This window comes from Sporosarcina sp. G11-34, from assembly GCF_026931025.1.
In genome coordinates this window covers 173,014-218,907 of sequence record NZ_JAHNZW010000008.1, presented here as the reverse complement: position 1 = coordinate 218,907, position 45,894 = coordinate 173,014, and the positions used below count along the sequence as shown (strand labels likewise).

General features: G+C 39.9%; 50 protein-coding genes and 2 pseudogenes (1 of these 52 only partly in view). 44 read left to right on the top strand and 8 right to left on the bottom strand.

Annotation, left to right across the window (positions count from 1 at the left end; all coding sequences use genetic code 11):
* The 4 genes from KSU66_RS13820 to KSU66_RS13805 form a co-directional block, all read left to right on the top strand.
* Nucleotides 1-645: IS3 family transposase (locus tag KSU66_RS13820; protein ID WP_269052044.1), on the top strand; the 645-nt coding region annotated here is incomplete at its 5' end.
* Nucleotides 646-905: 260 nt separating this feature from the next.
* Nucleotides 906-1,571, top strand: a complete 666-nt coding sequence (locus KSU66_RS13815; RefSeq protein ID WP_269052043.1) for a hypothetical protein — start codon at nucleotides 906-908, stop codon at nucleotides 1,569-1,571.
* A gap of 256 nt (nucleotides 1,572-1,827) precedes the next feature.
* On the top strand, nucleotides 1,828-2,280 hold the full coding sequence (gene sirA, locus KSU66_RS13810; RefSeq protein WP_269052042.1) for a sporulation inhibitor of replication protein SirA: 453 nt from the start codon (nucleotides 1,828-1,830) through the stop codon (nucleotides 2,278-2,280).
* 84 nt (nucleotides 2,281-2,364) lie between these two features.
* Complete coding sequence (locus KSU66_RS13805; protein WP_269052041.1) at nucleotides 2,365-2,616, top strand: YneF family protein; 252 nt, start codon at nucleotides 2,365-2,367, stop codon at nucleotides 2,614-2,616.
* A gap of 41 nt (nucleotides 2,617-2,657) precedes the next feature.
* Here KSU66_RS13805 and KSU66_RS13800 read toward each other — a convergent pair whose 3' ends face one another.
* Nucleotides 2,658-3,584 carry an alpha/beta hydrolase gene (locus KSU66_RS13800; protein WP_269052040.1) on the bottom strand — a complete coding sequence of 309 codons (927 nt, stop codon included), beginning with the start codon at nucleotides 3,582-3,584 and terminating at the stop codon, nucleotides 2,658-2,660.
* Between the two features lie 70 nt (nucleotides 3,585-3,654).
* Nucleotides 3,655-4,557, bottom strand: coding sequence for a hydroxymethylglutaryl-CoA lyase (locus KSU66_RS13795; RefSeq protein WP_269052039.1), 903 nt, complete (start codon nucleotides 4,555-4,557; stop codon nucleotides 3,655-3,657).
* 78 nt (nucleotides 4,558-4,635) lie between these two features.
* Between KSU66_RS13795 and KSU66_RS13790 the strand changes: the two genes are divergently transcribed.
* The 4 genes from KSU66_RS13790 (at nucleotide 4,636) to KSU66_RS13775 (ending at nucleotide 7,831) form a co-directional block, all read left to right on the top strand.
* A complete protein-coding gene (locus tag KSU66_RS13790) occupies nucleotides 4,636-5,820 on the top strand; it encodes an acetyl-CoA C-acetyltransferase (protein ID WP_269052038.1) in 1,185 nt (394 codons plus the stop codon).
* Nucleotides 5,821-5,839: 19 nt separating this feature from the next.
* Complete coding sequence (locus KSU66_RS13785; protein ID WP_329958821.1) at nucleotides 5,840-6,082, top strand: YqkE family protein; 243 nt, start codon at nucleotides 5,840-5,842, stop codon at nucleotides 6,080-6,082.
* Between the two features lie 109 nt (nucleotides 6,083-6,191).
* Nucleotides 6,192-7,022, top strand: coding sequence for a bifunctional hydroxymethylpyrimidine kinase/phosphomethylpyrimidine kinase (thiD, locus tag KSU66_RS13780; protein ID WP_269052054.1), 831 nt, complete (start codon nucleotides 6,192-6,194; stop codon nucleotides 7,020-7,022).
* Between the two features lie 35 nt (nucleotides 7,023-7,057).
* Nucleotides 7,058-7,831: an exodeoxyribonuclease III gene (locus KSU66_RS13775; protein WP_269052036.1), complete on the top strand. Its 774-nt coding sequence runs from the start codon at nucleotides 7,058-7,060 to the stop codon at nucleotides 7,829-7,831.
* Here the strand turns inward: KSU66_RS13775 and KSU66_RS13770 are convergent.
* Nucleotides 7,815-8,576: an NRDE family protein gene (locus tag KSU66_RS13770; RefSeq protein ID WP_269052035.1), complete on the bottom strand. Its 762-nt coding sequence runs from the start codon at nucleotides 8,574-8,576 to the stop codon at nucleotides 7,815-7,817. The two genes, KSU66_RS13775 and KSU66_RS13770, sit on opposite strands and share 17 nt — an antisense overlap.
* Nucleotides 8,577-8,716: 140 nt before the next feature.
* Between KSU66_RS13770 and KSU66_RS13765 the strand changes: the two are divergent.
* The 24 genes and pseudogenes from KSU66_RS13765 to gnd form a co-directional block, all read left to right on the top strand.
* Nucleotides 8,717-9,358, top strand: a pseudogene (locus KSU66_RS13765) (VOC family protein); the annotation flags it as partial.
* 326 nt (nucleotides 9,359-9,684) lie between these two features.
* A complete protein-coding gene (locus tag KSU66_RS13760) occupies nucleotides 9,685-10,800 on the top strand; it encodes an NAD(P)/FAD-dependent oxidoreductase (RefSeq protein WP_269052034.1) in 1,116 nt (371 codons plus the stop codon).
* A 225-nt stretch (nucleotides 10,801-11,025) separates the two neighbouring features.
* Nucleotides 11,026-11,514 (top strand): SRPBCC domain-containing protein, encoded by a 489-nt coding sequence (locus KSU66_RS13755; protein ID WP_269052033.1) that lies wholly within the window; start codon nucleotides 11,026-11,028, stop codon nucleotides 11,512-11,514.
* A gap of 44 nt (nucleotides 11,515-11,558) precedes the next feature.
* Entirely contained in the window at nucleotides 11,559-12,038 is a 480-nt protein-coding gene (locus KSU66_RS13750; protein ID WP_269052032.1) for a metal-dependent hydrolase, read from the top strand.
* A gap of 478 nt (nucleotides 12,039-12,516) precedes the next feature.
* The gene (locus tag KSU66_RS13745; protein ID WP_269052031.1) at nucleotides 12,517-12,969 is read left to right on the top strand and encodes a GNAT family N-acetyltransferase; all 453 of its coding nucleotides are present in this window, start codon (nucleotides 12,517-12,519) and stop codon (nucleotides 12,967-12,969) included.
* Nucleotides 12,970-13,134: 165 nt separating this feature from the next.
* Nucleotides 13,135-13,575, top strand: a complete 441-nt coding sequence (locus KSU66_RS13740) for a YusW family protein (protein ID WP_269052030.1) — start codon at nucleotides 13,135-13,137, stop codon at nucleotides 13,573-13,575.
* Nucleotides 13,576-13,765: 190 nt separating this feature from the next.
* Nucleotides 13,766-14,971, top strand: a complete 1,206-nt coding sequence (locus tag KSU66_RS13735) for a YbfB/YjiJ family MFS transporter (protein ID WP_269052029.1) — start codon at nucleotides 13,766-13,768, stop codon at nucleotides 14,969-14,971.
* 307 nt (nucleotides 14,972-15,278) lie between these two features.
* The gene (locus tag KSU66_RS13730; protein WP_269052028.1) at nucleotides 15,279-16,235 is read left to right on the top strand and encodes a sugar kinase; all 957 of its coding nucleotides are present in this window, start codon (nucleotides 15,279-15,281) and stop codon (nucleotides 16,233-16,235) included.
* Between the two features lie 10 nt (nucleotides 16,236-16,245).
* Nucleotides 16,246-17,265: a zinc-binding alcohol dehydrogenase family protein gene (locus KSU66_RS13725; RefSeq protein WP_269052027.1), complete on the top strand. Its 1,020-nt coding sequence runs from the start codon at nucleotides 16,246-16,248 to the stop codon at nucleotides 17,263-17,265.
* Between the two features lie 14 nt (nucleotides 17,266-17,279).
* Entirely contained in the window at nucleotides 17,280-17,900 is a 621-nt protein-coding gene (locus tag KSU66_RS13720; protein WP_269052026.1) for a bifunctional 2-keto-4-hydroxyglutarate aldolase/2-keto-3-deoxy-6-phosphogluconate aldolase, read from the top strand.
* 13 nt (nucleotides 17,901-17,913) lie between these two features.
* Nucleotides 17,914-18,981, top strand: a complete 1,068-nt coding sequence (gene uxuA / locus KSU66_RS13715) for a mannonate dehydratase (protein ID WP_269052025.1) — start codon at nucleotides 17,914-17,916, stop codon at nucleotides 18,979-18,981.
* 5 nt (nucleotides 18,982-18,986) lie between these two features.
* Entirely contained in the window at nucleotides 18,987-19,823 is an 837-nt protein-coding gene (locus KSU66_RS13710; protein WP_269052024.1) for an SDR family oxidoreductase, read from the top strand.
* A 95-nt stretch (nucleotides 19,824-19,918) separates the two neighbouring features.
* On the top strand, nucleotides 19,919-20,932 hold the full coding sequence (locus KSU66_RS13705; protein ID WP_269052023.1) for a LacI family DNA-binding transcriptional regulator: 1,014 nt from the start codon (nucleotides 19,919-19,921) through the stop codon (nucleotides 20,930-20,932).
* Nucleotides 20,933-20,956: 24 nt separating this feature from the next.
* Nucleotides 20,957-22,309 (top strand): gluconate:H+ symporter, encoded by a 1,353-nt coding sequence (locus KSU66_RS13700; RefSeq protein WP_269052022.1) that lies wholly within the window; start codon nucleotides 20,957-20,959, stop codon nucleotides 22,307-22,309.
* A 205-nt stretch (nucleotides 22,310-22,514) separates the two neighbouring features.
* A complete protein-coding gene (locus KSU66_RS13695; RefSeq protein ID WP_269052021.1) occupies nucleotides 22,515-23,027 on the top strand; it encodes a GNAT family N-acetyltransferase in 513 nt (170 codons plus the stop codon).
* Nucleotides 23,028-24,014: an alpha/beta fold hydrolase gene (locus KSU66_RS13690; protein ID WP_269052020.1), complete on the top strand. Its 987-nt coding sequence runs from the start codon at nucleotides 23,028-23,030 to the stop codon at nucleotides 24,012-24,014.
* 109 nt (nucleotides 24,015-24,123) lie between these two features.
* Nucleotides 24,124-24,774: an SIMPL domain-containing protein gene (locus tag KSU66_RS13685; protein ID WP_269052019.1), complete on the top strand. Its 651-nt coding sequence runs from the start codon at nucleotides 24,124-24,126 to the stop codon at nucleotides 24,772-24,774.
* A 251-nt stretch (nucleotides 24,775-25,025) separates the two neighbouring features.
* Entirely contained in the window at nucleotides 25,026-26,021 is a 996-nt protein-coding gene (locus KSU66_RS13680; RefSeq protein WP_269052018.1) for an ABC transporter substrate-binding protein, read from the top strand.
* A 17-nt stretch (nucleotides 26,022-26,038) separates the two neighbouring features.
* Entirely contained in the window at nucleotides 26,039-27,082 is a 1,044-nt protein-coding gene (locus KSU66_RS13675) for an ABC transporter permease (RefSeq protein ID WP_269052017.1), read from the top strand.
* Complete coding sequence (locus KSU66_RS13670; RefSeq protein WP_269052016.1) at nucleotides 27,066-27,863, top strand: ABC transporter ATP-binding protein; 798 nt, start codon at nucleotides 27,066-27,068, stop codon at nucleotides 27,861-27,863. Before KSU66_RS13675 ends, KSU66_RS13670 begins: the two co-directional genes overlap by 17 nt.
* Nucleotides 27,864-27,970: 107 nt before the next feature.
* On the top strand, nucleotides 27,971-28,693 hold the full coding sequence (locus tag KSU66_RS13665; protein WP_269052015.1) for a DUF2161 domain-containing phosphodiesterase: 723 nt from the start codon (nucleotides 27,971-27,973) through the stop codon (nucleotides 28,691-28,693).
* Nucleotides 28,694-28,808: 115 nt separating this feature from the next.
* A complete protein-coding gene (locus tag KSU66_RS13660; RefSeq protein ID WP_269052014.1) occupies nucleotides 28,809-29,528 on the top strand; it encodes a GntR family transcriptional regulator in 720 nt (239 codons plus the stop codon).
* 5 nt (nucleotides 29,529-29,533) lie between these two features.
* Nucleotides 29,534-31,084, top strand: a complete 1,551-nt coding sequence (gene gntK, locus KSU66_RS13655; RefSeq protein ID WP_269052013.1) for a gluconokinase — start codon at nucleotides 29,534-29,536, stop codon at nucleotides 31,082-31,084.
* 235 nt (nucleotides 31,085-31,319) lie between these two features.
* The gene (gene gnd, locus KSU66_RS13650) at nucleotides 31,320-32,723 is read left to right on the top strand and encodes a decarboxylating NADP(+)-dependent phosphogluconate dehydrogenase (RefSeq protein ID WP_269052012.1); all 1,404 of its coding nucleotides are present in this window, start codon (nucleotides 31,320-31,322) and stop codon (nucleotides 32,721-32,723) included.
* A gap of 71 nt (nucleotides 32,724-32,794) precedes the next feature.
* Here the strand turns inward: gnd and KSU66_RS13645 are convergent, their stop codons facing one another.
* Complete coding sequence (locus tag KSU66_RS13645; RefSeq protein ID WP_269052011.1) at nucleotides 32,795-33,361, bottom strand: hypothetical protein; 567 nt, start codon at nucleotides 33,359-33,361, stop codon at nucleotides 32,795-32,797.
* A gap of 116 nt (nucleotides 33,362-33,477) precedes the next feature.
* Here KSU66_RS13645 and KSU66_RS13640 point away from each other — a divergent pair, with 116 nt between their 5' ends.
* A complete protein-coding gene (locus KSU66_RS13640; protein ID WP_269052010.1) occupies nucleotides 33,478-34,776 on the top strand; it encodes a PQQ-dependent sugar dehydrogenase in 1,299 nt (432 codons plus the stop codon).
* Nucleotides 34,777-34,835: 59 nt separating this feature from the next.
* Here the strand turns inward: KSU66_RS13640 and chrA are convergent, their stop codons facing one another.
* On the bottom strand, nucleotides 34,836-36,029 hold the full coding sequence (chrA, locus tag KSU66_RS13635; RefSeq protein WP_269052009.1) for a chromate efflux transporter: 1,194 nt from the start codon (nucleotides 36,027-36,029) through the stop codon (nucleotides 34,836-34,838).
* Nucleotides 36,030-36,420: 391 nt separating this feature from the next.
* Here chrA and KSU66_RS13630 point away from each other — a divergent pair, with 391 nt between their 5' ends.
* The 7 genes from KSU66_RS13630 to KSU66_RS13600 all read left to right on the top strand — a co-directional run bounded on the left by KSU66_RS13630 (nucleotide 36,421) and on the right by KSU66_RS13600 (nucleotide 40,529).
* Nucleotides 36,421-36,684: a metal-sensitive transcriptional regulator gene (locus KSU66_RS13630; protein ID WP_269052008.1), complete on the top strand. Its 264-nt coding sequence runs from the start codon at nucleotides 36,421-36,423 to the stop codon at nucleotides 36,682-36,684.
* A gap of 65 nt (nucleotides 36,685-36,749) precedes the next feature.
* Nucleotides 36,750-37,229 carry a DsrE/DsrF/DrsH-like family protein gene (locus KSU66_RS13625; protein ID WP_269052007.1) on the top strand — a complete coding sequence of 160 codons (480 nt, stop codon included), beginning with the start codon at nucleotides 36,750-36,752 and terminating at the stop codon, nucleotides 37,227-37,229.
* Between the two features lie 25 nt (nucleotides 37,230-37,254).
* Complete coding sequence (locus KSU66_RS13620; protein WP_269052006.1) at nucleotides 37,255-37,551, top strand: rhodanese-like domain-containing protein; 297 nt, start codon at nucleotides 37,255-37,257, stop codon at nucleotides 37,549-37,551.
* A 55-nt stretch (nucleotides 37,552-37,606) separates the two neighbouring features.
* On the top strand, nucleotides 37,607-38,173 hold the full coding sequence (locus tag KSU66_RS13615) for a sulfurtransferase TusA family protein (protein WP_269052005.1): 567 nt from the start codon (nucleotides 37,607-37,609) through the stop codon (nucleotides 38,171-38,173).
* Between the two features lie 11 nt (nucleotides 38,174-38,184).
* Nucleotides 38,185-39,312, top strand: coding sequence for an MBL fold metallo-hydrolase (locus tag KSU66_RS13610; protein ID WP_269052004.1), 1,128 nt, complete (start codon nucleotides 38,185-38,187; stop codon nucleotides 39,310-39,312).
* A gap of 158 nt (nucleotides 39,313-39,470) precedes the next feature.
* Nucleotides 39,471-39,698, top strand: a complete 228-nt coding sequence (locus KSU66_RS13605) for a sulfurtransferase TusA family protein (RefSeq protein ID WP_269052003.1) — start codon at nucleotides 39,471-39,473, stop codon at nucleotides 39,696-39,698.
* A 48-nt stretch (nucleotides 39,699-39,746) separates the two neighbouring features.
* Complete coding sequence (locus KSU66_RS13600; protein WP_269052002.1) at nucleotides 39,747-40,529, top strand: sulfite exporter TauE/SafE family protein; 783 nt, start codon at nucleotides 39,747-39,749, stop codon at nucleotides 40,527-40,529.
* A gap of 103 nt (nucleotides 40,530-40,632) precedes the next feature.
* Here KSU66_RS13600 and KSU66_RS13595 read toward each other — a convergent pair whose 3' ends face one another.
* Nucleotides 40,633-41,166: an ECF transporter S component gene (locus KSU66_RS13595; protein WP_269052001.1), complete on the bottom strand. Its 534-nt coding sequence runs from the start codon at nucleotides 41,164-41,166 to the stop codon at nucleotides 40,633-40,635.
* Nucleotides 41,167-41,440: 274 nt separating this feature from the next.
* Nucleotides 41,441-42,028 carry a GNAT family N-acetyltransferase gene (locus tag KSU66_RS13590; RefSeq protein ID WP_269052000.1) on the bottom strand — a complete coding sequence of 196 codons (588 nt, stop codon included), beginning with the start codon at nucleotides 42,026-42,028 and terminating at the stop codon, nucleotides 41,441-41,443.
* 119 nt (nucleotides 42,029-42,147) lie between these two features.
* Between KSU66_RS13590 and KSU66_RS13585 the strand changes: the two genes are divergently transcribed.
* The 3 genes and pseudogenes from KSU66_RS13585 (at nucleotide 42,148) to KSU66_RS13575 (ending at nucleotide 44,190) form a co-directional block, all read left to right on the top strand.
* Nucleotides 42,148-42,597, top strand: a complete 450-nt coding sequence (locus KSU66_RS13585; RefSeq protein ID WP_269051999.1) for a DMP19 family protein — start codon at nucleotides 42,148-42,150, stop codon at nucleotides 42,595-42,597.
* Nucleotides 42,598-42,801: 204 nt separating this feature from the next.
* Nucleotides 42,802-42,972, top strand: a pseudogene (locus KSU66_RS13580) (VOC family protein); the annotation flags it as partial.
* A gap of 276 nt (nucleotides 42,973-43,248) precedes the next feature.
* The gene (locus KSU66_RS13575) at nucleotides 43,249-44,190 is read left to right on the top strand and encodes an MBL fold metallo-hydrolase (RefSeq protein ID WP_269051998.1); all 942 of its coding nucleotides are present in this window, start codon (nucleotides 43,249-43,251) and stop codon (nucleotides 44,188-44,190) included.
* A gap of 519 nt (nucleotides 44,191-44,709) precedes the next feature.
* Here KSU66_RS13575 and KSU66_RS13570 read toward each other — a convergent pair.
* Nucleotides 44,710-45,612 (bottom strand): aldo/keto reductase, encoded by a 903-nt coding sequence (locus KSU66_RS13570; RefSeq protein WP_269051997.1) that lies wholly within the window; start codon nucleotides 45,610-45,612, stop codon nucleotides 44,710-44,712.
* Nucleotides 45,613-45,682: 70 nt separating this feature from the next.
* On the opposite strand from KSU66_RS13570, the gene KSU66_RS13565 reads away from it, so the two are divergent.
* A protein-coding gene (locus KSU66_RS13565) for an NUDIX domain-containing protein (RefSeq protein ID WP_269051996.1) crosses the window boundary here: on the top strand, nucleotides 45,683-45,894 show its beginning. It continues 334 nt past the right edge of the window; only the first 212 of its 546 coding nucleotides appear in the window; it begins with the start codon at nucleotides 45,683-45,685; the stop codon falls past the right edge of the window.

Here is a 45,894-nt window from a genome sequence, read left to right as displayed (position 1 = left end):
AACCACAAAAAAGTACAACGAATCATGCACAAGCTCGGATTGAAGGGGACAAAGTTTACTCGGAAATCACGTCGCTATAGTTCCTACAATGGTACCGTAGGTACAGTGGCAAAGAACCTGGTGAACCGTCGCTTTAACACACCTATCCCGTACCAAAAACTAACAACGGACATAACGGAGTTTAAATGTTTAGATGAACGTAAACTTTATCTCAGTCCGATGATGGATATGTATAATGGAGAGATTCTCTCCCACGGTATGAATATGCATCCTACTCTTGATTTTGTGATGAAGCCTTTAGAAGAAGCACTCGACATCGTAAGAAACGCAAAATATCGCACCACAATCCATTCAGATCAAGGTTGGCATTATCAACACAACGAATGGTCGCTTACGCTCAAAGAACACAACGTGTTCCAAAGTATGTCGCGTAAAGGAAACTGTTTAGACAACTCTCCTATGGAGAACTTCTTTGGATTATTGAAGCAGGAGATGTATTATGGCGTACCACTTCGCACTTATGAGGAACTAAAAAGTGATATCGAATTGTATATTCATTACTATAATAACAAACGAATCAAACAGAAATTGGCGGGCATGAGTCCGGTACAATACCGTCTTCACACCAGCCAACAAGCTGCTTAATATAAAACTCTAACTTTAAGGGGTCACATCAATTTTGATTGACGGAACAGCTTTTTTATTTATTTCATCGCAAAAAAAGTATCAATTGATTTATTGAAAAATTAGGATTAGAGACATGAACGAAAGGAATCTAAAAGAATGTAAACCAGGATTAGAACCTTTCCGTTGAAAATTGAAGAGATCGATATAAGCGTGATCTGCCGATTGCATAATAAAATGCAGTAAACAATTAGAAAAAGATTATATTGAGGTGAAAAAATATGTGCAATAGTAAAAAGTCACTAAATGGCTATAAGATTTTAGAAGGAAAAAACGAATACAGTCATTTCTTTGGAGGGAAAGCCTTCAAAACTCCGCTGTGCCCTAATTGTAAACAACCAATGCAACTCATCATGAGGTTTGATACATCTGATCCTGCTCTCCAATCGGTTCACTCTATTTTGGGAGTATTGCCTCTAGTTGGCTGTCTAAACTGCTCTGGATGTTGGGAAACACAGTTCTTCGGAATAGAGCAGGGAGAAGTTCATCTTCTTTCACAAAATGATGAAGAATGTTGGATAGCTGAAGAAGAAGACCAACTACCGTCTCCTCTTCCAGAGGTTCCGCTACAGCTTATCCCATTACTTGAAGAAGAAATCATGAAAGATAACTTATCTGATGAAGAGATAGACTTCATTTTCGATCAATTTGGCACAAACTACATCGGGCGGCTCTTCAACGAGCTGATGGAGAGTGAGGAAGATAAGAAGGAATACGAGTGTTGCTATTGTGGCAATCCAATGATGTACCTAGCTTCCATAACGGAAGATATGTCGGAAAACAGTGACTTGATAAGCGCTATTTCTTTTCAATTTGGAGAAATAATACTGAATTTCTTTTTATGTACGGAATGCAACGTTATGCGAACAGAAAACTTAAGTTCCTAAAATAGAGATGAAAATAACAGAGGAATTTTAACTTTCCCAAGATGAACCAGTTTTCAATTGTTTTGTTGCGGCTTCGTAGATATATATATATAGTTAGTTTCTACTTTTTCAAAATCCAGACGCAATCACGCTAAGGTTTAACTGGTCCGATTTTTCAGAAATACGCTGAATGTGACAATAATAGTGATGTTTTACTCCGTAATGTGACAGCCTTTTCAAACAGAAAGGTGTAAGATTTCATCAGGGGGTGGCAATATTGAGATCATATGGAATATATAAAGTGAAAAAAATGTACCAGCCATTCGTAATTGGTCGGGAACAGTTGTTATACAATCTTTTGACGAAGAACTTGGAACAAGGTGAGGATTTGAAAGAAATTCATTATCTATGCGATATTATTGAAAAACAAACAGTTCACGATGTAATCGCTTTAAAGCTTAGAAAGTTATTCACGACAATGGAATATGAAAATGGAAAGTATACGTTAACACATCCAGTCAAAGGTTCCATTTACATAACGCTGTCTGATTATTCAATGAACGTCTACTGTGATGGTTCTCGTATGTTGGATTTAGATCTTTTTGTCGCTTTATCAGAATCGGGTAATCGTTTTTTTGCGGTAATGGACGGACACGAAGAGTGGGGATGGTTAAAACCAATAAAATACATGCAACAAGCTACCGAAAAAGAAGAATTAATGTTTCGCTAAAAGGTAGTATAATAAACAAATCTGCTGTATAATCCTTCATGGTGACATGATACTTGTATTACTGAAGTGAAGGAGGTATAGCGGATGAGCTTGACATTGGGAATTATATTAATCGTCGTCGCGCTATTAGCTGGTGTGGCTCTCGGATTTTTCATTGCACGTCAATATATGATGAAATATTTAAAAGATAACCCGCCGATTAATGAAGATATGTTACGAATGATGATGATGCAAATGGGACAAAAACCATCACAAAAGAAAATAAATCAAATGATGAGTCAGATGAATAAAGCGAGTAATGAACAGGGCAAAAAACCAAAAAAAGCTAAAAAGTAATTATAAAAAAAACCCATTAGGAAAATTCCTTTTGGGTGTTTTTATTGAGTGAAAACGAAACGATTTAAAAATTCCCTTACCGTCTGTTCATATTCTTGTGGATTTTCATTGAAAGACTTTGCATGGGCACCTTTGTTAAATAATTTTAACATTTTATCGCCTTTTTTTGCTTCGTACAACTCTTTTGTCATATGTGGAAGGATTAGCTCGTCTTCCAGGCTATGGATAAAAAGCATAGGCGTTGCGATGTTTTTTATAACTTCTCTAGGTGAAATCAGTTTGAGTGTGTAGCCATCTCGCAATTTTAAAAATAAGTTTGCAATTCGAAGTGTCATCGTACTTCGCAAAGGTGTTTCACTTCGAAGTATATGAAGAACTTGCTCGGTAAAATCGGAAAAAGGGCAATCGACTACATAAAAATCAGCTTCCTCTTTAAAAGTGCCCGCATAGAGAATCGTAGTCGCTGCACCCATCGATTCGCCGTGGATACCGAGCAGTGCCTCCTTGCCAATTTTTTCGCGAATAAAGGAAACGATGGCTTTTAAATCTGTTTTCTCATAAAAACCAAAGCTTGTTGTTTTACCGCCCGAATCGCCATGCCGCCGATGATCATAGATTACAGAGTTAAAACCAAGTTGTTCAAATAGGCGTGCATATTTAATAGAGTTGATTTTATTTTCAGTTACTCCATGGCAAATAATGACCGTATTTTGTGTCTGTAATGGTTTGAGAAAAATGGCCTTCAATAAATAGTCATTTGGTGAATCAATCCACAGTTCTTTTTTTTGAACAATTTCGTACCATTTTTCATCAAACCTTTTGGCCAACGTTTCTCGTTGCAAAATGACTTCGGTGTCTTTCAGTTTTAAATACATTAGTTTATTTGATGCGACGAATCCGAAAATAGTTAGAAGTGCAGTGAAAATACTTGAAAGAACGCCAGTTATAAATAGCAAGCGACGTTTCAAACTGCCACTCTCCTTTTTTACTGTCTGTCTAAATTGAAATAAAGTATCCGACTAAGCCCGCTAGATGCTCTTAAAGCTGTCCGTTTACAAAAAGTCGGTACATGCCTGTCTCGATAGGACGTGAGACGTGTGGAGCGATGAGGGCTACTGCCTCACAAACCTTTTTCACATCGACTCCAGTTTCAATCCCTAGCGTATCAAGCATGTTGACAACGTCTTCCGTCGCTACGTTGCCTGTAGCGCCCGGTGCAAATGGACAACCCCCGAGACCACCAGCAGATGTGTCAAATCTGTCAATCCCAGCTTGAAGCGCTGCAAACGTATTTGCTAGTGCCATTTTACGCGTGTCATGGAAATGAGCAGTTAGTAAAATCCCTGGAATTTCTTCTTTCAGCTTTTTAAACAGCTCATAGCTTTCTTGCGGATTTGCTCTGCCAATTGTGTCCGCAACACTTAATTCATCAGCACCCATTGCTACAAATCGTTTACAAAGTGCAACGACGGCGTCGGGATCCATTTTCCCTTCATAAGGACAATAAAAAGCTGTTGAAATACACGCACGGACAAAGATGCCTTTATCTTTTAATGTTGAAATAACTGGATCCAGTGCTTCCAAGCTTTCTTGGGTCGTTCGGTTAATATTTTTTTGGTTAAATGTATTGCTGACCCCCACAAATACGGCAATACTTTGTGCACCAGCTTCAAGTGCTAGTTCTGCACCTTTCGCATTTGGTGCAAGAACAAATTGACGTCCTATATGCTTTGCCTTTTTCACGATTGTTGGAGCATCTGCCATTTGCGGTACCCATTTAGGGGATACAAATGAAGTCAACTCCATTTCGGAAATCCCGGCATTTTGTAAAGCTTCGATGAACGCAAGTTTGTCATCTTCTTGGACATGCCTACTTTCGTTTTGTAATCCATCCCGAGGTCCAACCTCGATTATCTTAATTTTTTCTGGTAAAATGAACATACAATCCCTCCTTAAGTATATTGTAATGAAGGGATGCCTATACAAGCAAATTTAATTAGGGGAAAAGGGGGAATAAAAATGTGCAAAGAAGTAGTTATTGTTAGTGCGGTTCGGTCTCCAATCGGATCTTTCCTTGGTTCATTGAAAGATATCGCGGCGACAGATTTAGGGTCGATAGTAGTTAAAGAGGCATTAAAGCGTGCTGGGGTAGCACCTGAACAAGTTGACGAAGTGATTTTGGGGAATGTTTTACAAGCGGGACTTGGTCAAAACCCAGCAAGGCAAGCAGCCATAAAAGCGGGCTTACCCGAAACAGTTCCAGCGATGACGATAAATAAAGTATGTGGTTCAGGATTGAAAACGGTTCAACTTGCACGTCAAGCAATACTTTCGGGAGATGCCGATATCGTTGTAGCCGGTGGAATGGAAAACATGAGCCAGGCGCCTTACATATTGAATGATGGTCGTGAAGGATTTAAAATGGGCGATAAGAAAATTGTCGACAGTATGATTAAAGATGGATTATGGTGTGCATTTAACGATTATCATATGGGGATTACAGCGGAAAACTTATGCGAGCGTTATTCAATTACTCGTGAAGAGCAAGATGCATTTGCAGCGAAATCTCAAGAGAAAGCATCTGCGGCAATAACAGCAGGTAAATTTGCGGATGAGATTGTTGCAATTGAAATCCCGCAGCGCAAAGGGGAGCCAATCATCTTTGATACAGATGAGTATGTCAAAGCGAGCTCGACAGCTGAAAAGCTTGGAAAACTACGACCAGCGTTTAAAAAAGATGGCAGTGTAACTGCTGGAAACGCTTCAGGCATTAACGACGGTGCAGCGGCACTCGTTATTATGTCGAAAGAAAAAGCGGATGAACTTGGTTTGACGCCGCTAGCAACGATTGTAGCGAATTCAAATGCAGGTGTTGACCCATCTGTTATGGGAATCGGGCCAGTACAAGCAGTGAAAAATGTGCTTTCTAGGGCAGATATGAATCTTTCTGATATTGATCTAATCGAAGCGAATGAAGCATTTGCGGCACAAGCAATTGCAGTTGACAAAGAGCTTGGATTCGATGCCGATAAACTAAATGTTAACGGCGGGGCGATTGCACTTGGTCACCCGATAGGGGCAAGCGGAGCACGAATTCTCGTAACACTTCTTCATGAAATGCAGCGACGCGATGCGAAAACGGGACTCGCAACGCTTTGTATTGGCGGAGGTCAAGGTGTCGCAACGATTGTGAAACGCGCATAATTTAAGGCAGGTGTATATGATGAAAAAGAAAAAAAGAAATAGCGTTCAACCAAAAAAGAAAGAAAATGAGAACTTAACGATATCGGACTCAATTGGGGATGATATTCTTGAAAAGCTGAAAGCGGCTAAAAAAGAGTTAACGGCTAAAGAGCGTGAAAAAGAAGAGAAGCGCCAAGAGCAACTTCGTTTAGAACGAAAAGAACAAGAAAAAAACAAAAGCTTCGCGGAACTTTTAGCAGAGCACGACAAGCAAAATTCTTAAACTTAATTGCTAGGGCACCGGCTGAAATTTGGCTGGTGCTTTTTCTTTTATAGAACTGGTATGATGGAAGAATAAAATATGCACATACCTAAAAGAAAGGAAATGAATGATTATGATGTATCGAGCTTTATCGATTGCGGGTTCTGCGGCAAGGGGAGGGGCAGGAATCCAAGCAGATTTGAAGACGTTTCAAGAGTTGGATGTATTCGGCATGACCGCGGTAACAGCAATTGTTGCCGATAACCCAAGGACGGGTCAAGGGATTTTCCCACAGTCGATTGATGCAATCGAGGCGCAAGTGTACACTTCATTACGTGACATCGGGGCAGATGCAATTAAAACAGGTATGCTATTTACAGAAGAGATCATTACGAAGACCGCCGAGTGGATTCAACAATCAGATGTCACAAATATCGTTGTCGATCCCGTCATGATTGGAAAAATGGGATCAGCCTTATTGAAAACAGACGCTATGGAAGCGATGAAAAACAAGCTGTTGCCACTTGCGACAATCATTACTCCGAATATGCCCGAAGCCGCGCAGTTATTGGAAGTAGATGCATTGGAAACAGTTGAAGATCTTAAAAAAGCAGCAGTTGAATTGCGTCTTCTAGGACCTAAATACGTTCTCATTAAAGGTGGACGGTTAGAGGGGCCTGCGATTGACGTATTGTATGACGGTTGCCAGTTCTATCTTTTTGAGGCACCTAGAATCGAAACCATTCATACGAACGGTGCGGGATGTACATATTCGGCGGCGATTGCGGCTGAATTAGCTAAAGGACAATCCGTTCCGGATGCTGTGGAAAAAGCGAAGAAGTTTATTACAGCGGGTATTCGTCATTCCTTGGAATTTAAACATGGTGTTGGTCCGACCAATCATTTCGCTTTTGGCAAATATGACGAAACCGGTTGTACGGTGATTATAGAGACTATGTGAATTAGAGTGCAAAAGATATGGAGTGTTATTTGGATATGAAGTTAGTTTCATGGAATGTAAATGGATTGAGGGCATGCGTTAAAAAGGGATTTCTTGATTATTTCAATGAAGTAGATGCGGATGTTTTCTCGGTGCAGGAAATCAAGCTACAAGAAGGACAGATTGATTTACAGTTAGATGGTTATTATCAGTTTTGGAATTACGCAGTTAAGAAAGGATACTCTGGAACGGCCGTATTCACAAAAGAAAAACCGTTGTCCGTGACATACGGTGTAGGGGACAAGGAGAAAGAAGATGAAGGTCGGATTCTTACGTTAGAATTTGAGCATTTTTATTTGGTTAATGTGTATTCTCCTAACGCGCAAAGAGATTTAGCGCGATTACCTTTTCGTTTAGAATGGGAAGACGAAATGCGCACACACTTAAAAGGGTTGGATAAAAAGAAGCCGGTTATTTTATGTGGAGATTTAAACGTGGCCCATGAAGAAATAGATATAAAGAATGTGAAACCGAATATTGGTAATTCTGGTTTTACAGTTGAAGAACGGGGCAAGATGACCGCCCTTTTGGCAGAAGGTTTTGTAGATACATATCGCTTTTTTCATCCCGAACGAGAAGGCGCCTACACATGGTGGTCATACATGAGTAAAGTAAGAGAGCGTAACATTGGATGGCGCATTGATTACTTTATTGCTTCGAAAAAACTCGAAGCATACTTAACAGATGCTGCCATCCATTCGCACGTACTTGGTAGTGATCATTGCCCAATTGTTTTGGAAATGGACTTGGATATCACGCTTGAAACGTAAAGTGATTTTCTTTTGTTAATTCACCGTGCTCATATGTACGTTCAACAAAAGTGAAATGATTGTTAGTGTCGACAAGTAAAACAGAGGACGAACGAGTGCCGTAATCAGGTGTTTTGATAAAAAGTGGAGATAGTTTTCGCTCTAGGTCTAAACCGACACCTGTTTGCGGCAACTCGGTGTCTTGGGCTATTTCTTCGTCAGCAAGAATCGTAAACAACGCATCCACATTAACTTTTTCTTGTCCCGTAACATACGTTTTTAAGTTATGTTTCCCTTTTGTTACTTTAGGCCACGGTGTATCGAGTAAATGATTACTAAGTCCATGTGTCCCCGCAGAAACTTCGATTATATCCCCTTGTATATTACTATAATAAAACAATTCATCAGGATTTCCGACAAGTAGATTGAAGCCTGTATAGTTGTTTTTTTCCCCGTGTAGCGATTCGAGAAAAGTATTTGAAGAAGTGTCCCCAGCCAAATAATTTCGAACAATCTCCCCACGAGAAACTTTCCCAGTACCCATTTGTGATGGGTCACGAAAGTTTGTCAATGCGGCAAAACGTCCCTGCTTTGTTACACCAAGCCAAGTCCCAAATTGCAATAAATCACGTCCTGCAAGAACTTCGGGTTCATCTTCCCAAAAATGTGCTGGAGCAGTAGGTCGACCGTAGAATTCATCTCTATTCGCTGCAACAATTAATTTATAATTTGGATGTTCATGAAATTGAAAATTGATTAAACACATATATACTCCTCCTCCTTTTATGATTAGTATACATCAAACCGAACTGTTAACAGGAAAAGTTCTATGAACTATAGTTACCTCGAATTCAAGACACTTTGCAATTGAGGAGGATGTATATAAATGAACGTAAAATGAAATATGCGGGCAGAAATGCGATTTTCTTTGAAGATCCAGAAGGGCAGCAACTTACCTTAGTTTCAGATGAAACGAATATAGGCGTTGAAGCGGGAGCACCTTGGGATAAAAGCCCGGTACCTGTTGAATTTGGAATTACGGCATTAGGCCCGGTAAAACTTACAGTACGTATGCCGGAACAGGCTTTAGCAGTCCTTCGAATTCTAGGGTTTACAGAGAAAAATCGTATTCCGGCACTCGTTAAAGGTCAAGATGACATCATTGTTATGCAAGTTGGGGAAGGCGGATCCGGGGCTGAAGTACAAGTAGAACCTCGCAATGATTTACCTGCGGAAATTCAAGGGAAAGGCGGAGTCCACCATGTCGCTTTTCGTGTGGATAATGTGGAAGAATTACACGCTTGGATTGATGTTTTGAACAAAGCGGGTTTACCAAACTCCGGTTTTGTGGAAAGATTTTATTTCCGTTCGTTATATTTCCGCGAACCAAATGGCATTCTGTTTGAATTGGCAACAGATGGCCCTGGTTTCGCTACGGATGAACCGCTTGAAACATTAGGAGAATCACTTGCTTTGCCACCATTTTTGGAAGGTAAACGTGAAGCGATTGAAGCGAATATCAAACCATTAAATACGAAACGGTCATAAGATAAACTTGGTCAAGAACGAGTGAACTCTTTCAGTTTTGAGTTTTAAAATAAAAATAGACATCCAATTGATTAACTGGATGTCTGTTTTTATTCGTAATTAAAGAACAATAAAACTTAAAACCCCATTATCATTGGTATTCTAAGTTAAAATAGGGAATTATGAAATCGACTCCATTATATTCAAGTTTATCATAAGTGGTTTCCACCACAAAGCATCAAACTGGAATCGATTGAATTTATTTCCTCTCGTGCAAGCCTGTTTGAGTGTCACCACAAAGTCATGTAAAATGAAGCAATAAAAACTACTTGGAAAAAGGTGTTAGGATGAAACAATATATTGTAATTGGTGCAGGAATTTTAGGCGCTTCGACAGCTTACCATTTAGCGAAAACGGGAGCTAATGTAAGAGTTATAGACCGTCAGGATCCGGGGCAGGCTACGGATGCCGCAGCGGGGATTATTTGTCCATGGTTGTCCCAGCGGAGGAACAAGGCGTGGTATGCGCTTGCAAAAGGTGGAGCGGCGTATTATGAAAAACTTATTAAGCAACTTAAAGATGATGGAGAAACGGATACAGGTTATCAAAAAGTAGGTTCGATTAGTTTACACACAGACGAAGAAAAACTAAACCAAATGGAGAAACGTGCAATCACGAGACGTGAAGAGGCCCCCGAAATTGGAGATATTCAACAAGTCGATTCAGCCGGAACATCCGCATTGTTTCCTCCTATCTCATTAGATTATAAATCTGTACATGTCAGTGGAGCTGCACGTGTCAATGGACGTGCTTTACGGCAAGCGCTCGTAAATGCGGCGGAAAAGTATGGCGCTACATTTGTCGGTGGTTCAGCTGAACTCATACATTCAGGCAACGAAGTGACAGGTGTGCAAGTTGAAAATAAGCAATATGCAGCGGATGCTGTTTTAGTAACCGCGGGTGCATGGGCGGATGAGCTACTAAAGCCTTTAGGAATAAACCTTCAACTAACTTCGCAAAAAGCGCAAATTGTACATTTACAGCTTGAAAATAAAATGACGAATACATGGCCTGTCGTTATGCCGCCACATGACCAATACATTGTTCCATTTGAAGACGGGCGCATCGTTATCGGGGCAACACATGAAAATGACGTAGGGTTTAACCAGCGTGTAACAGCTGGAGGTTTACATGAAGTTCTTAGCAAAGCGATAGCTGTCGCACCTGGGTTAGCGGATAGTCACTTCATCGAAGCGCGTGTTGGGTTTCGTCCTTTCACACCGGGATTTCTTCCGATTATTGGCGGCGTACCAACTATCAAAGGGCTTTTTCTTGCCAATGGACTTGGTGCTTCAGGATTAACTGTTGGACCATTCTTAGGGCAACAACTCGCAAAACTGGCACTTGGCGATGCTGTTGAAATAGACCTTGAGTTATATGATGTGGCGGGGGCTATTTTGTAAAATGAACTGAAGTTTATTCAACAAAAAGCAGGAGTCAAACGATAGCGGTTTGCAGCTCCTGCTTTTCGTTCTCTTAATAAAGGGTTCGTGTACCGAGAGCTTTTACACTTTCTGGAAGTTGAAGATTAATTCGGTCAGACGTCGTCAAGAAGTTTGCATATTTGAAACATATGTTCCATAATGGAGTTGTAAATCTCGAATTTTCAAGGCGGAAAGGATGTTTATATGATCGCCGAAATCAAGCAAATTGAAAAAGGCTTGCTCGCACATATAGAGCGCGAGTTAAATCACCCCATTGAAAATGTTTGGGCAATGCTGACGGATAATAGGCTGTTAAAAAAGTGGTTTGAAGAGCTACGTGTCGGAAAACTACAAAAGGGCGGATTTATGAATTTCTACATTCAAGATGTAATGGATGAGGAACTTAAGATTACCGAACTTAAAATGTTTTCCGTCTTGGCGTTTGATTGGTTCGGTGATGAAGTTCGTTTCGAATTCCATTCAAAACCGAATGGATGTGTATTGGTATTTGAAGAGAAAATCAATACGCTGACTGAACAAACCAAAAAAGATATTACGGGATGGCATGTTTGTTTGGATGTTATTCAAGCGTTGCTCGACGGGAAGCCAATTAACAGAAGAACAGAATGGGAAAAGTGGTACGAGAAGTACACACAGGTAATTGACGGGTTGACCGGTTCCGGCGATAAGTAATCGAAGTAAAACAAGAAAGTTTTTAGTAAATGAGGAGAAAAGGCATGACAGGGAAAACACACATCGTAGGCGGTATTGCGGCAAGTCTTGCTTATGCACAAATTGGTAATCACGATCCCCTTATTATGTTGGGTGCGGGAATAATTGGTGCCTTGCTTCCGGATATTTGTCACGGGGGCAGTAAAATTGGGAGGAAGCTTCCCCTATTATCGAAATTAATTAATATGCTATTTGGTCATCGTACCTTGACACATAGTTTGTTATTTTTAGTAATCGTTGCGTGGTTACTAAATTCATTTATTCCAAATGAGGCAGTAAAAGCAGGGATTTTGGCAGGAATGGTAAGTCATTATTTACTCGACATGGCAACAAAAAACGGCATCAAACTACTTTTTCCAATTCAAATGACGGTTCGCTTCCCACTGACAACAAAGACTGGAAGCAAAGTAGAAAGTATCGTATTTAGTCTTTTAACACTTGTATCGTTTTATTATGGTTTTGAATCACTTGGTTACTATTTATAACAAAGGGGTATCCCGCCCGGCTTATCGTGAGAGGCACCTCCAATGCGCTGTAGCGGATTCAATTAAGTTCTTTATTTCAACATATATATGAGTCGATTTCATAATTCCCTATTTTAGCTTAAAATACGAATGATAATGGGTTTTAAGTTTTATTGTCCATTAATATAGAAGGCGTTTCGTTGATTGGAGCGGAGGGCGGCGACTCCAGTGGGAACAGCGCGAGCTGAAAGCCCCGCAGGAACGCAGTGACGAGGAGATTGAAGCCGTGCCCACGGAAAGCGTCCGCCCGAAGCGGAAATCAACTTTGTTCGTATTTCAAGACTAAATCTTCTATTATGAAATTTACTCATATAAGTATTCGCTGCGCAGTTCATGCAAGCGGATACTTTTTTGGATAAATAAATAAAGGTTTTTTCGATGTCGATGTTGAAGTAAGCAGTATATTGGAAATCATTTGAATTGATAGGGGGAAATTGGGATGGGATCGAAAATAGAAAGAGTTGACGATTTAAAGGCGATTAAGATTGCACATTTAATACAAGAAAGTGAAGCGGAAGGCTATCGGTTTTTAACAAGGCTGGCTACTGATTACGCGGATGGAACAAATAGATTCAATAAGCCCGGTGAGGCCCTTTTTTCGATACGCGATGAAAATGGGAATGTTGTTGCAATCGGCGGCGTGAACCAATCTCCTTTTTCCGAAGATACACAAGTTGCACGTCTACAAAGATTTTATGTTTTAGACGAAGCTAGACGAAAAGGAGTCGGATCCCTTTTACTGAAAGAAATTGTGAATCATTCCCGTGATGCGTTCAAAAAACTGACTGTACGAACGGAATCGTCAAAAGCGGATGCTTTTTATAGAGCAAATGGATTCGAATTGGACGATTCAACATCAGAAACGACGCATGTGCTGAATTTAAGTAAATAATAGATCAGTGAAATCGTTTCTACGACCGTTGTAGAAGCGATTTTTATATTTCAATTGCAATAAGCTAGCCGTAGTAAACATTAATATAATTTGTATAACCCTTCTTCTCATCGGTTAGATTAATGGTAACCGATTTTTTGTCGAATTGAAGAGAGGATGAGTGAATTGAAAAAGAGAAGTGCTATGTTACTAGTCCTACTGATGACATCTATATTGTTCATTTGCGCTTGTACAAATAAAAATATTGTGAAAGAAGAACCGAAAGAAGCGGATGAATCTCCCGGCAGCACATATGGTTTCACATCCTTTGGTTTGGAAATTGATACACAAGAAATGAAGCAAGCACTTAAAGCGAATTACGATGAAAAACCAGACAAGACAGAGGCAATATATGAAAATAAAACAGAAGATCTATACTTGCATGGTGATAAAGCGATGGAGAAACTTGAACCTATCTTTGAAGAACTTGCACTTAACCCCGATATGGATGACGAAGACATGATAAAAAAGGCGTCGGAAACATTCGAAATTATAGATTACAAAACTTTGAAGTTAAAAGTGAAATTTAAGGGCCATGATATAAAAGAACTAACGATGACGAAGTAAAAATACAAAATTGTATAAGACTACAAACACCAAAATCTCTTACTGAAGTGACGCCATAATCGAACTTATAATATAGACAACCGCAATACTAATTGTTTACAATTCCGACTATTCCGCTACTTCATGTGGTAAAATAGCCATAGAATAATAAGCAGTATTTATCACGAAGTTGTCTGGGGGGGATGGGCGGATGAATCAGGAACAACCTATTTGGAAGTATGCGTTAGCAAGCATGTTGGTGACGATCAGTTCGCTTGGTTTTGGAAGGATGTCATATGGGATATTAATGCCCTTTATGAAAGAGAGCTTGTCCCTGACATATGGACAGGCGGGAATGCTGGCAACGACAAATTCGATTGGCTATTTGGGAATGGTTCTTTTTGCGGGTATACTTGCTGTAAAATGGGGGGCTAAAAAATTAGTTGTTTCTGGTACGTTTCTTGTCGCTTTTGGTTTAATGTATTTGGCAACAGTTCAAAGTTTCACTGCTTGTCTTGTAGCGATGATTGTTCTTGGAATTGGAACTGCTTTCACTTATACGCCGCTTATTAATATTGTAGTTGGCTGGTTCCCGGAGAAACGGGGAATGATGATAGGTTTTCTCGTTAGTGGACTTGGTTTAGGAACACTTATTTCCAGTCTGCTCATTCCATTTTTCACAACGACCTTTTCGATTGAAGGATGGCGCTATCTTTGGTTTCTTTATGGGCTATTATCACTTTTGTGTGCACTTTCCGCACTTTTAATTTTACGGGATCCACCCGTACCTTTATTGAATAAGGAACAAAAGAAACAGTCGTTATGGAAGGAAGTATATCTTCATAAAGGAATTGTTCTTGTCGCTGTTATTTATGGGCTCATTGGTTTTGCTTACTTAATTCCACAAAGTTTTTTGTTTAGTTTTATTTTGGAGTCGGGAATTGAAAGTTATACTGCGGGTCAAATTATGGCTTTCGGTGGGCTAATGTCCATTTTCAGCGGTCCACTATGGGGGGCGATTTCTGATAAAATCGGGCGAAGGAAGTCATTGATTATTACACTTACTTTAGGCGCCTCTTCCATGCTTCTTCCAGTTTTCTTCCCTGTATTCATCGGATTTGTAATTAGTCAGTTTGTTTGGGGAATCACAGTTGTTGGGATGCTTTCGCTTATTCAAGCGTTGTCAACGGAACAGATTCATCCTTCCTATGCTTCGGTTGCAGTGGGGTATGTCACTGTCTATTTCGCATCGGGGCAGCTACTTGGTCCGGGACTTGGCGGCTGGATGATTGATCATGTCGGTGGAATCTCTTCTTCTTTGATTCTTTGCTGTGGATTGCTCGTGCTAGCGTTTATCTTGTCTTTAAGACTTAAGAAAAAGGTAGTGAAAGAAGTGAGTCAAGTACCGGTGTATTAATGTTAACTATAGCTGAATAAAGTTGCAATCTTCGGCAGATTGAACTTACATTAAAAGATCAACTTTATAAAACTGTGGACGTTTGGATGAGGGAAAACACCTAATTATAGGTGTTTTTTCTTTTTGTATTCAATCGAAATGAGCAAAGGGAATGTGAAAAGAATAGAGTGTTTAGATTAAATAATATAACGCTTGATTGTGTAAGCCTTTTCATTGTATACTTTACTAAACCGATTTACTAAACCGATTTATTAAAGGTTTTATACAAGTAAATCATAGGCTTATGTTATTAAAGAGGAGGAATTATGTGACTTCAAATTTTAGTGTTCTAACACTTGGTGACGGTTTGATTACAATGAATCCAGCAGAGACTGGCCCTTTACGGTTCGTCACAAATTTCGCCCGTAAAGTGGGCGGTGCGGAGTTAAACTTTGCAATTGGATGTGCACGTCTTGGCCTTAAGTCAAAATGGGTGAGCCGTTTAGGAAAAGACGAGTTTGGGCGTGTCATTTATAATTTCGCGCGTGGCGAAGGAATCGATGTGTCGGATGTCAAGCTTATGGAAGGTTATCCTACTTCGTTGAACTTTAAAGAAATACAAGAGGATGGTTCAGGAAAGACATTTTATTATCGCCATCAGTCGCCCATACTTACGATGAAACCAGAAGATATTACAAAAGAAATGTTTGAAGGAATCGATGTGATCCATCTATCAGGTGTGTACTTATCCATTGACTCCGAAAATTTAAAAATCGTAATGCAAGTGCTTGAAATGGCCAAACAAAAAGGAATACCAGTGTCATTCGATCCGAATCTTCGTTTGAAAATGTGGAGTATTGAAGAAGCGAGAGAAACGTTCATGAAAGTATTCCCATACGTCGATATTCTACTAACAGGGCTTGATGAAATCGAACTAATTCTTGGAGAATCTTCAGACGAAGCACTTATAGACTGTGCCAATCGTTTTCAAATTAACCAATTTGTTATAAAAGACGGAGCAAACGGTTCAAGAATTTTTACAGAGGGTATATGGTATGAAAAAGAAGCATTTAAAGTCACACCTGTAGACACGGTTGGCGCAGGTGATGGGTTCGATGCAGGTTATATATATGCTTATTTGAATGGATATTCTCCGGAAGAACGCTTGGAATTGGCCAATGGGGTCGGAGCACTTGTGACGACAGTATCCGGAGATAATGAAGGGCTTCCTTATTTGGAAGAATTGCTACCTTTCATCCGAAAAGAAAATATTATTGAAAGGTAAGGTGGATCATATGAAAGCTGTACAAGTACGAAAAGCGCATGACCTTGTCATCAATGAAGTGGAACAACCACAAATCGTTTCTGCAACGGATGTACTAGTGAAAACAAAGCGTGTTGGTATATGTGGATCGGATATGCATATTTATCACGGAACGAACCCGCTTGCGACATTGCCGCGTGTAGTGGGGCATGAAGTGACAGGTGAAGTGGTGGAAACTGGATCAGGTGTTACATCACTTAAAGTTGGAGACCATGTCGTTGTAGAACCAATTAGTTATTGCCGCGAATGTTATGCATGTCGAAAAGGACGTCCGAACGTATGTGAAAAGCTATCCGTATTCGGTGTGCATGAAGACGGTGGGATGAGAGAATTTTTTGTGCTTCCTGAAAATCAGCTTCATGCAGTTGATTCAGCGCTTGATTGGAACGAAGCTGTCATGGCGGAGCCTTACACAATCGGAGCACAGGCAACTTGGAGAGGTCAGGTAGGGCAAGGCGATACCGTCCTTATTCAAGGTGCAGGCCCAATCGGTATATGTATTTTGAAATTTGCCAAATTACTTGGTGCGTCTGTTATGATGACCGATTTGAGCGCAGAACGTCTAGCATTCGCACGGGAAAATGGTGCAGATGTAACCGTTCAAGTCAATAAAGAAAATGTCAAAGAACGCGTGGCAGAGTGGACGGAAGGCGAAGGCGTAAACGTCGTTATCGATGCCGTTTGTTTACCGATGACATTCGAATTGGGCATTGAAGTTGTTTCACCTGCAGGAACGGTCGTCGTGCTTGGTTTCGATGAAAGACCCGCACAAATCCCACAGTTATTAATAACAAAAAAAGAAATAACAATCGTTGGGTCAAGGCTACAAACGAACCAATTTCCAAAAGTTGTTGACTTATTAAATTCAGGGAAAATTAAACATGACGGGTTAATTACACACACATTTGCACTTAAAGATGTGCAAGAAGCGTTTACGTTTGTTGAAAATAACCCAGATAAAGTTCGAAAAGCAGTTATCGTATTTGACTAAAGGAGGCTACAACCATGTCCAAGTTTGAGACTCATGCACAAATAGCAGCGTCTAAAGTTGTTGCGGTTATTCGTGGAAGTAATGCAGAAGAAGCTATTCAGTTGTCAAAAGCAGCGGCCGAAGGTGGTATTCGAGCGATTGAACTTACGTATACAACCCCACAAGTTCAACAGGTGTTCGAAGGATTACAACATGTAGATCTTCTTTTAGGAGCGGGAACAGTTCTGGACCCAGAAACGGCACGTCACGCAATTTTGGCCGGGGCGAAGTTCGTTGTAAGTCCTCAGTTCAATAAAGAAGTAGCAGTCATTTGTAACCGCTACGGCATTCCCTATTTCCCGGGTTGCATGACGATTCGTGAAATGGTGGAAGCGCTTGAATTGGGTTGCGACGTATTAAAACTATTCCCAGCGAACGGCTTCGATCCATCATTTATTAAGTCGGTGAATGGCCCGTTACCGCAAGTGAAAATTATGCCAACGGGCGGCATCAATCTGGATAATATGAATGATTGGCTCGATGCCGGTGCGGTCGCCGTCGGAATTGGCAGTGATTTAAACAAAGCATACAAATCAGGCGGTTACGACGCTGTAGTGGAACTTAGTAAACAATATATCAACAAAATTAAAAAATAAAAGGAGTGGCATCATGAATATTACATTTCGTTGGTATGGAAGAGATAATGACACAGTCACACTTGAACAAATCAAACAGATTCCAGGAACAAAGGGAATCGTTTGGGCATTGCACCAAATCCCTGCCGGAGAAGTTTGGGAAAAAGAAGATATCAAAGACGAGGTCGAATATATTCGTTCATTTGGCTTCCATACAGACGTTGTCGAAAGTGTAAACGTACACGAATCGATTAAATTAGGAAACGAAGACCGCTATAAATACATCGAAAATTATAAAGAGACAATCCGTAATCTTTCTGAGTTCGGCGTAAAAGTAATTTGCTATAATTTCATGCCTATTTTCGACTGGACTCGTACCGAAATGTTCCACCCGTTGGAAGATGGATCGACAGCATTATTTTATGAAAAAGCAAAAGTAGATGGTCTGGATCCGAAAGAATTAGTCCGTACGGTAAGTGAAGCGTCAGATTTAACACTTCCTGGATGGGAACCGGAGAAAATGGACAAGATTACGGAACTTTTTGATGCGTATAAAGAAGTGGATGAAGCGCAACTATGGGCAAATCTGGAGATTTTCTTGAAAGAAATTTTACCTGTTGCGGAAGCATGCGGCATTAAAATGGCCATTCACCCGGATGATCCGCCTTGGTCTATTTTCGGGCTTCCACGCATTATAACTAGTGAGGAAAGTTACGAGAAACTAATCGCTATTTCTGATTCGGAATCGAATGGCTTTACGATGTGTACGGGATCCATGGGGGCAAGTCCATCGAATGATATGGTTCAAATCGCGAAAAAATACGCTTCACGCGCACCATTTTCACATATTCGTAACGTGAAAATCTATGATAACGGGGATTTTGTTGAAACGTCTCATTATACACAAGACGGTTCGATTGACGTGAAAGGTGTCGTAGAAGAGCTAAACAAACAAAACTACGATGGATATGTAAGACCAGACCATGGTCGTCATCTGTGGGGAGAAGTTTGTCGCCCGGGATACGGTCTGTATGACCGTGCGCTAGGCATTATGTATCTGCTCGGTCTATGGGATGCGTATGAGGCTAAAAAAGAAGGATGAGTATAATGATTCCAATTCATGAAAACTTAAAAGACCGTGTCGCCGTCATAACAGGAGGAAGCGGTGTCCTTTGCTCAGAAATGGCGCGTGAACTAGCGCGCCAAGGTGTTAAAGTGGCGATTTTGAATCGGAATGCCGAAAAAGGTCAAGGAATCGTTGACAGCATTCGAGAAGCTGGCGGCACAGCTATTGCAGTAGTAGCAGATGTGCTAGATAGAGCCTCATTAGAGCAGGCAAGGGCGGAGATTGTTGAACAATTCGGCCGTGTGGACATGCTCATAAACGGGGCGGGTGGCAATCATCCGGATGCAGTAACCGATCCGGAAGTTTACGATGAAAGTGGGGAAGGTCAATCTTTCTTCGATTTGGATGAAAGTGGTTTCTCTAATGTGTTTTCTACAAATTTCACTGGTACTTTTTTAGCGACACAAGTATTCGGAAAAGAATTATTGAAATCGGAAGCACCTTCAATACTCAATCTTTCATCAATGAGTTCGTACACTCCGTTGACGAAAGTACCAGCTTACAGCGCAGCAAAAGCATCCATTAATAATTTTACGATGTGGCTCGCTGTCCACTTTGCTGAAACAGGGCTACGAGTAAATGCGATTGCACCCGGTTTTTTCCTAACAACACAAAATCGTAACTTACTACTTGACGAGGCCGGTAACTATACCCCACGTTCCAATAAAATCATTACAGCGACACCGATGAAACGATTCGGAAAACCTGAAGAATTGCTCGGTGCGATGCTGTTTCTTGTCGATGAATCCTGTTCCGGTTTTGTGACAGGAACGACAATTCAAGTAGATGGAGGCTTTATGGCCTACTCCGGCGTATAATCATCTTGCATATGACTGTTTCATAAGCCCTTGTCGGATGATGAAGCAGTCTTGTATGCTTGATGGAATGAAGTTAAAAAATGGAGTTGGATCATTTGAAGAGAATTACAATAGCTGATGTAGCAGCGCAAGCGAATGTATCTAAAAGTACGGTTTCTCAGTTTTTAAATAAACGCTATGAATACATGAGTGAAAGTACACGTGAGCGTATTAAGTTGGCGATTGAAGAACTGGATTACCGTCCGAACACAGTAGCTCGAAGTTTAACGCAGAAATCTACATTTACAGTCGGAGTCATTGTCGCTAATATTCTGCACTCATTTTCTACCCATATCATCCGGGCAATTGAAAATAAGTTTTATGAAACAGGTTTTCATATTATTGTTTGCAATGCGGATGATGAACCAGAAAAGGAAAAAGAATATATTGAAATGCTTTTGGCAAAACAAGTGGATGGAATTATTATATTTCCAACAGGCGGAAACGTCGATTTATACAAAAAAATGAAACAGTCTCGTTTTCCACTCGTTTTTATGGACAGGACACTCGCTGATCTTGGGATTGATACCGTTCTTTTAGATAACGATAAAGCGGCAGAATTGGCGGTGACCAAATTCGTTGAAAACGGTTACAATCGTATCGCTATTGTCACAACATCAATCATTAGAAATATTAGTCCCCGAATTGAACGAATTCAAGGTTATAAAAATACGCTTAAGAAACATCGATTGACTGTAAACTTGGATTACGTGAAAACAGCTAATGCAGACGCAATCCCTTCAGCTCTTGAAGAATTATTTAAGCTTGAGGAACGACCCGATGCGATTTTGGCGGGAAACGATATCGTGCTTATGGAAATATTAAAATATATAAAAAAATATGATCTAAAAATACCAGAAGATGTTGCAGTTATTGGTATAGACGATGTTCCATTTGCAAGTTTTTACACACCTTCTATTACAACGATTTCTCAACCGATGATTGAAATGGCCAATTTGGCTGTTAAATTACTCATGAAGCAAATCAATAAAAAAGAACGAAACGTACCAGAGATTTATCGGTTACAACCAAAGTTAATTGAAAGAGAATCTACCAATCCATTACAATAATGTAGTTAACAGGGAGAGAAAGTTATGCCATTACTAATTGTTGCTTTAGGAATTATAGTTTTACTCATAATGATTATGAAGTTTAATATAAATACATTTATTTCGTTAGTTGTTGTTTCATTCCTAATAGCTCTAGCTTTGGGTATGCCGATAAATGAAATTGTTAAATCAGTTGAAAGTGGTATGGGTGGAACGTTGGGTAGTATTGCATTGGTCTTTGGACTAGGAGCAATCCTTGGTAAACTAATCGCCGATTCAGGCGGTGCTCAACGTATTGCAATGACATTAATAGAAAAATTTGGAATGAAGTATATTCAATGGGCTGTTGTTACTGCTTCATTCATTCTTGGTATTGCACTGTTTTTTGAAGTAGGTCTTGTACTACTTATTCCGATTGTTTATCAAATTTCAAAACAAATCAAAGTGCCATTTTTATATTTAGGTCTTCCGATGTCGGCGGCATTATCCGCAACACATGCATTTTTACCGCCACATCCAGGTCCAACGGTTATTGCAAATGAATTTGGAGCAAACGTTGGATTAGTCTTGCTTTACGGTTTTATAATTGCGATTCCTATCGTCATTATTGCGGGTCCTATATTTACAGTTTTCGCTAAGAAGTTTGTACCTAAAGCATTTGATAAAGATAGCACAAGTGGTAGTATTGCTTCGATTGGTGAAACAAAACAATTTAAATTAGAAGATACACCGAGTTTTGGAATTAGTGCATTCACGGCGTTATTCCCAGTTATTTTAATGGCTTTTTCAACAATTATTAAGTTGTTGCAAGGTAGCGATGGACCGGGTAATGTATTTTTTGATTTAGTTACAATGATTGGATCTCCAACGACAGTTATGTTACTTTCTGTATTGCTTGCGATCTATACGATGGGTGTCAAGCAAAATATTCCTATGAAACAACTTATGGAATCTGCAGAAACTGCTATTAAAGCAATCGGTATGATGTTATTAATTCTTGGTGCGGGTGGAGCACTTAAACAAGTTCTAATCAATGGCGGCGTTGGTGATTATGTTGCTGTCCTTTTTGAAGGAAGTACAATATCACCGCTAATCCTAGCTTGGCTTATTGCTGCCGTTATAAGAGTCGCACAAGGGTCGGCAACGGTTGCTGCACTCACAACAGCCGGATTGGTCATCCCAATGATGGCAGGTACAGATGTGAACTTTGAATTGATGGTATTAGCAACTGGTGCGGGTAGTATCATTGCCTCACACGTTAACGATACGGGTTTCTGGATTGTTAAAGAATCATTTGGTTTAACGATGAAAGAGACATTCGCAACATGGACAGTATTAGAAACGGTTATTTCCGTGTTTGGTCTAGGGTTTGTTTTACTTCTAAGCATGTTTGTATAAGATCGTATTTGTTCCTTTCTCCATAAAACATGAAAAAAGCATGATTCCAAGTGGATCATGCTTTTTTTGTGTCCCTACCATAGTTCAATATATATTGAACTATGGTGGGGAAGGAAAATCACCCGTTTTTTTAGTATTCCGGATAAATCTAGAGTAGTTATAATACTGTGATAACATACATATAAGCATAAAAGGGGGAATTGAATTGTTAATTCGAAGAGCGGATATAGAGGATGCCCTGGGAATTGCGAAGGTGCATGTAGACAGTTGGAGGACGACATACAAAGGGATTGTTCCAGAAACCTTTTTGGAAAGTCTTTCCTACGACGAGAAGGAGCAGATGTGGAAAAAAGGCACGACTGTGAATTATGTACACATAGCAGAAAATGAGAATGGGCAAGTCATTGGATTCTCCGCGGGAGGAAAAGAACGTACAGGAAAATATGAAATGTATACGGGAGAATTATATGCGATATATCTTTTGGAAGGGTATCAGGGAAAGGGGATTGGTCGATTACTCGTCCAGCCCGTCGTTGATGATTTAAAGTACAAGAAATTAGATTCGATGCTCATTTGGGCTTTGGAAGATAATCCAGCTTGCCGTTTTTATGAGGCATTGGGAGGCAAGAAGATCGATACTGAAGAAATAGAAATTGCGGGCAAGAAATTGAAAGAAATTGCATATGGCTGGGATGATATTTCGGATTGGACTGAATAAATGCAGAAGTTTAAACGAATAGCTAAAATCTCTTTTTTGTCCATGCTTGTCCTTTTGGGAAACATTGTTGCAGGATCTTGGATATATCATTCAATTGCCATGAAAAAAGAACTTGCCTTAACGCCACCGCCTGGAAAGATGGTCGATGTGGACGGTCATGCTATGCATGTTTATTCGGAAGGCGATGGGGCGCAGACAATCGTGTTCCTTTCGGGTGCTGGAACGAGTGCTCCTATGTTGGATTTTAAGCCGCTTTGGTCGGAATTATCACGGAAGTATACGATTGCAGTCGTAGAAAAAGCCGGATACGGTTGGAGTGAAGTTGCGGAAGTTTCAAGGGATATTGACGTTATGCTAGAAGAAAGCCGAACTGCACTTCAACTTGCGGATATAGGCCCCCCTTACGTATTGACTGCACACTCGATGTCAGGTCTGGAAGCCATTCGGTGGGCACAAAAATATCCCGAAGAGGTAGAAGCGATTATAGGTTTAGATCCCGCCATTCCAAGTGTCTACGAAGTGTTGCCAATTCCTTCACCATTATCAATGATTGCAGCCACAGCTTTCGCCCGGACCGGGTTAATTCGGTTGATTCCACCGATTGTTAATAGTTCTGCGGCTATAGAATCGGGATACTTGTCGGAAGAGGATATGGTTACGTATCGGTCACTATTTTACAGAAGAACACTTACTGCAAACATGCGAGAAGAAGTGAAACAGGTTCAAGCGAACGCCAAGAAAGTCGATAAATCCAAGGTTCCTGTGGAAGTCCCAATGTATTTTTTTATCTCAGATGGAAATGGTATTGACATAATTAATTGGCGAGAAATGCTCGCAGAATATGTCGACCAACTTGAGCATGGTCAATACGTAAACTTGGATGTCGGACATTATGTTCATGCTTGGAAACCTGAGTTTATTGGGAAAGAGATTGATGAACTTTTTATGCATTTTTTGAAGGTAGAAGGAGTAGGAGATGTTAATTAGAGAAAAGACTAAGTGAAGAATAATGATAAAGTTTCGACACAGTTATTTTTCCCAGGCCATATGAATAGTGTCTATTGATCATAGTGAACATCGGGAAAGGCGGAGGCAAATGTATTACCCTTATGTGCAAAAAGTAATCCGTCAGCAACGCCGGGTTATGACTGTTACAGGAGTAGGTCACCTCTTTATTGAACCGGATATTGTCCAAATCCAGTTGGAGGTAAGCACCGAAAATAAACAACTTATCCAAGCTCAACGGGAAAATGCTAGTATTATGAATCAGGTTGTGGAGTCGTTGGTGGAATTGGGGATTCGTAGTGAAAATATACAAACGGCTTCTTACAATATATTTCCGCAGTATGACTATATTGAAGGCGAACAAGTATTTAGGGGATATGAGGTTTCAAATGGAATCACTGTTAGGATTACAAACATTGAACAAGCTGGAAATGTGATAGACATAGCTGTTCAAAATGGTGTGAATAGGGTATCGAATATTCAGTTCACGGTTGAAAACGAACCATTGGAATATCAAAAAGCATTGAATTTAGCGCTAAAGAACGCATTGGCTAATGCACAAGCGATGGCTGAGACCATGAATCTTCAGCTCGATCCTACTCCTATTAAAATCGTTGAAGAAGTTACGGAGCAGCCCATTACGCAGCGAATGTTTGCCTCGGCTGAAGCGCATACTTCCACACCAATCAAACAAGGACAGATTATCGTTAATGCAGCAGTAAAAGTCCAATTTCAATACTAATATTGTATTGGGTACTGTAAAAAATATATTCTCCCGTAAAAATACCTACAGACTTTGCGCCTATAAAAGTCTGTTTTTCTACATAGATTTAGTCACTATTCATTCAAAAAAGACAATGAAAACGTTTTAGTTGTCGAAATATTGATAATGTTATTGACTAAACATTTCCGGCGGGGTACGATTACGTTTAATTATTGCTTATAGATTGTTTAGAAGATTGGGCAATAGTAGATTCGAAGGGGGCAATTGTGATGAAGAGTTGGACAAGGATTATGCTTATTGTTTTTAGTTCTGTGCTGCTTCTTGCGGCATGTGGAACAAAGGATGAAACACCAAAAACAAATGCATCCGGTGAAAAAGATGATGCAAAGAAATATAAAATAGGAGTCACTCAAATTGTAGAACACCCATCGTTAAATGCAGCTTATGATGGCTTTAAAAAAGCAATAGAAGACGCCGGACTTGACGTGGAATACGATGTACAAATCGCTCAAGGCGATAACAGCAACAACACAACAATCGCGGAAAACCTAGTTAGCTCGAATGTTGACCTAATATTCGCGAATTCAACCGGAAGTGCTCAGGCAGCACTTAGTAAAACAACTGAAATTCCAATTATTTTCACTTCAGTAACAGATGCGGTGGGAGCAGAATTGGTTGAATCAATGGAAAGTCCGGGCGGGAACGTCACGGGAACAATTGACAATCATCCGGAAGCGATTCCGAATACAATGAAGTTTCTTAAAGAAGAATTAGGTGCAAAAAATGTTGGAATGGTATTTAACTCTGGAGAGCAAAACTCTCGTGCGCAAGTAGATGCAGTGAAAGAAATGCTAGCGGAAATGGATATGACGGTTGTTGAAGCGTCTGTTTCAACGTCTGCAGAAGTAAAACAAGCGACAGAGTCCTTACTTGGACAAGTAGACGCTTTGTATATCATTACAGATAACACAGTTGTTAATGCACTGGAATCTGTCATTGATGTAGCGAATGCGAATAAAATACCAATGATGGTCGGTGAATTTGATTCTGTAAAACGCGGCGGTCTAGCGGCATACGGATTTGAATACTTTGATATCGGTTATGAAGCCGGCGAAATGGCTGCAAAAGTTCTCAAAGGAGAAAGTAAGCCTGCTGATCTACCCGTTCAAGTTCCACAAAACTTGAAATTTGTAATGAATAAAGATACGGCAGATACAATTGAATTAGAAATTAAAGATGAGTGGAACGCTGAATTCAGCGAATAATTAGGAGATGAATCTTTATGTTTTCAGCTGTTTTTGGTTCTGTTGAACAAGGAATCATCTATGCAATTATGGCACTCGGAGTGTACCTTTCATTCCGAGTGTTAGACTTTCCAGATTTAACGGTAGATGGAAGTTTTGTATCAGGAGCCGCTGTTGCCGCAACGATGATTACTTTTGGGTATCATCCCGCGATAGCTACTGCTGTTGCGTTAGTTGTTGGTTTCATGGCTGGTTGTATAACAGGACTTTTACATACAAAAGGAAAAATTAATGCGCTTCTTTCCGGAATATTAATGATGATTGCGTTGTACTCTATCAATTTGCGAATTATGGGACTGACCGTAGAAAATTCGGTAGGTCGCCCCAACATTCCATTATTAAATGCGGATACGTTATTTAGTCGTTTTAGTGAGTTTTGGAGTTCACTTGGTATTGATGAAGTAATTAACGGTTTTTTCACTTCACTTGGTGTTGAATATATTCCTTCCACTTGGGGAACTTTATTCATCATGTTAATTATTGTAGTGCTCATTAAATTTGTAGTGGATTGGTTATTACAAACTGAGATAGGACTCGCAATACGCGCAACAGGGGACAATAAAAAAATGATTCGAAGCTTATCGGCGAATACAGATACGCTTGTTATCGTTGGACTTGGATTTTCGAATGCACTCGTCGCATTTTCCGGTGCACTTATTGCCCAGTATTCAAAGTTTGCAGATGCAAGTATGGGAATTGGAATGATCATTATTGGTTTAGCTTCAGTTATTATCGGGGAGGCAATCTTTGGTACAAGAACAATTATGCGCATAACATTGGCAGTCATCGCAGGTTCTATTATTTATAGAATCGTTCTAGGTCTTGCACTACGAGTGAAAATCCTTGATACGGGAGACATGAAGCTAATTACCGCAGTAATTGTCATCTGTGCACTTATATTGCCGCAAGTCATTGAAAAAAGACGTGAAAAAAAGAGGAAAGAAAAACGCTATGCGGAACGTTTAGCTGACACAAATTTAGCGTTGAAGAAGGAGGGGGAGGCCGTTGTTAAAACTCGATAACATTAATAAGATTTTTAATGAGGCTACACCCGACGAAAAAATTGCACTTGATCAAATCAACCTCGTGTTAAAACCTGGGGATTTTGTAACTGTAATTGGAAGCAACGGGGCCGGAAAATCCACGATGATGAATATGATTTCCGGCGCGCTAACTCCCGATTTTGGTGTTATTGAAATTGCTAGTAAGGACGTTACAAAGCTGCCTGAATACAAGCGCTCTCAGATGATTGGAAGGGTGTTTCAAGACCCAATGGCAGGGACGGCTCCTTCCATGACAATCGAAGAGAATTTGGCAATGGCATTTTCACGAAATAAAACACGTAAATTCAGGAGAGGTGTTGATAAAAAGCGACGTGAATTATTTCGTACATCGCTTGAAACACTGCATATTAATCTTGAAAATCGACTAAATGCTAAAGTGGGAATGCTTTCAGGTGGCGAGCGACAAGCTCTTTCATTATTGATGGCTACATTTACGCAACCGTCGATTTTACTTCTAGATGAACATACAGCTGCTCTCGATCCATCACGGGCAGAGTTGATCACGAATTTAACGAAAGAACTTGTTGAAAAGGATAAGTTGACGACGCTCATGGTCACTCATAATATGCAACAGGCCCTCGATTTAGGGAATCGGCTTATTATGATGGACAAAGGACAAATTATTTTAGAAGTTGAAGCGGAAGAAAAGAAAGAATTGACAATCGCCAAACTGATGGATGAATTCCAACGCATTCGCGGAGAAATGTTAACGAATGACGCGGCCCTTTTGAGCGTATAACGATTCATAACACCAATCGAATAGATTATACTAAACAAAGCGAGCAAACTTTTATAGTTTAATCGCTTTGTTTTTTTGATATGAATACCTAGTGAATGGGGATTGAAATGAAAGTTAAACGTTATGAAACCGATTTATATAAACCGATTAAAGATTATTTTACTGAACAAGGATTTGATGTCTATGGTGAAGTTGACCAATGTGATGTCGTAGCGGTAAAGGAAAAGGAACTTGTCATTGTTGAGTTGAAATTGAACTTGAATATTGACTTGTTAATGCAAGCGGCAATAAGGCAACGACTAACGAACCTTGTTTATATTGCTATTCCAAAGCCCGCGTATAGTTTCCGCTCCAAGAAGTGGAAAGATCTTTGTTACTTGATAAAAAGATTGGAATTGGGCTTGATTATTGTAGTATTTAAAAAAGGGGATGAATTGGCGGAATTAATGTTTGAACCGGGCTCTTTTGATCGGGTGAAAAGCATGGGACTTAGTAAGAAAAAAAGAAATCGCCTACTGTCTGAAATTGAGGGTAGAAGCGGTGATTTTAACATTGGGGGAAGTCACCAAACCCGAATTATGTCCGCCTATAAAGAAAACTGCATTCATATTGCTTGCTGCCTTGTGCGTTTCGGAACCTTGTCACCTAAAGCATTACGCCAAATGGGGACGGGCGATAAAACCTTATCCATTCTCAATAAAAACTACTACGATTGGTTTGATCGGGTCGAAAGAGGTATTTATTCAATTAGTGAAGAAGGAAAAAATGACTTGAAAGAACATCCTAACCTCGTTGAATACTATAATGAAAAAATAGGAAATAGTATGTAGATATTTTCAATCAGTACCGAATCTTAATCCTTTCTAAAAGCGTTTACATTATGATATATTTAACTCAACATACTTGTATACAAGTATGTTGAGTGTGAGAGAAGGAAGTGAAGGTATGATTAAGTCAAACGAATTTTTATATCCTTCGAAATGGATTGCGAATCCCTCCACGGGTCTTCTTTTGGCATGCGAACTTAGAATGCGTATTATTTCCGGGATGATAAAAAAGGGTACCGTCTTATCCGAAAACAAACTAGCCACGGAATTTGAAGTAAGTCGTTCGCCTATTCGTGAAGCACTTAAAATATTAGCAACCGAAAACATTATTCGATTGGAAAGAATGGGTGCGGTTGTAGTAGGTTTAACCGAACAAGACATTAAAGAATTTTACGATGTACGTTTACTTATCGAAACGTTTGTTTACGAACGAATTGTAAAAATAGATACGAGTGAACTAGTAAGGGAACTCAGTAAAATCCTTGAAATGATGGAAGTTGCGATTAAATACAAAGATGTAGATGAGTTTTCTTATCAAGATGTACTATTTCACGAAACGATTATTCGTTCGATTAATCATTCATATATCCTTTTGATTTGGAACAATATGAAACCAGTTATGGAAAGTCTTATTCTTCTGTCGATGAGAATGCATGTAGAGGAAAAGTATGATGATTTTTCACGTATTTTAAAAAATCATGAGATCTATATCGAAGCGATAAAGACAAAAGACCGGGCGATTATGATTCAAGCGTTACATCAAAATTTCGATAATGTCCAAGGTAAAGTAGAAGACCTTTGGGAGTCGCAACAAATGCTTACTAAAGGAAAGGAGTGAGAAAAATGACGAATTATATGCTAGGTGTAGATATCGGTACAACGAGTACAAAAGCTGTTTTATTTACTGAAAAAGGTACGATTATTCAACAAGAAAATATTGGGTATCCTCTTTACACACCGGATATATCGACAGCTGAACAGAATCCAGAAGAAATCTATCAGGCTGTAGTACAAGCCATTTCTACTATTATGAAACAATCTCAAATTTCACGCGAGAAATTATTGTTTATATCATTTAGCAGTGCAATGCATAGCGTTATTGCCATGGATGAAAATGACCAGCCGTTAACGCAATGTATTACTTGGGCCGATAATCGAAGTGAAGCGTGGTCACGTAAAATCAAAAATGAACTAAATGGTCATGAAGTATACAAACGAACTGGAACACCAATTCATCCAATGTCACCATTAAGTAAAATTGCGTGGATTGTAAATGACCGACCTGAAATAGCTACGAAAGCTAAAAAGTATATTGGGATTAAAGAATACATATTTAAAAAAATGTTTGATCAGTATGTTGTTGATCATTCTTTGGCCTCAGCAATGGGGATGATGAATCTTAAGAAACTTGACTGGGACGAGGAAGCATTAAACATTGCAGGTGTCACTCGCCAGCAGTTGTCTGAACTAGTACCGACAACTAAGATTTTCAAAAACTGTGATTTGCGGATAGCGAGAAAATTGGGTATCGATCCACAAACTTCATTTGTCATAGGGGCAAGTGATGGCGTGCTTTCTAATATCGGTGTGAATGCGATTGGAAAAGGTGAGGTGGCTGTAACAATCGGGACTAGTGGTGCCATTCGAACGGTTATTGATCAGCCGAAAACAGACGAAAAAGGACGGATTTTTTGCTACGCGTTAACCGAGAATCATTGGGTGATTGGTGGACCCGTTAACAATGGTGGAATGGTACTTCGCTGGATTCGAGATGAATTCGCATCATCGGAAGTTGAAACGGCGAAAAGGCTAGGTATTGATCCGTATGAAGTGTTAACAAAAATAGCTGAACGTGTAAGACCAGGATCCGATGGGTTGTTATTCCACCCTTATCTTGCGGGTGAACGTGCCCCGTTATGGAATCCAGATGTACGTGGCTCATTTTTTGGACTAACAATGTCGCATAAGAAAGAACATATGATTCGCGCGGCTCTTGAAGGTGTAATTTATAATTTATATACCGTGTTTTTGGCATTGCTTGAAGTGATGGATGAACCAGTTACTCGAATTCAAGCTACGGGCGGATTCGCAAGATCGGATGTTTGGCGCCAAATGATGGCTGATATATTTGATTTGGAAGTGATTGTCCCCGAAAGTTATGAAAGTTCATGTCTTGGTGCATGTATCTTGGGGCTCTACGCTACAGGGGAAATTGGATCATTTGATGTTGTTTCAGAAATGATTGGAAGTACATATAAGCACAAACCTATCGAATCCGATGTAGATGAATACCAAAAACTATTACCGATATTCATTAATGTATCAAGAGTATTAGGAAGCGAATATGAAAACATCGCCAAATATCAAAGAGGGTTAACCAAATCGGATAATTAAAGATTCTAACCTGAAAAAGTCCAATGATGATAGCTTTACCGAGCCGTTGATTTCCGTTCCGAGCGGACGCTTTCCGCGGGCAAGGACCGAGCCGCTTCCTTCGCTTACGCTCCGTCCAGGGTCCCGGATCTCTTGCTTTCCCGCTGGAGTCGCCGCTCGGAACGGAAATCAACTAGGTGTAGCATTCTCTAGTTCAACATATATAAATTAGTTATATAAAAGGAGTGAAAGATAGATGAGTAATACAATTGGGGTTATTGGTCTAGGGGTTATGGGTAGTAGTATCGCGCTAAACATGGCTAGTAAAGGTGAGCAAGTCGCTATATACAATTATACGCGAGATTTAACAGACCAACTTGTGAAAAATCATGAGGACGAACAAATTCGTCCGTATTACGATGTCGAAAGTTTTGTGCAGTCATTACAGTCGCCTAGAAAAATCTTTCTTATGGTTACAGCTGGTGCGGTGGTAGACACGGTTATTTCTTCATTAGTCCCTTATCTTGAGTTAGGTGACATTATTATGGACGGCGGCAATTCAAATTATGAAGACACCGCACGTAGATATGATGAATTAAAGTCCAAAGGAATCGATTATTTAGGAATTGGCGTTTCTGGTGGAGAAGAAGGCGCGTTAAAAGGTCCCTCCCTTATGCCAGGTGGAGAAAAAGAAGTGTATGAAAAGGTGGCACCTATCTTAACTAAAATTGCAGCCCAAGTAGAAGGGGACCCTTGTTGTGTCTACATCGGTCCGAAGGGTGCAGGCCATTTTGTTAAAATGGTACACAATGGAATTGAGTACGCGGATATGCAACTTATAGCTGAGGCGTATACATTTTTGAGGAGAAAACTACATATTCCACTACATGAAATTGCCGACATCTTCGAAGAGTGGAATCAAGGCGAACTCAAGAGTTATTTAATCGAAATTACCGCCGATATATTAAGAAAAAAAGACGAAAAGACGGGTTTGCCACTTGTCGATCTAATACTCGACAAAACGGGTCAGAATGGCACGGGTAAATGGACAAGCATACAAGCAATTGATAATGGAATTCCGGTATCCATTATTACGGAATCACTATTTGCGCGTTATCTTTCACATGCGAAGGAAGAGCGGATTTATGCAGGGACCGTTTTAGCAGGACCAGAAATTGCAGAAAATGATTTAGAGAAAAAAGTATGGATTGAGCATGTAAGACAAGCATTATATATGGGGAAGATTTGTGCGTATGCGCAAGGATTTACTCAATATAAAATGACTTCAGAATTGAATGACTGGAACTTGCCATTAAAAGATATCTCGCTCATTTTCCGCGGGGGTTGTATTATACGAGCGGAGTTTTTAAATACGATTAGTAAAGCTTATGCAGCACAAGCGACTACAGCTAATTTACTAGTTGCACCGTATTTTGTCGGAAAAACGAAGGACTATCAAGTAGGGTTACGAAAAGTTATAGCCGAAAGTGTGATGTCTGGTATGTCATTCCCAGCGTTAAGTGCTTCTTTGACTTATTATGATAGTTATCGTACGGGCCAATCAAGCGCAAATTTACTACAAGCCCAACGCGATTACTTTGGTGCCCATACGTATGAGCGCACAGATGTAAAAGGATCTTTTCATACAGATTGGAAATAATATAGTGTAAAAAGACCTTTTGTAAGGTGAATTCAACTTACAAAAGGTCTTTTTGGTTTGCGAAACGGCGACTAACCGAGGCTCAAGATGACTTTGATTTTACGGAGCAAAAACAAACCGAATTCCATCCATAACCAACTATAAAGAAGTGAAAATCCGAAAATAAATAGTAGAATAATTGGACTGAAAGAAGAAGAAACTACTGGACCGAACACTGGAAAGCCCAGTACATAGAGCGGTATACAAATACCTATAAATAGTAGAAAACCATTGACTAATAGAATGTCAAAGCGCCGATTACAAACACGAAGCGTCCATCCGAAGCCAATTCCAATTAATCCTGTCGTAAATGGAAAAATGAGTAGCTCACTAGGTGCCATCAATAGTAATAAACAGATGGTTAATACGTACGTTGAAATACCTGAGGATAATGAAAGTAAAGCACCTAGTAAAATCGGTGCAGTGGCAAGGGGACTTATCATATATCCAATACCCGGAAGCAATGTCCCAGCGGCTTGAAAAATTGCGCCAAGTGCCGCCATTAATGCTACAAATACTAACTTTTTTATAGGGGACCAATTGTTTAGAGTTCTATGAATGGCTAATGGATGGGAGGGGACAGTCTTAGCGAAACCCATAGTTTCTCTCCTTTATGTATACTATATGAACAAAAAGCAACATGTGACTGAATAAGTAGCGGAAAGCCCAATTGTTGAATAGATTGATAAAGGATAGATGAGAGGGGTAGTTTACTATGCCTGAACGAAAGTTGAACCCCAAGGATATAATGGTACCACTTGGCTATAAGATTGATGTGTTTGCTAAAGGTCTCACAACTCCAATTAACTTAACTTTTACCGAAAAAGGCGAAATGCTTGTTGCTGATTCGGGTATTACCGATGGAAATGGGAAAGTATTAAAACTGACAGAACAAGGATTTACCGTTATAGCGGATGGGTTTAATCCTCCGCTTACAGGGATTACAGAATATGAAGGCAATATTTACGTCGCTCATCGCCGTTATGTCACAATTATTCAACCTGATGGAACGAAAAAGGATATTATTGAAGGATTACCTAGTAACGGAGATCATCATAACAATCGTGTTGTCTTCGGACCCGATGGGAAAATGTATTTTGGTCAAGGAACAGCGACGAATAGTGGAGTTGTAGGAAAAGATAATAGTTGGGTTAAGGAGCACCCTTTCTTTCATGATTATCCCGGTGGAAGAATTACGTTGAACGGTGAGGATTTTCAAACATCTAGCTTTTTAGACGACTTTCCAGAAAGGACTACCACAACTGGTGCATATGTACCTTTTGGGGTTCCAACTTATCCTGGGAAGGTAGTAGGTGGAATTGTGCGTGCGAGTGGAAGTATATTACGGGCCAATCCAGATGGCTCTGAACTAGAATTGATCGCATGGGGCTTACGAAATCCGTTTAGATTGCGGTTTGATCGGTATGACCGTTTGTTTGCGGCGAATCACGGGATAGATGTTCGTGGTAGTCGTCCGGTCGCCAATTCGCCAGACGAGTTTCAGTGGATTCAACCTGGCGTTTGGTATGGGTTTCCGGATTTCACCGGCGGATTGCCCGTCACTATGCCACAGTTTAAACCGGAAGGGAAGCCGCAGCCAACCTTTTTGCTAGCTAAACACCCGATGCAACCACCGCATCCCGTGGCGACATTTCCAGCACATTCTGCCGCAATGGGATTTAGTTTTAATGAAAATCCTTCATTTGGCCCAATCGGGGATGCTTTCGTTGCAGAGTTCGGAGCCAATGATCCAATAACAACCGGTGGGAAACCATTACCAGGCGTCGGTCATCGTGTATCACGCATCGACATGAGTACAGGGCAAGTCCATTCATTTGCGTTAAACCAATCCGGTTTGCCGGCTTCTTTGACAAATGGAGGGGGATTTGAACGACCCATTGATGCAGTTTTTGGAGCAGACAATGCACTTTATATTGTGGATTTCGGTTTGTTTGCCGGAGAAGGAGCAGTTCCGAAAACAGGTGTTATTTGGAAAGTAACGAGGGAGATTTGAAAATTATCCACAGTCTAGACTTGCAAAAAGTCCTTATTCCGAAGGACTTTTTTACTTTATCATAGAAAGGTTAATAATGATCCACCTATAGCACCAGAAATCACTATAATCCAAGGTGGAAGTTTCCAGTAGGCTAGCATGCTAAACAATAGTGCAGCTAAAGCAAAGTCAACAGGCTTTAAGATGGAACTTGTCCAGATTGGGAAGTAAAACGCCGAGATTAAGATCCCTATAACTGCCGCGTTTACGCCCATGATTGCGCCTTTGACATTCGGATTACTTCGTAAACGATCCCAAAAAGGCAATGCCCCCACGATTAGCAAAAAAGCAGGTAAAAATACTGCAAACGTTGCGAACAAACCGCCTTGCCAACCTTTCATAACAGTGCCTAAATAGGCCGCAAATGTAAATAGTGGACCAGGTACAGCTTGCGTAGCCCCGTAACCTGCCAAGAACGACTCTTCGCTAATCCAACCAGTTGGTACAAATTCCTGTTCCAATAACGGTAAAACGACATGGCCGCCCCCAAAAACTAAGGACCCTGACCGATAAAAACTATCAAACATAGCTACCCAATAGGACCCGGTGACTTCTCTAATCACAGGTAAAAGAAATAGTAATCCGAAAAATAGTAGTAAACAAACCATTGAAACTTTTTTAGTAATAGGAAATTGTGAACTTGTTTCTTCGTTTTCACTATGCTGTTTAAATAAAATAAATCCGACAAGTGCAGCGATTAAAATGACACTTACTTGAGTAAAAGCCGTTTGCCAAAGAAGTGTCGCTATAAGTGCAAATAGAGCGATGGCCTTTCTTTTTAAATCGGGCGTTAAATTTTTGGCCATACCTATAATAGCATGTGCAACGACTGCCACCGCTACAATTTTTAAGCCGTGGATCCATCCAGCATTTCCAACATCAAATTCCGTGAGTAGCAATGCGAAAAGAATAAGTGCGATAACTGAAGGTAACGTAAATCCAATAAAAGATATGATTCCACCTAAAACACCGGCGCGCATAACGCCAATCCCAATACCTACTTGGCTACTAGCCGGACCAGGTAAGAACTGTGCCAAAGCAACTAAATCAGCGTAACTCTTCTCGTCCATCCATTTTCTTCTACGTACATATTCTTCGTGAAAATAGCCTAAATGAGCCGTGGGTCCACCGAAAGAGGTTAACCCAAGACGTGTAGAAATTAAAAATATCTTCAAAAGTGATTTAAACCCTATCTTTCTCTTAGATTTATTCATGTCAAACTCCTTTAATTCATCCTACGAATAGATAATCCTACTAAATGATAGCATTTTTTCATGTTGCTTTGATTCAAAGTAAGGAAGCTTTACATAAACTTAACATTGAAATACAGCCGATTGTCGTAAGTATGAGCAAATCGTTGAAATCCTTTTGGTATAATAGGAAACAATCTTAAGGATTTCAACACGGACACAAATAAAAAAATGGTTTCTTTTCGTTACGTACAAAACTATCTGCATAGTCACTTTATATTTATTCTTTATAATAAATCGCATAGGTGTAACTTTAAAGTGACAGATGTATATTTTCGCAAAAACAAACATATTGACAATGTACCCCTATGGGTATAACATCAAGTTATAAAGTAAACAGAGAGGAGCAACATTCATGGAATATGATGACAAAGTGAAAAACAGGTTGAAACGGATTGAAGGACAAATCAAAGGTATTTTGAAAATGATGGATGAGGGCAAAGATTGTAAAGATGTGATCACTCAGCTATCCGCTTCACGATCGGCAATTGACAGAACGATTGGTGTAATCGTTAGCTCCAATTTGATTGAATGTATTCAACAAATGGAGGATAGTGATTCAAGGACACAAGAAGATATCGTAAAAGAGGCAGTAGATTTACTAGTAAGGAGTCGCTAAGTAGTTGACTCTTTTCTTTTTAAAACAATTAATACCCACAGGGGTACCTTGAAAGGGAGATTTAATTGACTGAAACGAAAAAAACGACGATTGTATTGTTCAGTGGTGAGTACGATAAAGCAATGGCAGCTTATATTATTGCAAACGGGGCTGCGGCTTATGATCATGAAGTGACGATTTTTCACACATTTTGGGGATTGAACGCGTTGCGTAAAGATGAACAAGTTGCTCTAAAGAAAGGCTTCTTAGAAAAAATGTTTGGGAAAATGATGCCACGTGGTGCAGATAAAATGGGTATTTCAAAAATGAACTTTGCTGGAATGGGTCCTAAAATGATTAAACACGTCATTAAAAAGCATAATGCGATGACTTTACCTCAACTTATTGAGTTAGCAGAAGAACAAGATATTAAACTAGTTGCTTGTACAATGACAATGGACCTTCTAGGCCTTCAGCAAGAAGAGCTGTTGGAAGGCATTGAATATGCAGGAGTTGCGGCGTACTTAGGCGATGCACAAGATGGGAACGTAAACTTATTTATTTGATATTGAAAAAAATGGAGGGTTTAGGATGAATGCAATAACACCAAAGGAAGTCCAAATGAAGATAAATGCGAAGCAACAGATTCACTTAATAGATGTACGTGAAGTAGATGAAGTGAAAGAAGGAAAAATAGCAGGAGCAATCCACATACCACTCGGATTATTGGAGTTCCGTATGCATGAATTGGATAAAGAAATCGAGTATACAATGGTATGCCGTTCAGGCGGGCGAAGCGGAAGAGCTACGCAAATACTTGATAGTCATGGTTATAAAGTAGTGAACATGGTAGGCGGTATGAATGATTGGGAAGGTTTATTAGAGTAATATTTTTTTGAAATGAAGTATACCCATACGGGCATTAGTAAGAGGAGACGATGACATGATTAAAACTGACTTTGTACTTGATGCAAAGGGCTTGGCTTGTCCAATGCCTATAGTTAAAACAAGAAAGGTAATGAAAGAGTTGAAACCTGGGAATGTATTGGAAGTGCAAGCGACGGATAAAGGATCCACAGCGGATTTAAAAGCATGGGCTACAAGTTCAGGACATCATTACTTAGGAACGACTGAACACGCTGGACTGCTTAAGCACTACTTACGTAAATCGAGTGAAGAAGAAAAAGTGGAGAAAAAACATCCGCATATTGTTTCGAATGAAGAACTACAAGAGATTTTAGTGAAGAATAGCGATGCGCTTGTACTTGATGTCCGTGAAGCTGCGGAATTTGCATTCAGTCATATTGAGGGAGCTCAATCGATGCCGCTTGGGGAAGTTGAAACTAAGTTGCATAGCATTGATAAGCTGGCGGAGATTTACGTTGTTTGCAGAACGGGAAACCGCAGTGATCACGTCGCACAAAAGCTAGTCGCTGCTGGTTTTACTAAAGTTGTTAATGTTGTACCGGGTATGAGTGTATGGAACGGACCAATTAAGAAATTACTATAGGGGGTATAAAGATGACTGTTCAATCAATGACAGCAAGTGAAATAGCAAAAAAGGTAATAAACAAAGAAAGTTTTTTCATCCTCGATGTTCGGAATGGAGATGCTTTTACAGATTGGAAAATTGAAGGGGAGAACATTCAGTATGTAAATATTCCATACTTTGATTTGCTTGATGGGGTTGAAGGAATTATGGACCAACTTCCAGCGGATCAAGACATCGTTGTTGTTTGTGCGAAGGAAGGCTCCTCCATTATGGTCGCAGAGATGATTGCTGAAGAAGGGCGCGTCGTTCATTATTTGGCAGGCGGCATGAAAGCATGGAGTGAACATTTGGAGCCGGTCAAGATCGGAGACTTGAAAGATGGTGGGGAAATCTATCAGTTTGTTCGCATCGGTAAAGGGTGTCTGTCGTACATGATTATTTCGAACGGAGAGGCCGCAATTGTTGATGCAACAAGGATGACCGAAATATTTATTGATTTTGCTAAGGAATTGAATGTCACGATTAAGCATGTTTTGGATACACATCTACATGCAGATCATATTTCGGGTGGTAGGAAAATTGCAGCAGCAGTTAACGGAACGTACTGGCTGCCACCGAAAGACGCGGAAGAAGTAACATTTGCATATGAGCGCTTAGAAGAAGGGCGCACGATTACGATTGGCGAGACAGCAATTGATATTCAGCCGTTATACTCACCGGGGCATACGATTGGTTCGACATCATTTGTTGTTGATAATACGTATTTATTATCCGGGGACATTTTGTTCATTGACTCGATTGGACGTCCGGATCTTGTCGGATTAGCGGAAGATTGGGTAGGTGATTTAAGGGAAACATTGTATATACGTTACAAAGAACTAACAGCTGACCTTATCGTGCTACCCGCTCACTTTATGATTATAGAGGAGTTAAATGATGACGGCAGTGTATTTGAGAAACTTGGCACATTATTTGCCGAAAATCACGGATTGAATATTGAAGATGAAGCAGAATTTAGGCAAATGGTAACGGGAAATTTACCTCCCCGACCAAATGGGTATCAAGAAATTCGCGAAATGAATATGGGGAAAATAAGCCCTGATGAAGAAACCCAACGTGAGATGGAAGTTGGACCGAATCGCTGTGCAGTTAGATAATCAAACTTCATTCAGCGGGGATTCAACCCCCGACTGAATAAAATTTAAGCCGCCGGCGGATGTCACCGATTTTGAAGGGAGTTAATTGAGCAAGCCCAATTCAAAATCTGGACGCAATCACGCCGAAATGTAATTGATAAAAAGGGGAGAGATTTTAAATGAAAGAAAACAGAGTATTAGACGCAAAAGGATTGGCTTGTCCAATGCCGGTTGTACGTGCAAGAAAAGTAATGAAGGAAATGGCAACAGGCGATGTATTAGAAATTTGGGCAACTGATAAAGGTTCAGTCGCAGACTTGGCTGCATGGTCGAAATCGGGCGGACATGATCTTTTTGAGCATACGGAAGAGGCTGGCGTATTTACCTTTTTGATAAGAAAAGGTTAATGTGAAACGAAAGGGCATCTTTTTTCTTTTGGAAAGAAGGATGACGTAGTGGAGTTTTCATTTATTGTAACGATATTTTTAATCGGATTTTTTGGTTCTTTCATTTCTGGAATGGTGGGTATAGGTGGGTCAATTATTAAATATCCAATGTTGTTATATATCCCACCAATTCTTGGAATGGCAGCATTTACTGCGCATGAAGTCTCAGGAATAAGTGCCATTCAAGTGTTGTTCGCAACTATTTCGGGTGTATGGGCATATAGGAAAAGCGGTTACCTCAATAAAACCTTGATATTGTACATGGGTACAAGTATTTTGGTCGGAAGTTTTATAGGTGGTTATGGTTCAAATATATTAGCTGAAGGGTCCATTAACCTTGTATACGGGGTATTGGCAACAATTGCTGCGATTATGATGTTCGTGCCTAAAAAAGGATTGGATGATATTTCTATTGAGCAAGTGAAGTTTAACAAGTGGTTGGCGGCGGGACTTGCGTTTGTCGTTGGAATCGGTGCAGGTATCGTTGGTGCAGCGGGAGCGTTTATTCTCGTTCCAATTATGTTAGTTGTTCTAAAAGTTCCAACCCGAATGACGATTGCTAGCTCACTTGCTATCACATTTATTTCCTCTATCGGCTCAACAATTGGAAAAGTAGTAACAGACCAAGTGCTGTATGGCCCAGCGGCTGTCATGATTGTCGCAAGTGTATTGGCAGCGCCAATTGGAGCGAAACTTGGACAAAAGACGAATACGAAAGTCTTGCAGTGGCTGTTAGCGCTTCTCATATTAGGAACAGCACTTAAAATATGGATCGATTTTTTAGCAGTATAATCAAAAAATCCGGTAACGCTAAGCGCTACCGGATTTTTGCTATCTCATCAATTATACTCGGACATCCCCTAGGGCTGCTTGGTTTATGGAAGGCTACTATGTTTTATTTAAAAAATGGAATCTTTTTCAGTACAATAGCAGCTGGGATGGCTACGGCAATCCCTATAACGTTTTGAACGATATCTCCGGGGATAGAAGCGATTGGTATAATCCAACTGTTAAATAGTACTGATTCACAAAGGTAATAACCGGCTATCATAAAAGGAATTGAAATAATCATAGCGAATAGGTTGAAACCGGTACTACTTCCGTTGCGGCCATTCGACCAGGCAATTTTTCCAACGATATATCCTTGCAAACCGCGAGTTAAAAAAGTAAACGGTGCCCATAAGGTCCAACCAGATACTAAGTCAAATAGCCCCATCCCAACGGCACCAGCGATAGCGCCTTTTTTAGGACCGAATAAGATGGATATGATAAAGAGCATACCTGTTCCAAGGTGAACTAAACCGCCATTTGCGGTGATTGGTAGTTTGATATTTAACAAAAGTGTGGCAACGAATACGAGTGCGATTAACATGGATGTTATAATTAAATTGAACGTGCGTGGATTTGAATAACTTGTTGTTTTTTGCATAGCTATAAACCTTCCTTTCGTATACAGGACGAAATATTCTGGCGGACTATATAAAAGCTTTCCAAGAAATCAGTTTTCGTATGTACTGATAACCTTATCAAAGGATTGGTATCTTTGGAAGTGTCAATTAAGAACAAAACGTAGGGGTCAGTTTGTGGAGGAATCGTAACAAATCTCCCTAATAGGGGAAAAGGAAATGATGAATTTAAAACAAAAAGTGAGACATTGGTGTAATCAGTGTCTCACTTTTTAGTAGGTTAGTAAAAGTGCGAATCTAGTTTTCATATTTCTCCATCAACTTTTCTAGATGCTTTTTCACTTCATGCCACTCTTCTTTTATGACGCTATACATGACTGTATGTCGCACTTTTCGATTAGGTCTAATCATATGATTGCGTAAAACACCTTCTTTTTTGGCACCAATCCGTTCAATCGCTTTTTGCGATTGGATATTTTCGTGACCGGTTTTAATTTGGACGCGTTGGAATTGTAGTTGTTCAAAGCAGTAAGATAGTAGCAAGTACTTACACTCAGTATTAATAGTTGTACGCCAAAATGATGGATGTAGCCAAGTCCAACCGATTTCCAAGCGTTTATGTTCGGATGAAATGTCCAAAAAGCGCGTAGAACCGATAACTTTATTCGTTTCCCGAAGAACGATAACAAAAGGGTATTCCGTTCCTGTTTCTCTGTTAATCAACGCTTGTTCAATATAGTTCTGTACATCTTCTTTTGTTTGCAATGCTCGCGACAGATGCGTCCAGATTCGTTCATCCTGAGAACATGCATAGATGCCTTCTACATCATCTGTTGTCATTAGTCTTAAAAAAACTGTGTTACCATTCAAGTAAATACTTTCCATAATCAATCACCCCTTTATTTCATTACACACGAAATTCGATATAATTGGAAGTAGTAAATGGAATCTAAAGAAAAATTTCTAATAAATCAAGATATAAAAAAGAATGGACTGAGCCCAAAATGAAAAGAAATGAATTAATGACTAGAGATGATATATGGAACGTGGTTATTGATATCCTAAGCGAAGCTGATTTTCCAACAGAAAATAAAGTTTTAAATGAAATTTACATGGTTTTTCAATACTATTCAGAACTTGAAAGCGGAGGCCATGAAAGCTTACTCACTTGGTTTACGGAATACATCGAAGAAGTTGGAATCTCGGCTTACTTGAAAGAAATAGTAGAAAGTCTTGAGGAAATAGGTGCTTATGATTATGCGGTTATTGTGAATACTTATGGCAAGGAAATGTGGAAACTGTTCGTAGCACTTGAAAATAGTAAGATTGAAGAAAAACAATTTTACACTGTTATCGAAAAGGCGGATAATGCATATAACAAGCTAGATGGTAAGCTAGAGGAATTATTGGTCGTTTACTTTGTTGAGATTCATAAAGAATTGATTGAAGGTTAACTATTTGGATACATGTTCAGTTATCTGCTGGAAGATCCGATTTAGTTCCATCGCGTTGAATCGTACACCAAGTAAGTGAGGACGTTATAATTAAAGAAAAAAGAAATAAGTCAGGTGCTTGTATGTTCCAATATATTTACCAAAAGAAAAAATTGGATAGTAAGCGTCCTTTACCTAAATACACATTGATGAGTCTTCGTGAAAAATCTTCAAACGCCTTCATTATTGTTGTTCTCGAATAATTTGGATGAGTTATACAAAGACCTTACGAAGAAGCAAGTCACAGTCGGTGAAATTGTAACAATGCCTTCGGGAAGAGTATTTAACTTCGCGGATAATGAAGGAAATTATTTTGCAGTGTTGAAGAAAAAGTAAACAAGTTTCAAAGTAGAAGGTGAGACACGGATATAACCGGTGCTCATCTTTTTTGTTGTCTAAATTTATATTGAAAAAGAATGTGCAGCTCCGTTACACATGAATTTTGATATGCCTGGAAGTACTTAACCGAATCAAAAGTGGCGGGACGTTTAGAAAGGTGGGCTAAAGTCGTCTAGCAATCAATCAATCAATGTACAAAATATGGGGTAATTAAAGGACTCCTACGAAGCTAAATTGAATGTATACTGATAGGGAAAACAAGGGGGAATCATTATGCTGGAACAACTGGGGATTGAACTGGTCAAAATCGATTTACCATTTCGTCTTAACCATGTGAATTGCTTTATGGCGGAAGGCGAGAATGGCTGGACAATTATTGACGCGGGATTGAATAACGCTTATACGAAGGACAAGTGGAAGGAACAAATACATGGAAAAGAGATTACTGATTTGTTCATAACCCACTATCATCCCGATCATTTTGGTCATGCGGGAGAACTTCAAAAAATGACAAATGCTGAAGTTTCGATGACACAAATAGACTCCGAAATGGCTTTTCAAGTATGGACGGATGAGTACATAGGCAATCTTTATAAAGACTATAAAACGGCTGGTATTCCAATAGAGATGGCGAATCATATGGCAAATAATACAGCTGAATTCAAACAACTGGTCACACCTTATCCGACAATCAATCATTACTTTGTGGAAGGTCAAAAAGTGCCAATCGGTCCTTATGAATATGAAGTGATTGTTACACCGGGGCACGCGGAAGGTATGGTTTGTTTTTATAACACGGAAAAAAATGTGTTATTATCAGCGGATCACATTTTGCCGAAAATCACTCCGAATATTTCCTATTGGTTTCATGGTGATCCGAATCCTTTGAAGTCCTATTTGTCTTCATTGAAAAGTATGAAGAAATTGGACGCTAATTATGTAATCCCTTCACACGGGAAGCCATTTTACGGGGCGAATGATCGGATTGATGAACTGCTTGCGCATCATGAAGAAAGACTAGAGGAGACGCTGGATGTGATTGTTGCAGGCTCGACAGTCTACGAGGCTTGTAATCGCCTTTTTAATTTTAAATTAACCGTGCACGAAAGTCGCTTTGCAATAGGTGAAACACTCGCTCACCTTGAATACTTGAGGGCAGCTGGAGAATGCCAACGGGAGAAAAGGGGAGAAGAGTGGATTTATCGTAAGATATGAGTAGGGAGAGGAAGCTGAAATAAAGAATTCTTTATTTCAGCTTTAATTTTTTATAGTAGCCGTAGTGATAAGGCAAAAGAGGGATGTAATTCAATCCCTCCCCAGCAGTGGGCTTCCTGGCCGGCTTATCGCGGAATGCACCTCCAAGCGCCGAGCGTCGTTAGTAGGATTCTTTAGTTCAGCTTATATGAGTCGATTTCATAATTCCCTATTTTAACTTAAAATACGAATGATAATGGCGTTTTAAGTTTTATTGTTCATTAATATAGAAGGCGTTTCGTTGATGGGAGCGGAGGGCGGCGACTCCAGTGGGAACAGCGCGAGCTGAAAGCCCCGCAGGAACGCAGTGACGAGGAGATTGAAGCCGTGCCCACGGAAAGCGTCCGCCCGAAGCGGAAATCAACTTTGTTCGTATTTCAAGAGTAAATCTTCCATTATGAAATTAACTCAATACTTTTTATAATACTAAAGAAATGAACACCGCAGAAGTGTACCGGACCGCCAAACATTCTCTTGAGGCTATACCCGGTGTTCTTTGTAAGTGTGCGTTTGAACAATCGTTGTTAACTTATCTAACACATCCTCCGTACACCCTTTATCATACGCAATGACCGAGTCGAGCAATTGGTCCACTGAACGTGCGCCAACAAGTGCAGAGGCGACTGTTTGTTCACGTAATACAAAAGCAATTGCTGCCGCGTGTAAATCTTCTGTTTCCCTATCAAGCGCCGTAACCGTCTGACTTAATTCTTCCGTAGCATATTCTACAAATCCGTTGTTAGCCTTTGTCCTTGCAAGTGCCTCCGACGTTAACAACCCTTTTGCGAGTGTTCCTCTCGTCAACACAGAAGCCGCCGCATGATGAATCATTGGAAACCATTCTTCTGGTCTTCGGTCGAGCATACTATATTGCATCATGATTGAAATAGGAGTTCCTTTTTCAAGAAATCGTTCAATGACATTCGGACGAATCGATGAAATACCATATTGACGAATGAGGCCTTCTTTTTTTAAGCTTTCAAATGCATCAATTGTTTCTTCAACATCATCTTCCATAGTTCCCCCGTGTAACTGATACAAATCGATATAATCCGTGCCAAGGCGATGCAAGCTTTTTTTAATAGCGCTTTCTATATGGTTTTTTGACGGATCCCATGCCCAGCTTGTGCCGTTCTCGTTCATTTTATTGCCTACTTTTGTTGCGAGAATAATATCTTCACGTTTACCTTTAATTGCATGTCCAACAAATTGCTCGTTCTTTCCAGAATCATATAAATCAGCCGTGTCCAAGAAATTAATGCCTGCGTCAAGGGCGGCATCTATAACTTTCTTAGATTCATTTAAATCATCGGGAAGAGACATGCAACCGAGACCAAGCTCGGAAACGAACAATCCACTTTTACCTAATTCTCTTTTCTTCATGAGATGCACCTCCATTTTGTTCCATGGTACAATGTAGGAACAAAAAATACTATGCGAGGGGACTAAAAACATGAAAAATTATGAAGAGAAGACGCTTTCCAGTGAAACCATTTACGAAGGGAAAATTATTTCATTGCGTGTTGAGGATGTAGAACTTCCAGATGGCAATCATGCGAAACGTGAACTTGTAAAACATCCAGGTGCTGTGGCAATACTTCCGATAACTGCGGACGGAAAGCTCGTTCTTGTCGAACAATATAGAAAAGCACTTGACCGAACGCT

What these genes read in the sequence shown, in the direction of transcription:
- KSU66_RS13815 (WP_269052043.1), top strand. Translation starts at nt 906, where the DNA reads ATGTGCAATAGTAAAAAGTCACTAAATGGCTATAAGATTTTAGAAGGA.
- KSU66_RS13805 (WP_269052041.1), top strand. Translation starts at nt 2,365, where the DNA reads ATGAGCTTGACATTGGGAATTATATTAATCGTCGTCGCGCTATTAGCT.
- KSU66_RS13795 (WP_269052039.1), bottom strand. Translation starts at nt 4,557, where the DNA reads ATGTTCATTTTACCAGAAAAAATTAAGATAATCGAGGTTGGACCTCGG.
- KSU66_RS13790 (WP_269052038.1), top strand. Translation starts at nt 4,636, where the DNA reads ATGTGCAAAGAAGTAGTTATTGTTAGTGCGGTTCGGTCTCCAATCGGA.
- KSU66_RS13785 (WP_329958821.1), top strand. Translation starts at nt 5,840, where the DNA reads ATGAAAAAGAAAAAAAGAAATAGCGTTCAACCAAAAAAGAAAGAAAAT.
- KSU66_RS13775 (WP_269052036.1), top strand. Translation starts at nt 7,058, where the DNA reads ATGAAGTTAGTTTCATGGAATGTAAATGGATTGAGGGCATGCGTTAAA.
- KSU66_RS13770 (WP_269052035.1), bottom strand. Translation starts at nt 8,576, where the DNA reads ATGTGTTTAATCAATTTTCAATTTCATGAACATCCAAATTATAAATTA.
- KSU66_RS13760 (WP_269052034.1), top strand. Translation starts at nt 9,685, where the DNA reads ATGAAACAATATATTGTAATTGGTGCAGGAATTTTAGGCGCTTCGACA.
- KSU66_RS13755 (WP_269052033.1), top strand. Translation starts at nt 11,026, where the DNA reads ATGATCGCCGAAATCAAGCAAATTGAAAAAGGCTTGCTCGCACATATA.
- KSU66_RS13750 (WP_269052032.1), top strand. Translation starts at nt 11,559, where the DNA reads ATGACAGGGAAAACACACATCGTAGGCGGTATTGCGGCAAGTCTTGCT.
- KSU66_RS13745 (WP_269052031.1), top strand. Translation starts at nt 12,517, where the DNA reads ATGGGATCGAAAATAGAAAGAGTTGACGATTTAAAGGCGATTAAGATT.
- KSU66_RS13735 (WP_269052029.1), top strand. Translation starts at nt 13,766, where the DNA reads ATGAATCAGGAACAACCTATTTGGAAGTATGCGTTAGCAAGCATGTTG.
- KSU66_RS13725 (WP_269052027.1), top strand. Translation starts at nt 16,246, where the DNA reads ATGAAAGCTGTACAAGTACGAAAAGCGCATGACCTTGTCATCAATGAA.
- KSU66_RS13720 (WP_269052026.1), top strand. Translation starts at nt 17,280, where the DNA reads ATGTCCAAGTTTGAGACTCATGCACAAATAGCAGCGTCTAAAGTTGTT.
- uxuA (WP_269052025.1), top strand. Translation starts at nt 17,914, where the DNA reads ATGAATATTACATTTCGTTGGTATGGAAGAGATAATGACACAGTCACA.
- KSU66_RS13710 (WP_269052024.1), top strand. Translation starts at nt 18,987, where the DNA reads ATGATTCCAATTCATGAAAACTTAAAAGACCGTGTCGCCGTCATAACA.
- KSU66_RS13700 (WP_269052022.1), top strand. Translation starts at nt 20,957, where the DNA reads ATGCCATTACTAATTGTTGCTTTAGGAATTATAGTTTTACTCATAATG.
- KSU66_RS13690 (WP_269052020.1), top strand. Translation starts at nt 23,028, where the DNA reads ATGCAGAAGTTTAAACGAATAGCTAAAATCTCTTTTTTGTCCATGCTT.
- KSU66_RS13685 (WP_269052019.1), top strand. Translation starts at nt 24,124, where the DNA reads ATGTATTACCCTTATGTGCAAAAAGTAATCCGTCAGCAACGCCGGGTT.
- KSU66_RS13680 (WP_269052018.1), top strand. Translation starts at nt 25,026, where the DNA reads ATGAAGAGTTGGACAAGGATTATGCTTATTGTTTTTAGTTCTGTGCTG.
- KSU66_RS13675 (WP_269052017.1), top strand. Translation starts at nt 26,039, where the DNA reads ATGTTTTCAGCTGTTTTTGGTTCTGTTGAACAAGGAATCATCTATGCA.
- KSU66_RS13665 (WP_269052015.1), top strand. Translation starts at nt 27,971, where the DNA reads ATGAAAGTTAAACGTTATGAAACCGATTTATATAAACCGATTAAAGAT.
- KSU66_RS13660 (WP_269052014.1), top strand. Translation starts at nt 28,809, where the DNA reads ATGATTAAGTCAAACGAATTTTTATATCCTTCGAAATGGATTGCGAAT.
- gntK (WP_269052013.1), top strand. Translation starts at nt 29,534, where the DNA reads ATGACGAATTATATGCTAGGTGTAGATATCGGTACAACGAGTACAAAA.
- gnd (WP_269052012.1), top strand. Translation starts at nt 31,320, where the DNA reads ATGAGTAATACAATTGGGGTTATTGGTCTAGGGGTTATGGGTAGTAGT.
- KSU66_RS13645 (WP_269052011.1), bottom strand. Translation starts at nt 33,361, where the DNA reads ATGGGTTTCGCTAAGACTGTCCCCTCCCATCCATTAGCCATTCATAGA.
- KSU66_RS13640 (WP_269052010.1), top strand. Translation starts at nt 33,478, where the DNA reads ATGCCTGAACGAAAGTTGAACCCCAAGGATATAATGGTACCACTTGGC.
- chrA (WP_269052009.1), bottom strand. Translation starts at nt 36,029, where the DNA reads ATGAATAAATCTAAGAGAAAGATAGGGTTTAAATCACTTTTGAAGATA.
- KSU66_RS13630 (WP_269052008.1), top strand. Translation starts at nt 36,421, where the DNA reads ATGGAATATGATGACAAAGTGAAAAACAGGTTGAAACGGATTGAAGGA.
- KSU66_RS13620 (WP_269052006.1), top strand. Translation starts at nt 37,255, where the DNA reads ATGAATGCAATAACACCAAAGGAAGTCCAAATGAAGATAAATGCGAAG.
- KSU66_RS13615 (WP_269052005.1), top strand. Translation starts at nt 37,607, where the DNA reads ATGATTAAAACTGACTTTGTACTTGATGCAAAGGGCTTGGCTTGTCCA.
- KSU66_RS13610 (WP_269052004.1), top strand. Translation starts at nt 38,185, where the DNA reads ATGACTGTTCAATCAATGACAGCAAGTGAAATAGCAAAAAAGGTAATA.
- KSU66_RS13605 (WP_269052003.1), top strand. Translation starts at nt 39,471, where the DNA reads ATGAAAGAAAACAGAGTATTAGACGCAAAAGGATTGGCTTGTCCAATG.
- KSU66_RS13595 (WP_269052001.1), bottom strand. Translation starts at nt 41,166, where the DNA reads ATGCAAAAAACAACAAGTTATTCAAATCCACGCACGTTCAATTTAATT.
- KSU66_RS13590 (WP_269052000.1), bottom strand. Translation starts at nt 42,028, where the DNA reads ATGGAAAGTATTTACTTGAATGGTAACACAGTTTTTTTAAGACTAATG.
- KSU66_RS13585 (WP_269051999.1), top strand. Translation starts at nt 42,148, where the DNA reads ATGAAAAGAAATGAATTAATGACTAGAGATGATATATGGAACGTGGTT.
- KSU66_RS13575 (WP_269051998.1), top strand. Translation starts at nt 43,249, where the DNA reads ATGCTGGAACAACTGGGGATTGAACTGGTCAAAATCGATTTACCATTT.
- KSU66_RS13570 (WP_269051997.1), bottom strand. Translation starts at nt 45,612, where the DNA reads ATGAAGAAAAGAGAATTAGGTAAAAGTGGATTGTTCGTTTCCGAGCTT.